The 56,854-nt window shown below is 71.9% G+C and carries 50 protein-coding genes, 2 tRNA genes, 1 other RNA gene and 1 pseudogene (1 of these 54 cut by a window edge); 26 read left to right on the forward strand and 28 right to left on the reverse strand.

What is annotated here, in order from left to right; genetic code table 11:
* Positions 1-1,507: 1,507 nt before the first annotated feature.
* Both ABZ807_RS23495 and ABZ807_RS23500 read right to left on the reverse strand, forming a co-directional pair.
* A complete protein-coding gene (locus ABZ807_RS23495) occupies positions 1,508-1,984 on the reverse strand; it encodes an SRPBCC family protein (protein WP_357161766.1) in 477 nt (158 codons plus the stop codon).
* Positions 1,981-2,280: a metalloregulator ArsR/SmtB family transcription factor gene (locus ABZ807_RS23500; RefSeq protein ID WP_357161769.1), complete on the reverse strand. Its 300-nt coding sequence runs from the start codon at positions 2,278-2,280 to the stop codon at positions 1,981-1,983. The genes ABZ807_RS23495 and ABZ807_RS23500 overlap by 4 nt, the downstream gene beginning before the upstream one ends.
* A 238-nt stretch (positions 2,281-2,518) precedes the next feature.
* Between ABZ807_RS23500 and ABZ807_RS23505 the strand changes: the two genes are divergently transcribed.
* The 3 genes from ABZ807_RS23505 to ABZ807_RS23515 all read left to right on the forward strand — a co-directional run bounded on the left by ABZ807_RS23505 (position 2,519) and on the right by ABZ807_RS23515 (position 6,751).
* Complete coding sequence (locus ABZ807_RS23505; protein ID WP_357161772.1) at positions 2,519-2,866, forward strand: DoxX family protein; 348 nt, start codon at positions 2,519-2,521, stop codon at positions 2,864-2,866.
* A 487-nt stretch (positions 2,867-3,353) separates the two neighbouring features.
* On the forward strand, positions 3,354-4,991 hold the full coding sequence (gene abc-f / locus ABZ807_RS23510) for a ribosomal protection-like ABC-F family protein (RefSeq protein WP_357161775.1): 1,638 nt from the start codon (positions 3,354-3,356) through the stop codon (positions 4,989-4,991).
* A 137-nt stretch (positions 4,992-5,128) separates the two neighbouring features.
* Complete coding sequence (locus ABZ807_RS23515) at positions 5,129-6,751, forward strand: ABC-F family ATP-binding cassette domain-containing protein (protein WP_357161778.1); 1,623 nt, start codon at positions 5,129-5,131, stop codon at positions 6,749-6,751.
* A gap of 356 nt (positions 6,752-7,107) precedes the next feature.
* On the opposite strand, the gene ABZ807_RS23520 is transcribed toward ABZ807_RS23515, so the two are convergent.
* Positions 7,108-7,359, reverse strand: a complete 252-nt coding sequence (locus ABZ807_RS23520; protein ID WP_357161781.1) for a hypothetical protein — start codon at positions 7,357-7,359, stop codon at positions 7,108-7,110.
* A 293-nt stretch (positions 7,360-7,652) separates the two neighbouring features.
* Here ABZ807_RS23520 and ABZ807_RS23525 point away from each other — a divergent pair, with 293 nt between their 5' ends.
* Positions 7,653-8,756 carry an ionic transporter y4hA gene (locus ABZ807_RS23525; RefSeq protein ID WP_357161784.1) on the forward strand — a complete coding sequence of 368 codons (1,104 nt, stop codon included), beginning with the start codon at positions 7,653-7,655 and terminating at the stop codon, positions 8,754-8,756.
* Positions 8,757-9,025: 269 nt separating this feature from the next.
* On the opposite strand, the gene ABZ807_RS23530 is transcribed toward ABZ807_RS23525, so the two are convergent.
* Positions 9,026-9,499 carry a hypothetical protein gene (locus ABZ807_RS23530; protein WP_357161787.1) on the reverse strand — a complete coding sequence of 158 codons (474 nt, stop codon included), beginning with the start codon at positions 9,497-9,499 and terminating at the stop codon, positions 9,026-9,028.
* 117 nt (positions 9,500-9,616) lie between these two features.
* On the opposite strand from ABZ807_RS23530, the gene ABZ807_RS23535 reads away from it, so the two are divergent.
* Positions 9,617-10,882, forward strand: a complete 1,266-nt coding sequence (locus ABZ807_RS23535) for an MFS transporter (protein ID WP_357161790.1) — start codon at positions 9,617-9,619, stop codon at positions 10,880-10,882.
* 90 nt (positions 10,883-10,972) lie between these two features.
* Here the strand turns inward: ABZ807_RS23535 and ABZ807_RS23540 are convergent, their stop codons facing one another.
* Entirely contained in the window at positions 10,973-12,688 is a 1,716-nt protein-coding gene (locus tag ABZ807_RS23540) for a bifunctional metallophosphatase/5'-nucleotidase (protein ID WP_357161793.1), read from the reverse strand.
* Between the two features lie 315 nt (positions 12,689-13,003).
* Here ABZ807_RS23540 and ABZ807_RS23545 point away from each other — a divergent pair, with 315 nt between their 5' ends.
* Positions 13,004-13,801 (forward strand): alpha/beta fold hydrolase, encoded by a 798-nt coding sequence (locus ABZ807_RS23545; protein WP_357161796.1) that lies wholly within the window; start codon positions 13,004-13,006, stop codon positions 13,799-13,801.
* A 236-nt stretch (positions 13,802-14,037) separates the two neighbouring features.
* Here the strand turns inward: ABZ807_RS23545 and ABZ807_RS23550 are convergent, their stop codons facing one another.
* Together ABZ807_RS23550 and ABZ807_RS23555 are read right to left on the reverse strand one after the other, a co-directional pair.
* Complete coding sequence (locus ABZ807_RS23550) at positions 14,038-14,493, reverse strand: lamin tail domain-containing protein (RefSeq protein ID WP_357161799.1); 456 nt, start codon at positions 14,491-14,493, stop codon at positions 14,038-14,040.
* A gap of 269 nt (positions 14,494-14,762) precedes the next feature.
* Positions 14,763-15,542, reverse strand: a complete 780-nt coding sequence (locus tag ABZ807_RS23555) for a phosphodiesterase (RefSeq protein WP_357161802.1) — start codon at positions 15,540-15,542, stop codon at positions 14,763-14,765.
* 208 nt (positions 15,543-15,750) lie between these two features.
* Here ABZ807_RS23555 and ABZ807_RS23560 point away from each other — a divergent pair, with 208 nt between their 5' ends.
* Entirely contained in the window at positions 15,751-17,172 is a 1,422-nt protein-coding gene (locus ABZ807_RS23560) for a diguanylate cyclase (RefSeq protein WP_357161805.1), read from the forward strand.
* A gap of 36 nt (positions 17,173-17,208) precedes the next feature.
* Here ABZ807_RS23560 and ABZ807_RS23565 read toward each other — a convergent pair whose 3' ends face one another.
* Together ABZ807_RS23565 and ABZ807_RS23570 are read right to left on the reverse strand one after the other, a co-directional pair.
* Positions 17,209-18,270, reverse strand: coding sequence for an aspartate-semialdehyde dehydrogenase (locus ABZ807_RS23565; RefSeq protein WP_357161808.1), 1,062 nt, complete (start codon positions 18,268-18,270; stop codon positions 17,209-17,211).
* A gap of 5 nt (positions 18,271-18,275) precedes the next feature.
* Entirely contained in the window at positions 18,276-19,541 is a 1,266-nt protein-coding gene (locus tag ABZ807_RS23570; RefSeq protein ID WP_357161811.1) for an aspartate kinase, read from the reverse strand.
* A gap of 251 nt (positions 19,542-19,792) precedes the next feature.
* Between ABZ807_RS23570 and ABZ807_RS23575 the strand changes: the two genes are divergently transcribed.
* The 3 genes from ABZ807_RS23575 to leuA all read left to right on the forward strand — a co-directional run bounded on the left by ABZ807_RS23575 (position 19,793) and on the right by leuA (position 23,309).
* The gene (locus tag ABZ807_RS23575; RefSeq protein ID WP_357161814.1) at positions 19,793-20,578 is read left to right on the forward strand and encodes a hypothetical protein; all 786 of its coding nucleotides are present in this window, start codon (positions 19,793-19,795) and stop codon (positions 20,576-20,578) included.
* A gap of 85 nt (positions 20,579-20,663) precedes the next feature.
* Positions 20,664-21,194: a nitroreductase family protein gene (locus ABZ807_RS23580; protein ID WP_357161817.1), complete on the forward strand. Its 531-nt coding sequence runs from the start codon at positions 20,664-20,666 to the stop codon at positions 21,192-21,194.
* A gap of 363 nt (positions 21,195-21,557) precedes the next feature.
* Positions 21,558-23,309: a 2-isopropylmalate synthase gene (leuA, locus tag ABZ807_RS23585; protein ID WP_357161820.1), complete on the forward strand. Its 1,752-nt coding sequence runs from the start codon at positions 21,558-21,560 to the stop codon at positions 23,307-23,309.
* Between the two features lie 60 nt (positions 23,310-23,369).
* On the opposite strand, the gene ABZ807_RS23590 is transcribed toward leuA, so the two are convergent.
* Positions 23,370-24,857, reverse strand: a complete 1,488-nt coding sequence (locus ABZ807_RS23590) for an MFS transporter (protein WP_357161823.1) — start codon at positions 24,855-24,857, stop codon at positions 23,370-23,372.
* Positions 24,858-24,967: 110 nt separating this feature from the next.
* Between ABZ807_RS23590 and ABZ807_RS23595 the strand changes: the two genes are divergently transcribed.
* Complete coding sequence (locus ABZ807_RS23595) at positions 24,968-25,627, forward strand: HNH endonuclease family protein (RefSeq protein WP_357161826.1); 660 nt, start codon at positions 24,968-24,970, stop codon at positions 25,625-25,627.
* On the forward strand, positions 25,609-26,067 hold the full coding sequence (locus ABZ807_RS23600) for a hypothetical protein (RefSeq protein ID WP_357161829.1): 459 nt from the start codon (positions 25,609-25,611) through the stop codon (positions 26,065-26,067). The genes ABZ807_RS23595 and ABZ807_RS23600 overlap by 19 nt, the downstream gene beginning before the upstream one ends.
* A 52-nt stretch (positions 26,068-26,119) precedes the next feature.
* On the opposite strand, the gene ABZ807_RS23605 is transcribed toward ABZ807_RS23600, so the two are convergent.
* From ABZ807_RS23605 to ffs, 9 genes are all read right to left on the reverse strand, one after another.
* Positions 26,120-27,217 (reverse strand): oligopeptide/dipeptide ABC transporter ATP-binding protein, encoded by a 1,098-nt coding sequence (locus ABZ807_RS23605; protein WP_357161831.1) that lies wholly within the window; start codon positions 27,215-27,217, stop codon positions 26,120-26,122.
* Entirely contained in the window at positions 27,214-28,200 is a 987-nt protein-coding gene (locus tag ABZ807_RS23610; RefSeq protein WP_357161834.1) for an ABC transporter ATP-binding protein, read from the reverse strand. Before ABZ807_RS23610 ends, ABZ807_RS23605 begins: the two co-directional genes overlap by 4 nt.
* Before the next feature lie 58 nt (positions 28,201-28,258).
* Positions 28,259-29,287, reverse strand: a complete 1,029-nt coding sequence (locus tag ABZ807_RS23615; protein ID WP_357161837.1) for an ABC transporter permease — start codon at positions 29,285-29,287, stop codon at positions 28,259-28,261.
* Positions 29,284-30,291, reverse strand: a complete 1,008-nt coding sequence (locus ABZ807_RS23620; RefSeq protein WP_357161840.1) for an ABC transporter permease — start codon at positions 30,289-30,291, stop codon at positions 29,284-29,286. The genes ABZ807_RS23615 and ABZ807_RS23620 overlap by 4 nt, the downstream gene beginning before the upstream one ends.
* Positions 30,292-30,390: 99 nt before the next feature.
* The gene (locus tag ABZ807_RS23625; RefSeq protein WP_357161843.1) at positions 30,391-32,064 is read right to left on the reverse strand and encodes an ABC transporter substrate-binding protein; all 1,674 of its coding nucleotides are present in this window, start codon (positions 32,062-32,064) and stop codon (positions 30,391-30,393) included.
* Positions 32,065-32,319: 255 nt separating this feature from the next.
* Positions 32,320-32,913, reverse strand: coding sequence for a recombination mediator RecR (gene recR / locus ABZ807_RS23630; RefSeq protein WP_357161846.1), 594 nt, complete (start codon positions 32,911-32,913; stop codon positions 32,320-32,322).
* 8 nt (positions 32,914-32,921) lie between these two features.
* The gene (locus ABZ807_RS23635; RefSeq protein ID WP_357161930.1) at positions 32,922-33,230 is read right to left on the reverse strand and encodes a YbaB/EbfC family nucleoid-associated protein; all 309 of its coding nucleotides are present in this window, start codon (positions 33,228-33,230) and stop codon (positions 32,922-32,924) included.
* A 108-nt stretch (positions 33,231-33,338) separates the two neighbouring features.
* Positions 33,339-36,035 (reverse strand): DNA polymerase III subunit gamma and tau, encoded by a 2,697-nt coding sequence (locus ABZ807_RS23640; protein ID WP_357161849.1) that lies wholly within the window; start codon positions 36,033-36,035, stop codon positions 33,339-33,341.
* A gap of 183 nt (positions 36,036-36,218) precedes the next feature.
* Positions 36,219-36,308: signal recognition particle sRNA small type (ffs, locus tag ABZ807_RS23645), an RNA gene on the reverse strand.
* A gap of 82 nt (positions 36,309-36,390) precedes the next feature.
* On the opposite strand from ffs, the gene ABZ807_RS23650 reads away from it, so the two are divergent.
* Positions 36,391-36,475 (forward strand) — tRNA-Ser (locus tag ABZ807_RS23650).
* A gap of 64 nt (positions 36,476-36,539) precedes the next feature.
* Here the strand turns inward: ABZ807_RS23650 and ABZ807_RS23655 are convergent.
* The gene (locus ABZ807_RS23655; RefSeq protein ID WP_357161852.1) at positions 36,540-36,788 is read right to left on the reverse strand and encodes a flavin reductase; all 249 of its coding nucleotides are present in this window, start codon (positions 36,786-36,788) and stop codon (positions 36,540-36,542) included.
* Between the two features lie 292 nt (positions 36,789-37,080).
* On the opposite strand from ABZ807_RS23655, the gene ABZ807_RS23660 reads away from it, so the two are divergent.
* The 5 genes from ABZ807_RS23660 to ABZ807_RS23680 all read left to right on the forward strand — a co-directional run bounded on the left by ABZ807_RS23660 (position 37,081) and on the right by ABZ807_RS23680 (position 40,813).
* Positions 37,081-37,848 carry a helix-turn-helix transcriptional regulator gene (locus ABZ807_RS23660; RefSeq protein WP_357161855.1) on the forward strand — a complete coding sequence of 256 codons (768 nt, stop codon included), beginning with the start codon at positions 37,081-37,083 and terminating at the stop codon, positions 37,846-37,848.
* Complete coding sequence (locus tag ABZ807_RS23665; RefSeq protein WP_357161858.1) at positions 37,839-38,030, forward strand: DUF397 domain-containing protein; 192 nt, start codon at positions 37,839-37,841, stop codon at positions 38,028-38,030. Before ABZ807_RS23660 ends, ABZ807_RS23665 begins: the two co-directional genes overlap by 10 nt.
* A gap of 231 nt (positions 38,031-38,261) precedes the next feature.
* On the forward strand, positions 38,262-38,876 hold the full coding sequence (locus tag ABZ807_RS23670) for a hypothetical protein (RefSeq protein ID WP_357161860.1): 615 nt from the start codon (positions 38,262-38,264) through the stop codon (positions 38,874-38,876).
* An 83-nt stretch (positions 38,877-38,959) separates the two neighbouring features.
* The gene (locus ABZ807_RS23675) at positions 38,960-39,403 is read left to right on the forward strand and encodes a hypothetical protein (protein ID WP_357161933.1); all 444 of its coding nucleotides are present in this window, start codon (positions 38,960-38,962) and stop codon (positions 39,401-39,403) included.
* Positions 39,404-39,505: 102 nt separating this feature from the next.
* Entirely contained in the window at positions 39,506-40,813 is a 1,308-nt protein-coding gene (locus ABZ807_RS23680; RefSeq protein ID WP_357161863.1) for a hypothetical protein, read from the forward strand.
* Positions 40,814-40,922: 109 nt separating this feature from the next.
* Here the strand turns inward: ABZ807_RS23680 and ABZ807_RS23685 are convergent, their stop codons facing one another.
* Entirely contained in the window at positions 40,923-42,530 is a 1,608-nt protein-coding gene (locus tag ABZ807_RS23685) for a hypothetical protein (protein WP_357161866.1), read from the reverse strand.
* A gap of 352 nt (positions 42,531-42,882) precedes the next feature.
* On the opposite strand from ABZ807_RS23685, the gene ABZ807_RS23690 reads away from it, so the two are divergent.
* On the forward strand, positions 42,883-44,397 hold the full coding sequence (locus tag ABZ807_RS23690; RefSeq protein ID WP_357161868.1) for a serine hydrolase domain-containing protein: 1,515 nt from the start codon (positions 42,883-42,885) through the stop codon (positions 44,395-44,397).
* Between the two features lie 217 nt (positions 44,398-44,614).
* Here ABZ807_RS23690 and ABZ807_RS23695 read toward each other — a convergent pair whose 3' ends face one another.
* Both ABZ807_RS23695 and ABZ807_RS23700 read right to left on the reverse strand, forming a co-directional pair.
* The gene (locus ABZ807_RS23695) at positions 44,615-45,091 is read right to left on the reverse strand and encodes a ricin-type beta-trefoil lectin domain protein (protein WP_357161871.1); all 477 of its coding nucleotides are present in this window, start codon (positions 45,089-45,091) and stop codon (positions 44,615-44,617) included.
* 551 nt (positions 45,092-45,642) lie between these two features.
* Positions 45,643-45,729: transfer RNA gene (locus ABZ807_RS23700), tRNA-Ser, on the reverse strand.
* Between the two features lie 75 nt (positions 45,730-45,804).
* Between ABZ807_RS23700 and deoD the strand changes: the two genes are divergently transcribed.
* The 3 genes from deoD to ABZ807_RS23715 all read left to right on the forward strand — a co-directional run bounded on the left by deoD (position 45,805) and on the right by ABZ807_RS23715 (position 47,739).
* On the forward strand, positions 45,805-46,512 hold the full coding sequence (gene deoD, locus ABZ807_RS23705) for a purine-nucleoside phosphorylase (RefSeq protein ID WP_357161874.1): 708 nt from the start codon (positions 45,805-45,807) through the stop codon (positions 46,510-46,512).
* A 124-nt stretch (positions 46,513-46,636) separates the two neighbouring features.
* A complete protein-coding gene (locus ABZ807_RS23710; RefSeq protein WP_357161877.1) occupies positions 46,637-47,275 on the forward strand; it encodes a TetR/AcrR family transcriptional regulator in 639 nt (212 codons plus the stop codon).
* Positions 47,272-47,739 carry a thioesterase family protein gene (locus tag ABZ807_RS23715; RefSeq protein ID WP_357161880.1) on the forward strand — a complete coding sequence of 156 codons (468 nt, stop codon included), beginning with the start codon at positions 47,272-47,274 and terminating at the stop codon, positions 47,737-47,739. The genes ABZ807_RS23710 and ABZ807_RS23715 overlap by 4 nt, the downstream gene beginning before the upstream one ends.
* Positions 47,740-47,801: 62 nt before the next feature.
* Here the strand turns inward: ABZ807_RS23715 and ABZ807_RS23720 are convergent, their stop codons facing one another.
* The 4 genes from ABZ807_RS23720 to ABZ807_RS23735 form a co-directional block, all read right to left on the reverse strand.
* Entirely contained in the window at positions 47,802-48,257 is a 456-nt protein-coding gene (locus ABZ807_RS23720) for a nucleoside deaminase (protein WP_357161936.1), read from the reverse strand.
* A gap of 208 nt (positions 48,258-48,465) precedes the next feature.
* Complete coding sequence (locus ABZ807_RS23725) at positions 48,466-48,993, reverse strand: tRNA adenosine deaminase-associated protein (RefSeq protein WP_357161883.1); 528 nt, start codon at positions 48,991-48,993, stop codon at positions 48,466-48,468.
* 116 nt (positions 48,994-49,109) lie between these two features.
* The gene (locus tag ABZ807_RS23730; protein ID WP_357161886.1) at positions 49,110-49,277 is read right to left on the reverse strand and encodes a hypothetical protein; all 168 of its coding nucleotides are present in this window, start codon (positions 49,275-49,277) and stop codon (positions 49,110-49,112) included.
* A 73-nt stretch (positions 49,278-49,350) separates the two neighbouring features.
* Positions 49,351-49,737, reverse strand: a complete 387-nt coding sequence (locus ABZ807_RS23735; RefSeq protein WP_357161889.1) for a hypothetical protein — start codon at positions 49,735-49,737, stop codon at positions 49,351-49,353.
* A gap of 77 nt (positions 49,738-49,814) precedes the next feature.
* Between ABZ807_RS23735 and ABZ807_RS23740 the strand changes: the two genes are divergently transcribed.
* From ABZ807_RS23740 to ABZ807_RS23750, 3 genes are all read left to right on the forward strand, one after another.
* Entirely contained in the window at positions 49,815-50,570 is a 756-nt protein-coding gene (locus ABZ807_RS23740; protein WP_357161892.1) for a M23 family metallopeptidase, read from the forward strand.
* Positions 50,571-50,737: 167 nt separating this feature from the next.
* Positions 50,738-53,617, forward strand: coding sequence for a glycosyl hydrolase (locus tag ABZ807_RS23745; protein WP_357161895.1), 2,880 nt, complete (start codon positions 50,738-50,740; stop codon positions 53,615-53,617).
* A 75-nt stretch (positions 53,618-53,692) separates the two neighbouring features.
* Positions 53,693-54,763, forward strand: a complete 1,071-nt coding sequence (locus ABZ807_RS23750) for a PHP domain-containing protein (protein ID WP_357161898.1) — start codon at positions 53,693-53,695, stop codon at positions 54,761-54,763.
* Here the strand turns inward: ABZ807_RS23750 and ABZ807_RS23755 are convergent.
* Positions 54,646-55,791, reverse strand: a pseudogene (locus ABZ807_RS23755) (DMT family transporter); the annotation flags it as partial. The gene ABZ807_RS23750 and the pseudogene ABZ807_RS23755 overlap by 118 nt on opposite strands.
* Positions 55,792-56,046: 255 nt before the next feature.
* On the opposite strand from ABZ807_RS23755, the gene ABZ807_RS23760 reads away from it, so the two are divergent.
* A protein-coding gene (locus tag ABZ807_RS23760; protein WP_357161901.1) for a DUF885 domain-containing protein crosses the window boundary here: on the forward strand, positions 56,047-56,854 show its start. It continues 863 nt past the right edge of the window; 808 of the gene's 1,671 nt are visible here — the first part of the coding sequence; its start codon is at positions 56,047-56,049; its stop codon lies beyond the right edge, outside the window.

Below are 56,854 nucleotides of genomic sequence, written 5' to 3' on the forward strand. Positions count from 1 at the left end.
CCGTTGCCGAGAGATCGGCACGGCGGGTTCGGTGAGCGGTCCGGGGAAACGGGCCGGTGGCAACACCGGAACCGCGCCCCGGGCCGACTCTCTAACCGGAGCCCGAGAGGTGAGCCTGCCCGTTGGAGCGATGGCTTCCAGATCCGCGCCCGGAACGTGCCGCGTTTGAGCGGTTCGCCCGTTCAAGGCGCTCCGCGCGGCGCGGGCCGGGGCGGAAAGTCAGCCGGCCCGAAACCCACGCCCCGCCCCGCGCGTCACCCCTGGGCCAGTAGGTGACCCCGGTGACGAGTCCCGGGAGATGACCAGGGCCAGACGGACCGCCTCACCCGTTCTCGACGGTCCAGAGACCCACGAAGACCGGGAGGTCACCACGGCCGACGGAGTTGCCGAACGGTCCGTACGGGGCCGCCGGAGCCCCAGGGAGGGAAGGGGTAGAGGTGGTGGAGGGGTGAGAGGTGAGGGAGGGGGCGGGGTTAGAGCTGTGCCTCCGGCGGGGGCCAGACGACTCCAGGATGGAGTTGCCGAACGGCTCCGGTGGGTGGGTGGTTGAGGTGGCTGCAGAAGCGGGGGTTCAGGTCACGCTGTGCGCTGACGCACTCCGCGGGCGACTCGGACAGCGATCCAGATGCCGCCGGCCAAGAGACTCAGACCGAACAAGGCGATGACAATCTCATAGGTCCGAGAAGCATCGCTGAGAGGCGGCCCATCCGGCGGCAGGCCATCCCAAGCGTTCCAAGATCCGTAGACAAACAGCACACCGACAACTGCCAACGCGAGCGCCACAAGCAGAGACGCGGCCCGCCCGATCCACATCAACATCGCAGCAGTATTGCAGCAATAGCTGCCTCCGGCGGGGCCAGACGACTCCAGGATGGACTTGCCGAACGGCCGAGGGCCAGTAGCCAGAAGGGCGAACGGCCGTAGGAAACATCGCACCGCCCGAAGTCAGTTTTCGGCGCTGCCGGAATGACCTCGGCTCCACAAAGGGCCGTTTGTCCTTCGCCAAGGACGGCGTGCCCAGCCATCTCACGGAGCGGCAAGGAGTGATCGGCTCGCACCGCCTCAACCTGGCGCGTCCACCACGATCACCGACACTCCCCAACAGCGGATGACACCAGCAGGTGCCCAACACCCGCGTTCGGGACGAAGAGGTCGTCGGTTCGAATCCGGCCACCCCGACCAGGTCAGAGGGCACATCCAATCATTGGATGTGCCCTCTGGTGCATCCTGGGTGACCAACTAACCGAGTGACTGAGCCTCGGGCGTCGCCGCAGAGTGGTGGGCCGGCAGCCGGCCTGGCCGCGCGGCCAGGACCCGCACGGCGCAGGGGAGCGCACGCCGGCAGCGTCGGCGAGCTGGCGCACCGAGCGCGGTTGCGGTTACTGCACCTCCGGCGGAGCGCTCCGGCTCCGGGATGGCCGAGCATCGTCGGCGGCTGCCGGGTCCGTGGGTGGTTGCGGGAGCCGCCGTCCAGTGGTGCGGACGCCCCTTCCCGGCCGACGCGCGGTTAGAGCACGGCGGCGAACTGTCGGAGCATTCCTGGCCAGCCGCCCTCGCTGCCGACGCTGTCGCGGACTCCTTCCCAGCCGGGCCCGTGCGCGTCGAGCTGGTCGTGCACGAGGTCGACCCGGGTGCCAGTGTCGTCGGCGGTGAAGGTGACGGTGACTCGGCTGCCCACGGCGTCCGGGGCTGGTGGCTTCCAGTCCGGCCCGATCAGCCAGCAGAAGGCGAAGGTGCGGGGAGGGTCCCAGGTGAGGACGCGGCCCCAGGTGCAGACCTCTCCGGCGTCGTTCTTCTCCCACATGCCGCCGCCGGCGTACGGGTCGACGCCGATCTGCACGAGCTGCCCGGGTTGGACGTGAGCGGAGCGGGGCCACCACCGGTCGATGCCGCTGGTGAAGACCTCGAAGGCGTGCTCGGGTGTGGCGGCGACGTGCATGCTGGCGTTTACGGCTGTGTTCTGATCCGTGGTGTGGGCTGTCACGTCTTCTCCTCCGGTGGGTTCTCGGCGGCCTGCGCGAAGGCCACCATTGCCTGGTTCCAGAACTGGTCGAAGTAGCCGCGTATCGCTGCCAAACCCCGCGGGTCCAGGGCGTAGAGGCGGCGCGTGCCCATGGCCGTCGATGAGACGAGCCCGGCGTCCTTGAGCACTTTGAGGTGCTGTGAGACGGCAGGTCGGCTGACCGGAAGGTCGCCCGCGATCTGGGCAACCGAACGTGGACCGGCGGCGAGGAGTTCGAAGATGGTCCGCCGGGTCGCGTCGCCGAGGGCTTCGAGCATCCGCCCTTGGTAAGTGGCCACGAACGGTAAGTCTAGACTTTCCGGCCGCTCCGTCAAGGGACGTTCGGCAGAGAGGCGATCCATGACCGCCCTTTGGAGCAGCACCGGCAACAGCGGATCTGTGGCCGGGTACGCACCACTCCGCTCCGCCGGTCACAACAGCGCGCGACCGGGTGTCAGTGCGGTGAGGAACCCGGACAACCGGCCCGGGTGAGCCGCACAGCGAGGAGCGCTCCTGATGTCCACCACCCACGTCGTCGTCACCCTGCTGGCCGCCGCCATGGTCGGCTTCTCGGCCGCCTCCGTCTTCCTCCGCGCCACATGGGTCGTGGAGCCGCTGGCCGACTACGGCGTACCCCGCTCGTGGTGGCCCTGGCTCGGCACGGCCAAGGCCGCCGGGGCCGCAGGCCTGGTGGCCGGCCTGTTCGTGCCGGTCGTCGGTGTCCTGGCCGGGGTCGGCCTGGTGCTGTACTTCGCCGGGGCCGTCGTCACCGTGGTCCGGGCGCGGTCGTACTCGCACCTCCCGTTCCCCCTGCTGTACGCGGCGCCGGTGGTCGGCGCCCTGGCGCTGGTGTTCGCCGCCTGAGCAGCATGGACGACCCCCGGAAGGAGACCTTCCCGATGGCCAGGTCCTCCGCCGTGACGGTGTAGTCGCGGTGAGCAGTCGCACTGATTCGGTGGGCAGACTCGCGGTCCATGGGTATGGATCGGGCCATGCCGGTTCCTCCGTCGGCTCGGCGCCCCGTTGGCGTCACGGGATCACGCGCACCGGCCGCACACGCGGCGTGGTGGTCGATCCCTGGCAGAACTCCCTACCGCAGGTTCGCCCGGTGGGGAGAACGCGCCGGTGCTACCGTAGATCGCGAACGATCTGAGTCTGGGTGATCAGACGAACAAGGGGAACCAGACATGGTGGGTGACGACGACATCTCCGGGTGAGACCGGACATGTGATCGACCACTGGCCGGCGTCAATAGGCGCCGCTGCCGTGGTCCTTTCGTCGTTCCTCGAAACCATGTCCCCTGTCGGGCGGCTGTGGTCCGCCTGCCCTCACATACGAGGTCGTCTCTCCGATGTCCGATGCTTTCATCGTTTGCTCGAACCTGACCTTCTCCTGGCCGGACGACACCCCGGTCTTCCAGGACCTCTCCTTCACCATCGGTGGAGGCCGTACCGGACTGGTCGCGCCGAACGGCGCCGGTAAGAGCACGCTGCTCAAGCTGATTGCCGGTGAGTACCGGCCCACCGCCGGGTCCGTCTCGGTCCAGGGGGTGCTCGGCTACCTCCCGCAGAGCCTGCCGCTGGCCGGTGACCTGAGCGTGGCCGAGGTTCTGGAGATCGCTCCGCTGATCGCCGCACTGCACGCCATCGAGTCCGGAGACACCGGCGAGGAACACTTCACCACGATCGGCGATGACTGGGACATCGAGGAGCGGACCCGCGCCCAGTTGGACCGGCTCGGCCTCGGCGACCTCGCCTTCGACCGGCGCCTGGACACCCTCAGCGGCGGCCAGGTCGTCTCCCTCGGCCTGGCGGCCCAGCTGTTGAAGCGGCCGGACGTGCTACTGCTGGACGAGCCGACCAACAATCTCGACCTCGAGGCTCGGCACAAGCTCTACGAGGTTCTGGAGCAGTGGAACGGCTGCCTGCTACTGGTCAGCCACGACCGGGCACTGCTTGACCAGATGGACCGCATCGCCGAACTGGACCGCAGCGAGCTGCGGTTCTACGGCGGGAACTTCACCGAGTACGAGGTGGCTGTACGCGCCGCGCAGGAGGTGGCGGAGAAGAACGTCCGCAACGCCGAGCAGGAGCTCAAGCGGGAGAAGCGGGAGCTGCAGGAGGCCCGCGAGCGGGCGGCACGGCGGGCGAGCAACGCCTCCCGCAACCTCAAGAACGCCGGCCTGCCGAAGATCTTCGCCGGTACCATGAAGCGGGACGCTCAGGAGTCCGCGGGCAAGGCGAACGAGATGCACTCCTCGCGGGTCAACGAGGCCAAAGCCCGGCTCGACGAGGCAGGGCGCGCGCTGCGCAACGAGCAGAAGATCTCGCTGGTGCTGCCCGGCACCAACGTACCGGCCGGACGCACACTCCTCACCGGTGAACGGATGCAGGTCCGTTACGGCGAGCGGCCCCTGTTCGCCGCCGACGGCGTCGACCTGGCGATTCGGGGGCCGGAGCGGATCGCCCTGCTCGGCCCCAACGGCGCCGGCAAGTCCACTCTGCTGCGCCTGATCAACGGCGACCTGGAGTCTGAGGGTGGCCAGATCAAGCGGGCCGACGGCCGCATCGCGTACCTGTCCCAGCGGCTGGACCTGTTGGATCTGGACCGTACGGTGGCGGAAAACCTGGCTGCGTTCGCGCCGCAGACCCCGGACGCACAGCGGATGAACCTGCTCGCCCGCTTCCTGTTCCGTGGCTCCCGGGCCCATCTGCCGGTCGGGGTGCTCTCCGGCGGCGAACGGCTGCGCGCCACCCTGGCCTGCGTCCTGGGCGCCGAGCCGGCGCCGCAACTTCTCCTGCTCGACGAGCCGACCAACAACCTCGACCTGGTCAGCGTCAGTCAGTTGGAGAGCGCGCTCAACGCCTACGAGGGAGCGTTACTCGTGGTCAGCCACGACGAGCGGTTCCTCGCGGAGATCAAGGTCAACCGCTGGCTGCGGCTCGCCGAGGGGCGCCTGCTGGAGACCGGCCCTCCGGACGTCGACTGACTCGCCTCGGGCCGCCCCGGTTTGCAGGGCCGTCCGTGTGGAGCGCACCGGTGCCGGTGAGCTCTGACCCTTTCCCACGCCCCGTAGGCGGCACTGGCCTTCGGGTCGAAGACGATTCCGATGATGGTGTGTCTCGCATGTCCAAATCTGCCCTGCTCGCCCACGATCTGGTCCGCACGCTCGGTAGCCGCCGGGTGCTCGACGGCATCTCCCTCACCGCCGCACCCGGCCAGCGGATCGGGCTGATCGGCGAGAACGGCACCGGCAAGTCCACCCTGCTGCGGCTGCTCGCCGGGGCAGACGAGCCCGACGCCGGTACCGTCGTCCGCCCACCGGAACTGGGTTTCCTGCACCAGGAGATGCCCTTCGACCCGGCCTCCACGATCGCCGCCGTGCTCGACGACGCGCTGCGCGAGGCCCGTGAGGATCTCGCCGAGCTGGACCGGCTCAGCGGCGCGCTGGCCGACACCCCGCAGGACGCGCCGGAGTACGCCGACCTACTCGCCGCGTACGGCGATCGGCTCGACCGCGCGCAGGCCAGCGACGCCTGGGACGCCGACCGGCGCGCCGAGATGATGCTGGCCGGTCTCGGCCTCGGGGCGCTTGCACGCGAGCGTACGCTCGCGTCCCTGTCCGGCGGGCAACGCGCGCGGGTCGCGTTGGCCACCCTCCTGGTACGGCGGCCCACGGCGCTGCTGCTCGACGAGCCCACCAACCACCTCGACGACGACGCTGCGGCCTTCCTCGATGAGCAGCTGCGTGGCCTGCCCGGGGTCGTGGTGGTGGCGAGCCACGACCGGGCGTTCCTCGACGCGGTCTGCACGGATCTGATCGACCTTGATCCGGCCCTCGACGGCCCGGCCCGCTACGGCGGCAACTACACCGACTACCAGGCCGCCAAGCGGGCGGAGCGAGAACGCTGGCAGCGGCGCTTCACCGAGGAGCAGGAGGAACTCGCCGAACTGCGCCGCTTCGTCGAGGTGACCGCGCACGAGGTGGCACCGGGGCGCGCCCGGCGCGACAACGAGAAGATGGGCTACGGACACACCGCCGGGCGGGTACAGAACGAGATCTCACGGCGGGTGCGCAACGCCGCCCGCCGCCTCGACGAGCTGGAACGTGAGCAGGTCGACCAGCCGCCGGAACCGCTGCGGTTCCGGGTCACCACGCTGGTCAGCGCCGCCACAGACGGGATCCTGGTGTCCTTGCGGGACATTCGCGTACCCGGCCGGCTCGCGCTCGACCGGCTGGACGTCTCGGCCACCGACCGGCTTCTGGTCACCGGGCCGAACGGGGCGGGGAAGTCGACACTGCTCGCGGTGCTGGCCGGCCGACTGGGGGCCACCGGTGAGCTGCGCCGGCGGCGTAACCTGCGGGTCGGCCTGCTCGCCCAAGACACCGTCTTCGACCGGCCGGGCCGGACCGTGCGGGAGACCTACGAGCTGGCGCTCGGTGCCGAGCGCGCCGAGTCCGTACCGCTGCTCTCGCTCGGGCTGCTCGGCCATGCGGACCTGGACCGGCCGGTCGGCCAACTCTCGGTCGGCCAGCGGCGCCGGCTCGCCCTGGCGCTGCTGGTCGCCGACCCGCCCCAGCTGCTGCTGCTGGACGAGCCGACCAACCACCTCTCACCGCAGCTCTGCGATGAGCTGGAGGAGGCCCTGGCCACGGGCCCCGGCGCGATCGCGGTCGCCAGCCACGACCGCTGGCTGCGTTCCCGCTGGCCGGGTCGCGAGCTGCGCCTGTCACCCCAGCGCGGCTGACCGGCGGTCGGGTCGAGGGCCCACCGACAGGTCCCACATCCCCCGCAGCGGCGAGAAGAGGATGAGCAAGCAAGCCTGCCCAGGTATTCCAGGCTGCAGGCCGCAGCTTTCGGTGATCTCGCTCGTGTGTAGTGGGAACAGGTCGCGGGAAAATTGCAGACCAGGCTCTGGCTGTCGGCCGGAGTAGCCGGTTCCCACGGGCCGCACGCTGCTCTCGTACAGGCGGCGAACGTCCGGTCATGCTGCCTCGCGAGTGGGGCGGGCAGACGAGGTTCCCTCCGCGCGCCGGGCGACCACGGAAAGTAGCTGACAGGCATCCACCGTCTCTTTCTCAGCCGGGAACCCGCGACAGTTGATTAGGCACTCTCACCAGTCGGGCAGGCCGATTGGGCGGCGGCGCCAATCCAGGTGGTGGTGCGGGCCGCCCGGCCTCGGATCTCTCCTACCGTGCCGGGGTGGTGGTGTTTTCGGTCCGACGCGGTCTCGCCGGCCAGGAAGTTGACGTTCGACGTAGTCGGCCGCGCCTCGTCGGCCGGGTGCGCGACGCGGACACCGGAGGCGGCCGGCCCGGTGACGGTCAGGTTCGCCACCACCGCGGCGGCCGTCACGCAGCGGGCCAGGTTGTTGACGTACGGGTAGACGTTGATCGTCTCCCGCGGCTGGAGCGGGTCGGTGCCCCGGTTGTGGACGGTGCAGACGGGCTCGACCGTGTCGCCGCGCGCGGTGGCGGCGAGGGCGGATCGCCAGCCCGGCGCCCGCTGCCCCGACCGCTCGGCGGGGGGCCCGCCTGCCGGAGAGGCCGGTGACGGAGGCCCTGGGCAGGGGCTTCCGAGATGTCAACGGCGGTTTTTTGGATCCCATCAATCAGCTGTTGATCGACTCGCCTGGCATTCTTGACGGCATGACCGCGCTGATCCGACCCCGGCTGACCGACTGGACCTTCTTCGTACCGGTGCTCGCGGTCGTGCTGCTGGCCCTCAGCTGGGGCCGTGACCTCTCCGGGATCACGGTCGCGGTGGTGGCCGCCTTCCTGGCCGGCGCGGTGCTCGCGGCCGTCCACCACGCCGAGGTGGTCGCGCACAAGGTCGGCGAACCGTACGGCTCGCTGGTGCTCGCCGTCGCGGTGACCGTCATCGAGGTCGCGCTGATCGTCACCCTGATGATCAGCGGCGGGGAGAAGACCCAGTCGTTGGCCCGGGACACCGTCTTCGCCGCCGTCATGATCACCTGTAACGGCATACTCGGGTTGTCCCTGCTGATCGGCGCGCTCCGCCGCCGGGTGGCGATGTTCAACCCGGAGGGCACCGGCGGGGCGCTGGCCACCGTGGCCACCCTCGCCACCCTGAGCCTGGTGGTGCCGAACTTCACCGCCAGGCCCGGGCCCCAGTTCTCCCCCGCCCAGCTGACCTTCGCCGCGGTGGCGTCGCTCGCCCTCTACGGGCTCTTCGTCATGGTGCAGACCGGCCGGCACCGCGACTATTTCCTCTCCGTCACCAGCGACGGCAGCGTCGTGGACGCCGACGGCGACGGGCACGCCGACCCGCCGTCGAGGCGTACCGCGCTGGCCAGCCTCGGCCTGCTGCTCATCTCGCTGGTCGCCGTGGTCGGCCTGGCGAAGACCGTCTCCCCCGCCATCGAGGCGGGCGTCGCCGCCGCGAACCTCCCGCCGTCCTTCGTGGGCGTGGTCATCGCGCTGCTCGTGCTGCTTCCCGAGACCCTCGCCGCGGCCCGGGCCGCCCGGCGCGACCGGGTGCAGATCAGCCTCAACCTCGCCCTCGGCTCCGCGATGGCCAGCATCGGCCTCACCATCCCGGCGATAGCCGTCGCCACGATCTGGCTGGAGGGGCCGCTGCTGCTCGGCCTCGGCGGCACGCAGATGACCCTGCTGGCGCTGACCGCGGTGACCGGCGTGCTCACCGTCGTCCCCGGCCGGGCGACCGTGCTTCAGGGCGGGGTGCACCTCGCGCTGTTCGCGGCGTTCGTCTTCCTCGCCGCCAGCCCCTGACCGGCGCCCCTCCAGCCGTTCGGTGGTGGACGCGGGGCAACTCGTCGGTGGCGCGCACCGGGCCGACCAGCGGGCGGGGTTCGCGAAGGCGCAGCGGCCCCGTCCCGATCGGGAAGACCGGGGCGCGGCCGCTGCGGACCGGAGATAAGCGTCAGGCCGGGGCGATGAAGTCCCCCGACTGATCGACGATGGCGTGCGGAGCGTACCGCGACGCCGGTCAATTCGAGCAGTGCCGATCGGTCGATGCCTCGGACCGTTCGGCCCGACCGTCAGTCGTGCCGCTCGGTGCGCTCGATCTCGGTGAACGCCGCGCCCAGGTAGCCCTCGACCGGCCGGCCCGTCACCGCGCGCAGGTCGGCGACGAGCAGCGGCGCGTGCCGGGCGATCGCCGCCGGCTCGGGCGGGGCGTCGTCCTCGCCCGGGTCGTACACGCCGAGCGCTGAGGCCAGCAGGACCAGCACGACGTGCGGGTCGACCTCCGGCCGCCAGGGGGCAGCCGCCCGGACGCACCGCTCCAGCACCCGCCGGACGTCGTCGCCGTCCAGCCCGTCCGGGTGGGTCTCCTCCAGCATCAGCCGCACCACCGCGCCGAGCACCAGACCGGAACGCTCGGCCCCGGCCAGCCGCGCGGTCGCCACCTCGTACGCCTCGCCATCGCGGGCCCTGGCCGCCTCGACGGCGTCGGTGGCGGCGCCGGCGATCTCGCGGGCCGGTGCGGGCAGGTGTCGCCAGGTCACGCTCACCGGGCCAGCATGGCAGAACCGACCGACAGCTCCTCGGCGTGCTTTCGATCACGCCGCACGCGGGGTCGGCGGCAAATCCGGTCGCGGCCTGTCGGACCTGGCGGACAGAATCGCGGCATGCTGCGCCGATCCCTCCCCCGCCGTCCGGAAGCCCGACGCATCCTGCTCGGCACCCTGCTGTCGGCGATCGGGCGCGGCCTCACCCTGCCGTTCCTGTTCATCTACCTGACCGACGTGCGCGGCCTCTCCGACCCGCGCGCCGGCCTGGTCATCGGCTGGTACGGCGCGGTCACCCTGGCGCTCGCCCCGCTGGCCGGGACGCTGATCGACCGGTTCGGCGCCCGCCGGGTGGTGCTGCCGTCGCTGCTGATCGAGGCGATCGGCACCGGGTCGCTGGCGGTGGTCGACTCGACCGCCTCCGCGTTCGGGGTGGCCACCGTGATCGCGATCGGCGGCTCGGCGATCTGGTCCGGGCAGAACACCATCCTGGCCTCGCTCACCGCCGACGACGAGCGGCAGCGGGTGTACGGCCTGAACTTCGCCCTGCTCAACCTCGGCATCGGCGTGGGCGGGCTGACGTCGGGCGCCATCGTCGACATCGCCCGCCCGGCGACCTTCCAGCTGATCTACCTGCTCGACGCGCTCAGCTACCTGACGCCGGCGCTCATCCTGCTGAGCCTGCCGCACATCGGGCACCGGCTCGCCGCTGGCGCGCCCGGCGCGAAGACGGCCGGCGGGGGCTACCTCACCGTGCTGCGGGACCGCCCGTTCCGCCGCCTGGTCGTCTTCGGTCTGGTCCTCACCACCTGCGGGTACGCCCAGATCGAGGTGGGTTTCACCGCGTACGCGGTCAGGGTGGCCGAGGTGACCCCGCGGGTGGTCGCCTGGGCGCTGGCCGGCAACACCGTGATGATCGTGCTCTCCCAACTGCTGGTGATCCGCCGGATGGAGGGGCGCAGCCGCACGGGGGGGCTCGCGGTGGTCGGCGCGGTCTTCGCGGCCGCCTGGCTGACCCTCGGCGCGGCCGGCCTGATCGGCACCGGCAACGCGCTGGTGGCGGCGCTCGGCGTGGTGGCCTGCGCGGCGATCTTCGGGTTCGGCGAGACCATGCTGTCGCCGGTGATGCCAGCGCTGACCAACGCGCTCGCCACCGACGAGCTGCGCGGCCGGTACAACGCGATGAGTTCGATGATCTTCGGGATCAGCGGGGTGATCGGCCCGGTCACCGCCGGGCCGCTGATCGGTGCCGCCGACGGCAAGGTCTGGGTCGCCGTCGTGGTGGGTGGCTGCCTGGTCGCCTCGCTGATCGCCCTCTCCCTGCGCCCCCTGCTCACGGCGATCCAGGACGGCCGCGCCCCCGCTCCCGAGCCCGTCGCCGCCTGATCCGTCCGGCTCCGGCGGGGCCGGGACCGACGGACGGGGACGGGCCCCGGAGCGGGTGCTCCGGGGCCCGTTCGTGGGTGGGTCCTGCCGTCAGGCGGCGGGGACCTCGGCGGTGGTGCGGATGCGGTCCAGGGCCGGCGCGGAGACCGGCGAGGCCGCAGTCAGGTACGCCACGAAGGCGTCCAGGTCGATCATGCCGGTGACCTGGTTCGTGCCGCCCTTGAGAACGGTGAACCCGTCGCCGCCGCCGGCCAGGAAGTTGTTCACCGTGACCCGGTAGGTGGCGCCGTCGGCGACCGCCACGCCGCCGAGGGTGAGGCTGCCCCGGACGACCCGGCTGCCCGCGCACGGGTCGGCGGTGGTGCCGGTCACGCCGTTCACGTCGACCGTGTAGCGGACCGACGAGGACGGGTAGAGCGTCCGGCCGACCACGAACTGCTGCTCCAACATGCAGTAGAGCTGCGTGCCGGTGAGGTCGAGCGTCACCAGGTTGTTGGCGAACGGCTGGACCGTGAACGCCTCCTCGTAGGTGACCGGGCCGGCGTCGAGGTCGGTGCGGACACCACCGGGGTTCATGAACGCGCCGAGCGCACCCTGCTCGTCGTCCGTCGCGGCGAGCTGCGCGTCGGCGATCACGTTGCCAAGCTGGGACTCGCCCTTGGCCGTACCGAAGAGCGTCTCCTGGACGCGGTCGAGCGGCTCGGCGGTCTTGCCGACGACCTTGGTGGCGACCGGGCCGAGCGCCGTCTTGTAGTGGGTGATCAGGGTGGTCTGCGCCGGGTCCCTGTCGTCGACGCCCCGGGTGACCACGACGTTGTTGGCCTTGGCGGTCAGCACGTCGCCGGTCTTCCGGTCGATCTTCAGGTCGATATCGGTGACCAGGCGACCGAAGGAGCTGGCGCTGGTGACCAGCTTGCCGTTGATCTCGCAGTTGTACGCCTGGTGGGTGTGCCCGCTGACCACCACGTCGATGGACGGGTCCATCCGGTTGGCGATGTCGACAATCGGGCCGGTGAAGCCCTTGCAGTCGTTGATGCCGCCGGTGGCCTCCTGCTGGCCGCCCTCGTGCAGCAGCACGACGATGCTCTGCACGCCCTGGGCTTGCAGGATGCGGGCGTACTTGTTGGCGGTCTCCGCCTCGTCGGCGAAGGTGAGGCCGGCGACGCCCTCCTGGGACACGATCTGCGGGGTGCCCTCCAGGGTCATCCCGATGAAGCCGACCTTGACGCCGTCGACCTTCTTCACCGCGTATGGCGGCAGCAGCGGCTGGCCGGTCGCGGTCTTGAACGCGTTCGCGGAGAGGTACTTGAAACCGGCGCCCTTGTACGGGGTGCCGTCCGCGCAGCCGTCGACCGGGTGGCAGCCGCCGTTCTGGATGCGCAGCAGCTCGTTGGCACCCTCGTCGAACTCGTGGTTGCCGACGCTGGCGAAGTCCAGCCCGGCCATGGTGAGCGCCTCGACAGCCGGCTCGTCGTGGAACGCGGCGGAGAGCAGCGGCGAGGCGCCGATCAGGTCACCGGCGGCGACCGTGATGGTGCGCTCCCGCTCCTCCTCGGTGGTCCCGCGCAGCTTGGCGAGCTGGGTGGCGAGGTACTCGACGCCACCGGCGGCCTGCCCGGCGATGCTGCCGCTGGAGCCGGTCGGCGGTTCGAGGTTGCCGTGGAAATCGTTGATCGCGAGCAGCTTGACGTCGACCGGCTTGGGACCGGCCTCGGCCTGGCTCGGGTTGACAGCGACCGTGCTCAGCGCGGCCGCGGCGAGTGCGGTCAGGCCGATGGCGGCCCGACGCATCCCGGGGACGGACATGGAACTCCTCGTGAGGTTCGGCATTGACGTCGCACGGGCGATGATTCGCCCGGCCACCCTGATTCGTGCCGTGACAGGGGTCGATCGCGAATGGCGGCGGTCGGGGGTCGCCGCTGCGTCGGAAGCAGCTTCTCATCTCCGCCCACCGCCGGTCGACTGGGGAAGTCGAACAGACCTGCGGATACGGCAGGTGACCCGGCCTGGACGTTCGGACCATTCCGACATGACGGGTAGGTGAAAACGGCCCGGCGATTGACGTCGGATTCCCGTCGGTGGCACCGACTGGGATGGGAGACGACGACGGAAGGATCCACGATGACTGGGACGACTCTGACGGCGGGCACGGTGCGCTCCGCCGACGGCACGACGATCGCGTACGAGCGCAGCGGCGACGGGCCGGCGATCGTGCTGGTGGGCGGCGCGTTCAACGACCGGTCCACCACGCGTCCGCTGGCTGCCGCGCTGGCCGGGGACTTCTCCGTCCTCGGGTACGACCGCCGTGGCCGGGGCGACAGCGGCGACACCGCCCCGTACGCGGTGCAGCGGGAGATCGAGGATCTGGCGGCGCTGATCGGGGCGGCCGGTGGCACGGCGTACCTCTACGGGGTCTCCTCCGGCGCGATCCTCGCCGCCCTGGCGACCGCCGCCGGGCTCCCGGTCGCCAGGCTGGCCCTCTTCGAGCCGCCCTTTCAGGTCGGGCCGCACGCCGGGTCGCGCCCGGCGCTCGCGCCCCGGCTGGCCGAGCTGGTGGCGGGGGGCCGGCGGGGCGACGCGGTCGAGTGCTTCATGATCGACGCGGTGGGCGTCCCCGCCGACCAGGTACGCGGCATGCGCGACCAGCCGATGTGGTCCTGGCTGGAGATGATGGCCCCGTCCCTGGTCCACGACGCCACCGTCACCGGGGACGGCAGGGTCCCCGCCGAGCGGCTCGCCGCGATCACCGCGTCGACCGTCGTGGTGGACAGCACGGGCAGCCCGCAGTGGCTGCGCGACGCGGCGCGGGCGACCGCCGAGTCGGTCCCGGGTGCCCGGCGGGTCAGCCTGGAGGGCGGGTTCCACGAGGTGCCGGCCGAGCGGCTCGCCGCCGAGCTGCGCCGACTCCTGCTCGGCTGACCGTTGCCGTCCCCCTGGCCGAGCGGTTCGAGCGGGCTGCCGACGGGCGGGCGACCGGCCCGATGGGAGCGACCGCCGGAGACGAGGACGACCGCCCCGGGGAGGGGTGGCGGCTCCCGGTGCGCAGGAGCCGCCTCCCGCTCCCCGGGGCGGTCGGATGACGCGCCGGCTCCCGCCCCTCGGGGCGCCGGCCGCCAGTCGTGCGCCGCGCGTGGGCCGGTGCCGGCCCGCGCCGGTCAGCAGTAGGTGTAGCTGCCGCTGCTGCCCCAGGAGCAGGAGTCGATCGCCGTACCGGCGGAGTTGCGCAGGTAGGCGGTGTCCCCGGTGTTGTTCCAGATGTAGGCGCCGGAGCCCCAGTACCGATGGGTCGAGGTGTTGGTGCCCTTGCCGGTGTGGATGTAGACGCTCGCGCCCTTGGCCAGCCGGAAGTCGCCGGAGAACTTGTACACGTGGTTGGACTTGTCGCGCAGCGTCCAGGACTTGAGGTTGATGGTGGTGCTGCGCCGGTTGGTCAACTTGACGTACTCGGCGTTGAGGCTGCTGTTGGAGCGGTTGTCGGTGCCGGGCGAGTTGTAGTAGACCTTGGTGATCTGGACGGCCGGGGTGGCGGCCTGCGCCGGCGCGGCCACCGCAAGCGTGCCGCCGACGGTGGCGGCCAGCGCGACGGCGAAACCGATGAGCTTGTGCTTCACACGTTCCCCCACATGTTCGTGGGCCGACCTCTGGAGTCGACCACGGAGAGTGGGCCGAGGCTATCGATGCCGCGCGGCAATTGTGGACCGTGAGACCTCTGCGTCGGCAAATAGATCCGCGAGTCCCGTGGGCGGAATCCGGACGGTGATCACGGCTGGCGCCATGGTCGGCGGAGCGACCCTTCCGCCGATCCCCGCGCGCCGACCGGCCATGTTCGACCCCTACGCGACGTATCCGACGCGTCCCGGCACCGTACGGGGTGGACGCGTCAAAAGCCGCAGGTCTGGCCGGCGGCGTGGCTGACCTGCACCGTGTGGGTCACGCAGCCGCCGTCGTCGACCGCGTGCAGCAGGAACGCGGTCGGCTCGTCGACCCAGCCGATCTCGTCGTCGGCGCTCATGGTCAGCGACGCCTGCCGCCAGGTGCTCGGCGCGACGGTGAGCACGGTGCCGGCGTACCCGGTGGTCACCGGGCGGTGCAGGTGGCCGGCGGCGACGCGTACCACGTGGGGGTGCCGGCGGACGACCTCGGCGAGCGCGTCACCGTCGGCGAGCCGGATGGCGTCGGCGGCCGGGATGCCGACGGCGACCGGCGGGTGGTGCACGCAGACCACGGCGGGCACGTCGGGACGGCCGGCCAGCACCCCGTCGAGCCAGCCGAGCTGGTCGTCGCCGAGCCGGCCACCGCCCTCCCCGGGGGCCAGCGAGTCCAGCACCACGACGGTCACGTCCGGGTGGTCGACGTGGTAGTACGCGGAGAAGCCGCCACCCAGGTACGGGGTGCCGCCGAAGGCGTCCAGCAGCGACTCCCGGTCGTCATGGTTGCCGGCGACCAGGTGCACCGGCAGCGGATACCGGCCGATCACCTCGCGCAGCGCCGCGTACTCGTCGGGGCGGCCCTGGTCGACCAGGTCGCCGGTGATCACCACGCAGTCCGGGCGGGGGCGCAGCGCCAGCACCCGGCCGAGCGCGCGGTGCAGGCCGGCGGCGGGCGCGGCGGCGAGCACGCCGGTGGTCAGGTGCGGGTCACTCAGCTGGGCGATGAGCATGGCTCCTCCACTGCGACCGGGACCCTCACGCTAACCCCCGCACGCCCCCGGCGCGGGCTCGTCGCGCAGCCCACAGGCCCTGTCCACAGGCTGTGGATGGAACATGTGTACGAACAGCAGATGATCTTCCCAGGGCGGACCGCCGCCGGCTGGGTACGCTTGATCGCAGCCCCGGCACCAGCCGCGCCCTCCCCTCACCTGGAAGAACGTGGATCACGAGCGAGTCGTCCGTGACGTCACGGTCCGCCTGCCGATGGCGTCGACCGCCGTCGAAGCGTGCCAGTGGACGGTGACCGCGCTCGCCCGGTACGCCCCCGCGACGATCTCCGTCCTGCTCCAGGTCCACGACCGGCTGCGCTGCATCGCCGCCACCGGTTCGTGGCAGGTCTTCTCCACCGTGCCGCCCAAGTCCGGCATCGTCGGCCGGGTCTACGCCTCCGGCGAGGGCGCCACGGTGCCCGATGTCGCCGCCGACTCCGACTACCTCCCGCTGCGCCCCGACGTCACCGCCGAGATCTGCGTACCGGTGCTCGACCCGGCGGGCCGCCCGATCGGGGTGCTCGACCTCCAGTGGAGCGGGCCGGCCGAGCTGGGGCTGTGGCGGCAGACCGCCGAACGGCTGGCCGGCCGGCTCGGCGCCCGGATCGTGGCGCTCGGCGGGCCGCCCGCCGAGAGCCGCAGCGAGAAGCTGCTCCGGCACGCCACCGCCTTCACGTCCGCCCCCACCGACCGGGACCTGATGGACGCGGCGCTCACCGCGGCCCGGGACGTCTCCACCCTCTCCGCCGCCGTGCTGGTGCTCGCCGGCCGGCACGGCCCCCGGCTCGGCGCCCCGACCGGCGCCCTCGGCGAGTTGGAGTCCCGCATCCGGGCCGAGCTGACCGAGGCCGGCGCCGGGCCACTGGGCCGGATGCTGGTCCGCGCCCACCGGCACGGCACCGCGTACACCCTCGGCGAGGCGGGACACCCACCGACCGACGAGTACGAGTCGCTGGCCCGCGCCGGGGTGCGCACCCTGGTGTCGGTGCCGGTCGGTCCGCCCGACTCCGGCGGGGTGCTGCTGGTCGCCGACGAACGGCTGCTGCGGCCGGACCCGACCACGGTCAACCTGATCGAGCTGCTGGCCGGGCAGGCCTGGGGGGCGCTGGACCGACTGCGTACGCTGGCCCGACTCCGCGAGCAGGCCAGCTCCGACCCACTCACCGGGCTGCGGCACACCGGGCCGCTCGGCCAGCGGATCAGGGCGGCCACGCCGGGGCGTACGGCCCTGCTCGCCATCGACGTGGACGGGTTCAAGGCGGTCAACGACACGTACGGCCACCAGGCCGGCGACCGGGTGCTGGTCGGATTGGCCCGGGCGCTGGAGGGGGCGCTGCGGCAGGGCGACGAGCTGTACCGGGTCGGCGGCGACGAGTTCGTCGCGGTGATCGAGGTGAGCCGCCCCGAGGAGGCGGTCCGGATCGCCGAACGGCTGACCGAGGCGGCCCGGGGTACCGGCCGCACCATCAGCGTCGGCGTGGCCCTCCCCCAACCCGGCGAGTCCCCCGAGCTGACCCTCCGCCGCGCCGACCAGGCCCTCTACAGCGTCAAGCGCCAAGGCCGCGACGGCGTCCGCCTAGCCACCGCCTGACACCCACCCCCTCGGAGGGGTGGGGGCCGGGGGGAGTTAGGGGTGGGTGAGGGTTTTGGCGAGGAGTTCGGCGATCTGGGTGGTGTTCAGGGCGGCGCCCTTGCGGAGGTTGTCGCCGGTGACGAAGAGGTCGAGGGCGCGTGGGTCGTCCAGGGCGCGGCGGATGCGGCCGACCCAGGAGGGGTCGGTGCCGACGGCGTCGATCGGCATCGGGAACTCGCCGGCGGCGGGGTCGTCGACCAGGATCACGCCGGGGGCGTTGCGCAGCGCCTCCCGGGCGCCCTCGGCGTCCACCTCGTTGGCGAAGACCGCGTGCACCGCCACCGAGTGGCCGGTCACCACGGGCACCCGTACGCAGGTCGCGGAGACCTTGAGGTCGGGCAGGCCGAGGATCTTGCGCGACTCGTTGCGGATCTTCATCTCCTCGGACGACCACCCCAGGTCGGCGAGCGACCCGGCCCACGGCACCACGTTGAGCGCCAGCGGCGCGGGGAACGGGCCGAGCTCGTCGCCGACCGCCTGGCGCACGTCGCCCGGGCGGGAGCCGAGCACCCGGTCCCCGGCGATCTTGCCGAGCTGGAGGTGCAGCGCGTCCACGCCGGCCTGGCCCGCCCCCGACACCGCCTGGTACGAGGCGAGCACCAGCTCGCGCAGCCCGTACTCGCGGTGCAGCGGGGCGATCGCCACGATCATGGCGAGGGTCGTGCAGTTGGCGTTGGCGATGATCCCCTTGGGGCGGTTGCGTACCTGCTCGGGATTGATCTCCGGGACCACCAGCGGCACGTCCCGGTCCATCCGGAACGCGCCGGAGTTGTCGACCACGACCGCCCCGCGACCCACCGCGACCGGCGCCCACTCGGCGGAGACCTCGTCCGGCACGTCGAACATGGCGACGTCGACGCCGTCGAACGCCTCCGGGGTGAGCGCCGCGACGGTCAGCTCCTCGCCCCGGCAGCGCACCTTCCGCCCGACCGAGCGCTCCGAGGCGAGCAGCCGGATCTCACCCCATACGTTGAGCCGGGAGGAGAGCAGCTCGCACACCACGGTCCCGACGGCGCCGGTCGCCCCGACGACGGCGAGCGTGGGCTGCGCCGACACCCGCGCTACCGTCCCGTCCCCGCGTAGACCACGGCCTCGGATTCGCCGCCCAGGTCGAACGCCTCGTGGATGGCGCGGACCGCCTTGTCCAGGTCGGTGTCCCGGCAGACCACGGAGACCCGGATCTCCGAGGTGGAGATCATCTCGATGTTGACCCCGGCCGCGCCGAGCGCGGCGAAGAAGCCGGCCGCGACACCAGGGTGAGACCGCATGCCGGCGCCGATCAGCGACACCTTGCCGACGTGGTCGTCGTAGAGCAGGCCCCGGAACTTGACCGCTTCCTGGATCTTGCTGAGCGCGGCCATGGCGGTGGGACCGTCGGTCTTGGGCAGCGTGAACGAGATGTCCGTGCGCCCGGTGCCCTCGGTGGAGACGTTCTGCACGATCATGTCGATGTTGATCTCGGCGCCGGCCACGGTGTCGAAGATGCTGGCGGCGGCACCCGGCTCGTCGGGCACGCCGACGATCGTGATCTTGGCTTCACTGCGGTCGTGGGCGACCCCGGTGATCAGTGCCTGTTCCACGGGAAGGTCCTCCATCGATCCGGTGACCATGGTGCCGGTGTTGGTCGAGTATGACGAACGGACGTGGATCGGCAACCCCGCCCGCCGCGCGTACTCCACGCTGCGCAGGTGCAGCACCTTCGCGCCGCAGGCGGCCAGCTCCAGCATCTCCTCGTAGGTGATCCGCTTGATGTGCCGTGCATTCGCCACGATCCGCGGGTCGGCGCTGAAGATGCCGTCCACGTCGGTGTAGATCTCGCAGACGTCCGCGTCGAGCGCGGCGGCGAGCGCCACGGCGGTGGTGTCCGAGCCGCCCCGGCCCAGCGTGGTGACGTCCTTGGTGTCCTGCGAGACACCCTGGAAGCCGGCGACGATCACCACCGCGCCCTCGTCGAGCGCGCCCTTGAGCCGCCCCGGGGTGACATCGATTATCCGCGCCCGGCCGTGCACCGACGTGGTGATCACACCGGCCTGCGAACCGGTGAACGAGCGGGCCTCGTACCCCAGGTTGTGGATGGCCATGGCGAGCAGCGCCATGGAGATCCGCTCCCCGGCGGTGAGCAGCATGTCCAGCTCACGGCCCGGCGGCAGCGGGCTGACCTGGTTGGCCAGGTCGAGCAGCTCGTCGGTGGTGTCGCCCATCGCGGAGACCACCACCACCACGTCATCGCCGGCCTTGCGGGCAGCGACGATCCGCTCCGCCACCCGCTTGATGCGCTCGGCGTTGGCGACGGAGGACCCGCCGTACTTCTGCACCACGAGTGCCACGACGGTGCACTCCCTCCCAGCGACGGCCCTGAGCGTGCCGACGCCGCCGGCTCAGGTGGTCCGGCGGCGCGTGTCAGACCTGTCCAGGTTATCGGGCCGCACGCGAGGACGGGTCGGGTGATCCCACCATCCGGCGGAAGCAACCGGTCCACGACCTGCCCAGGGTGGTCGCTCCGACACCCGCCGACACGCCGGCCGGCCGTCGGCCGGACGGGGCTGTGGGCGGCGGCCACGCGGCGCAGAATGACCCGGTGCATGCCCATCTGCGCGCGACGCGCCGGACGCCCGGCGCCCTGACCCTGCTCCTTCCGACGCTCCTCGCCGCCTGCACCGCCGGTCAGCCGGCCACGCCACCCACCGCTGCGGCCTCCGACCCCGCACCGGCGGAGGTGGACGCGGCCCGGGACGAGTTGGCCGCGCTGGCGGCGGCGGCGCGCGACCGCCACCTCACCGCCCGATACACCCTCACCGGCACCGACGGGCCGGCCCGGGACGTCACCGTGACGAGGGCCGAGGACGGCACCTGGCGGGTCGACGTCCCGGCGGGCGCGCTCGGCGGCACGGCCGATGTCTCGCTCGCCACCACCGCCGACGGACTCTTCCAGTGCGGCCTCCCGTCGGCGGGCCGCCCCCAGGCGGCGAGCTGCGTACGCCTCGGCGACCGGGACGACGCCGTACCGCGCCAACTGGACCCGCGGGTGCAGCACCCGTTCACCGACTGGCTGGAGGTGCTCACCGACCGGCGGACCCCGCTCGCGGTCTCCCCCGCCACCGCGCCGCCGGGGGTGGCCGGAAGCTGCTACGCGGTGGAGACCACCTCCGCCTCGCTCAACCCACCGCTGGACGTCGGCATCTACTGCTACCAGCCGGACGGGACGCCCACCTACGTCCGGGCCGCCCTCGGCGCGCTCACCCTGGCCGGGCCGCCCGGGCCGGCGCCGGCCACCGCGCCGCTGGCTGGGCCCGTGGTGGTCGCCGAGCCGCTGGGTCTGGACGCACCCTCGCCGAGCGACAGCCCGAGCGCGGGAACGCCGTGAGCCGGCGTGGGGTTACGGGTGCGCTTGCCCACATTTGCCCCCACCCGACCCGGAGGACGAATCTCCCATACGGGACGCTCTTTGCATGGTCGACCTCACCCCACTGCTCGCCTTCCGCTGGAGTCCCCGGGCCTTCGACCCGACCGCCGAGCTGACCGGGGACGAGGCGTCCTCCCTGCTGGAGGCCGCCCGCTGGGCCCCCTCGGCGGGCAACGCCCAACCCTGGCGGTTCGCCCTCGGCCACCGCAACGACGAAACCTGGAAGCGGACCCTGGTCAGCCTCCCGGCACACGACCAACGCTGGGCGCGGCACGCCGCCGCCCTGGTGGTGGGCGCGCACGCCGGCCCGGACCCGGAGCGCGCCGCGTACGACCTGGGGCAGGCGATCGCCCACCTCACCGTGCAGGCCACCGCGCTCGGCCTGCACGTGCACCAGCTCAACCGCTTCGACCGCGCCGCGCTCTGCGCCGACCTCGACCTGCCGCCCGCCGTACGCCCGATGGTGGTGGCGGCCGTGGGCCGGCTCGGCGACCCGTTCGACCTCCCCGAGGAGCTGCGGCGCCGGGAAACCGCCCTGCGCCACCGGCAGCCCGTGCACGCGCTGCTGCTGCGCTGACGCACCCGGCTCCGCCCGCCCCCGCCCGCCGGTCACGGTCGGCAACCGCCCGGGAGGGACAACTGCCGGTGGTGGTGGCCGCGGTGTCGAGGAGGTGGCGGGCAGTGCGACGCCAGTCTCATAGTCCGGACCTGCCTTCCCACTCCCCGGCTCACCACGTAGGGTGACCTTGTCATGTGGCGGGCGTACCTTCTCCTTGGTCGCCGCGACGAGGCCTGACCGGCCGGCACCTCGTCGCGGAGTCGAACCGCGCCGTCCAGCACATCCGAACTTCCCCTCGGCACCGCCCGGGCACCGTCGCCCGGCACCTCGCCGACACCTTCCGATTGCTGACGCCCGACATGACCCACGGGAGCACTCTCCATGGCTCAACCCGCCGCTGACTCCGAGACCGATCCGATCGCCCGGCAGCGCCCCAGCCGGATGCCGTTCCAGCGCTACCAGCCCTACCAGCAGCAGTTCCGGATCGACCTGCCGGACCGCGCCTGGCCGACCCGGCACGTCGAGATCGCGCCCCGCTGGTGCGCGGTCGACCTGCGCGACGGCAACCAGGCCCTGATCGACCCGATGTCCCCGGAGCGCAAGCGCCGGATGTTCCAGCTGCTGGTGCAGATGGGCTACAAGGAGATCGAGGTCGGCTTCCCCTCGGCCAGCCAGACCGACTTCGACTTCGTCCGGCAGCTGATCGAGCAGGACCTGATCCCGGAGGACGTCACCATCCAGGTGCTCACCCAGTGCCGGGAGCACCTGATCGACCGGACGTTCTCCTCGCTGCGCGGCGCCCGCCGGGCGATCGTGCACTTCTACAACTCCACCTCGACGCTCCAGCGCCGGGTGGTCTTCGGGCTGGACCGGGACGGCATCACCGACATCGCCACCACCGGCGCCCGGCTCTGCCGGAAGTACGCGGAGATCCACACCCCGGACACCGACATCCACTACGAATACTCGCCGGAGTCGTACACGGGCACCGAGCTGGAGTACGCGCTGGAGGTCTGCGCCAAGGTCATCGAGGCGGTCGACCCGAACCCCGACCGCAAACTGATCGTCAACCTGCCGGCCACGGTCGAGATGGCCATGCCGAACGTGTACGCCGACTCGATCGAGTGGATGCACCGGCACCTGCCCCGGCGGGACAGCCTGGTGCTGAGCCTGCACCCGCACAACGACCGGGGCACCGGGGTGGCCGCCGCCGAGCTGGGCCTGCTGGCCGGCGCCGACCGGGTCGAGGGCTGCCTGTTCGGCAACGGCGAGCGCACCGGCAACGTGGACCTGGTGACGCTGGGCCTGAACCTCTTCTCCCAGGGCATCGACCCGATGATCGACTTCTCGAACATCGACGAGGTCAAGCGGGCCGTCGAGTACTGCAACCAGCTGCCGGTGCACGAGCGCCACCCGTACGCGGGCGACCTGGTCTACACCGCCTTCTCCGGCTCCCACCAGGACGCGATCAAGAAGGGCTTCGACGCGCTGGCGAAGGACGCGGCGGCGGCCGGGGTGCCGATCGACGAGCACACCTGGGCGGTGCCGTACCTGCCGATCGACCCGAAGGACCTGGGCCGCACCTACGAGGCGGTCATCCGGGTCAACTCGCAGTCCGGCAAGGGCGGCGTCGCGTACATCATGAAGACCGAACACCAGCTGGACCTGCCGCGCCGGCTCCAGATCGAGTTCTCCGGGGTGGTCCAGCAGGTCACCGACCACGACGGCGGCGAGGTCGACCCGGGCACCATGTGGGAGATCTTCGCGCGGCACTACCTGCTCGACCACCAGACCGACCCGGCCCTCACGCTGGCCGGCTACACGATCGGCACCCCCGAGGGCAAGGTGGAGATCGAGGCCCAGGTGGAGCTCGGCGGGGAGCGTCGCGCGCTCGCCGCGGTCGGCAACGGCCCGATCGACGCGTACGTCAACGCGCTCCAGGCGGTGGGGGTGGCGGTACGCGTGCTCGACTACCACGAGCACGCGCTCTCCTCCGGCGGTGACGCCCAGGCCGCCGCGTACGTCGAGTGCGACGTCGACGGCCGCACGGTCTGGGGTGTCGGGATGGACGCCAACATCGTCACCGCCTCGGTGAAGGCGGTCACCAGCGCGGTCAACCGCGCCCGCGGCTGAGGCACCCGGTAGGGCCCGGCTCCGGTCGGGCCCTACCGCGAGCGCCGTGACAACCGGGCCCTACCGCTCGGGCGGGGTGGAGGCGGGCAGCGATTGGCAGGGCTGCGAAGGCGGGGCCGGCCGGGGTGGCCGGTGCACGAGCAGGCCGGCCGTCGCCGCGCCGGCCAGCAGCAGCCCGGCACACCAGGCCAGCGCTCCCCGGTACGCGTGGGTCAGCTGGGCCTTCTGCTCGTACCCGGTGCCGGCGAGGCCGACCAGCAGCGGCAGTGCGGCCACCGCGAGCAGGCCGCCCACCCGGGACGCGGCGTTGTTGAAGCCGCTCGCCACCCCGGCGAACCGGTCGGCGACGGCGGCCAGCACCGAGGCGGTCAGTGGCGCCACCACCAGGGTCAACCCGAGCCCGAAGAGCGTCACCCCGGGCAGCACGTCCACCCAGTACGAGGCGCCGGGGGCGACCCGGCGCAGCAGCAGCAGGCCGACGGCGGCGATCACCGGGCCGACGGTCAGCGGCAGCCGGGGCCCGATCCTCGCCGAGAGAGCCCCGGCGCGGGCCGAGCCGAGCAGCAGCAGCACGGTCATCGGGACGGTGGCCAGCCCGGTGCGCAGCGCCGACCAGCCGACGACGTTCTGGAGGTAGACGGCGAGGAAGAAGACGAAGCCGCCGAGCGCCGCGTAGACCACCACGGTGAAGAGGTTGAGCACCGAGAAGAGCCGGCTGGTGAACAGCCCGGTGGGGAGCATCGCGGCGTCGCCCCGGCGCCGTTCCCACAGCACGAAGACCACCACGCCCAGCACACCGACCAGCGCGGACAGCAGCACCGGGAGCGAGCGGACGCCGCGGGCCGGGGCGTCGATCAGGGCGTACGTGACGCCGGCCAGGCCGAGCGCGCCGAGCAGCGCCCCCGTCACGTCGAACCGCTTCCCCCCGCTGCGGGAGGCGTTCTCGTCGCGGCTCTCCGGCACCCAGCGCAGCGCGGCCAGGATCACCCCGGCCCCCAGCGGCAGGTTGATGAAGAAGATCCACCGCCAGGAGAGCGCGTCGATCAGCCAGCCGCCGAGGAAGGGGCCGAGCGCGGTGGCCACCCCGGAGAGCCCGGACCAGGCGCCGATGGCCCGCCCCCGGTCGTCGGGGTGGAAGCTGGCCTGGATCACCGAGAGCGAGCCGGGGGTGAGCAGCGCCCCGCCCGCGCCCTGGAGGAACCGGGCGGCGACCAGCCAGCCGGTGCCCTGGGCCAGGCCGCAGAGGACGGAGGCGCCGGCGAACCAGACCACTCCGAGCAGGAAGATCCGGCGCCGGCCGAAGCGGTCCCCGAGCGCCCCGCCGAGCAGCACGAACGCGGCCAGCGTGAGCAGGTAGCCGTTGACCGTCCACTGGAGATCGGCGACGGTCGCGTGGAGTTCGGCGCCGAGCCGGGGCAGTGCCACGTTGACCACGGTGCTGTCCAGGAAGACCATTCCGGACGCGAGGATCGCCGCCAGCAAGGTGCCCCGGCCGGCGCCGCTGCGGATTCGGAGCGCGGGAGCGGGAGCGGGATCGGGAGCGGTCATGGGTACCAATGTGCCCGCGCCGCGTGGGAGATTCCACGAAAACGCCGAAACGGCCCCCCCGGGTACTGTGCGGGATCGCTGGGAGCCCGCAAGCTGGAGAGGTGTCGTCTGTGCGTACCAGATCAGGAGCCCGTGGGACGGCGGCGGCCGCGCTCGCCGCGGTGCTCGCCCTCGCGCTGGGCGGTTGCGACGTCTCGCTCGACGAGCCGGAGGCGCCGCCGAGCAACGCCGGCAACGTGGGTGAGCAGCTGGCCGAGCTGACCGTCGCCCAGGCGGGCTCGATGCGGGGCTACAGCCGGCAGCGCTTCCCGCACTGGCGGAACACCGGCAAGAACTGCGACGTCCGGGACAGCGTGCTCAAGCAGGACGGAAAGGACATCCGCCTGTCCGGCTGCAACGTGGTCGGCGGCCACTGGGAGAGCGTCTACGACGGTCGCACCTTCACCGATCCCTCCGACGTGGACATCGACCACACCGTGCCGCTGGCCAACGCCTGGCGTTCCGGGGCGAACGAGTGGGACGACGCCAAGCGCGGCGACTTCGCCAACGACCTGACCCGACCGCAGCTCATCGCGGTTTCCGCGTCCTCCAACCGGGCAAAGGGTGACCAGGATCCGTCGCAGTGGAAACCGGCGAACCGGTCGTACTGGTGCAAGTACGCCGAAAATTGGGTGACGGTCAAGCATCACTGGCAGCTGACGGTGACCAGCGCCGAGAAGGCCGCCCTCAGCGACATGTTGGAGGGTTGCACATGGGCGAACAAGCCGTGACCGGGGCGGGGGCGACTCCCGCGCCGGAGCAGACGCCGGACGCCGGCGGGGAGGACGCGGCCGCCACCGCCGGCTCCGGCGGGAACGACACGACGGCCGCCACCGCCGGGATGGCCGCCGACGGCCACCCGGCAGCGCCCGCCGCCGTGCCGGGGGCCGGGATGACCGCCGACGCCGGCGGCACCGGTTCGCCCCGGGAGCTGACCGCGGACCTGGTCGCCGGCCCCGGCGGGGTGATGACCGACGAGGTCGGGGTGGTCACCGGCGAGCTGACCCTGAAGACCCGGTACGCCGACGGCCAGGTCACCCTCTCCGTGCAGTACAAGGACGCCGACGAGTGGTACGCGGTGACCGGCGGGAAGGCCGCGCTGGCCGACCCGGGCGGGCTGGACGCCGTACACGCCGTCGCGGTCGCCCTGCTGCACCGCCCGGAGGGCTGAGACAGGCGGAGGCCCCCAACCCCCGAGCGGGGGAGGGGGCCTCGGCACGTGCTCACAGCGTCGGGATCAGCTCACCGGTGTCGCCCGGCGCCCCACCGTCGTCCGGCCGGACCAGCTCCGGCTCGACCTCGTGCGGCCGAATCCGCCCGGCCGCGATCTGCTCGGCGTAGTGGCAGGCGACCTTGTGCCCGCCGACCACCTCGCGCAGCGCCGGCCGCTCGTCAGCGCAGCGGGTCGGCTGCGCCCACGGGCACCGGGTGTGGAAGCGGCACCCGGACGGCGGGTTGGTCGGCGAGGGCAGGTCGCCGGCGAGCAGGATCCGCTCGCGGCGGTCCTCCACCAGCGGGTCCGGCACCGGCACCGCTGACATCAGCGCCTTCGTGTACGGGTGCATCGGCTCCCGGTAGAGGTCGTCGCTGGACGCCTCCTCCACCAGGCCACCGAGGTACATCACGCCCACCGTGTCGGCGATGTGCCGGACCACCGCCAGGTCGTGCGCGATGATCAGGTACGTCAGGCCGCGCTCGTTCTGTAGGTCCTCCAGCAGGTTGAGCACCTGCGCCTGGATGGACACGTCGAGCGCCGACACCGGCTCGTCCGCGACGATCAGCTCCGGATTGAGCACCAGCGCCCGGGCGATCCCGATCCGCTGCCGCTGGCCACCGGAGAACTCGTGCGGGTACTTGCTCAGCGCCGACGCGGGCAGGCCGACGGCCTGCAGGGTCTCCCGCAGCCGCCGGCTCGTCTCCGCCCTGTCGTCGGCCAGGCCGTGCGCCTTGAGCCCCTCGACCAGCAGTGACTCCACCGACTGGCGGGGGTCCAGGCTGGACAGCGGGTCCTGGAAGATCATCTGCATCCGGCGGCGGGCCAGGCGCATCTTCTCGCCCTTGAGCTGGCGGACGTCGGTGCCGTCGAAGACGATCTCGCCGTCGGTCGGCTCGACCAGCCGCAGCAGGCCTCGGCCCAGCGTCGACTTGCCGCAGCCCGACTCGCCGACCAGCCCGTACGTCTCACCCGCCCGGATGGCGAGCGAGACGCCGTCGACGGCGTAGACGTACCCGACGGTGCGGTCGAAGAGCAGGCCGCTCTTGATCGGGAAGTGGACCTTGAGGTCGCGCAGTTCGACCAGTGGTCCGGTCCGCTCGGTCACGGCACCGCCACCTCCTCGGAAACGGGGTTGTTGCAGCGAAGGTCGCCGCCGGTGGCGGTGGGCTCCAGCGGGGGTGGGCCCTCCAGGCAGGCGTCCACGACGTTGTCGCAGCGGGGCGCGAAGGCGCACCCCTCCGCCCACGGGATGTTGTCGGCCACCGAGCCGCGGATGGCGTACAGCCGCTCGCCGCGCGGCGAGTCCAGCCGCGGCACCGAGCTGAGCAGCCCGTGGGTGTACGGGTGCCGCGGCCGGGCGAACAGCTCGTGCCGGGCGGCCCGCTCCACCACCTTGCCGCCGTAGAGCACGTTGACCGTGTCGCAGAGGCCGGCCACCACACCCAGGTCGTGCGTGATCATGATCAGCGCGGTGCCGGTCTCGTCGACCAACTGCTTGAGCAGGGTGAGGATCTGCGCCTGGATGGTCACGTCCAGCGCGGTGGTCGGCTCGTCCGCGATCAGCAGCCGCGGCTTGCAGGCCAGCGCGATGGCGATCAGCGCGCGCTGCCGCATGCCGCCGGAGATCTGGTGCGGGTACTCGGAGAGCCGCCGCTCCGGGTCCGGGATGCCGACCGCGTCGAGCAGTTCCCGGGCCTCCCGCAGCGCCTTCTTCCGGTCCATCCCCTGGTGCCGCTCCAGCACCTCGGCCACCTGGACGCCGATCGGGACCACCGGGTTCAGCGAGGAGAGCGGGTCCTGGAAGATCATGCCGATGTCCCGGCCGCGCCGGTCCCGCATGTCGTCTGCGCGGAGCTTGAGCAGGTCGGCGCCGTCGAAGAGCACCTCGCCGCTGACCCTGTTGCCCCGCTTGGGCAGCAGGCCCATGATGGCGAGGCTGGTGACGCTCTTGCCGCAGCCGGACTCGCCGACCAGGCCGACGGTCTGCCCCGGCTCCACTTTGAAGCTCACCTTGTCGACGGCGGTGAACGGCCGCTCGCCCCGCCGCTGGAACACCACGCTCAGGTCGCGTACGTCGAGCAGGCTCATCGGGTCACTTCCTCTCGGTGCTGGCATTCCCCGGCCGTGCTGGTCCGTCGCACCGCCCTCACCGCCGGTTCTTCGGGTCGATCGCCTCGCGCATCGCCTCACCGAGCAGGGTGAAGCCGAGCGCGACCACGACGATCGCGAGCGCCGGGTAGTAGGCCAGTTCGGGGCGGACCTCGAAGTAGCGGACGCCGTCGTTGCCGAGCATCAGACCCCACTCGGCCCGGTTGATGTCCGGGTCACCGAGGCCCAGGAAGGAGAGCGCGGCGGCGTCCAGGATTGCCACCGCGAAGGTGAGCGTGGCCTGCACGATCACCGCGGTCAGCGAGTTGGGCAGCATGTGCCGGAGCACGATGTTGCGCTCCTTGACGCCGAGCGCCCGCGCGGCGAGCACGTGGTCGCTCTCCCGCTGGGCGAGCATCGACCCGCGCAGCAGCCGGGCGAAGATCGGCACGTTGACGATGGCCACCGCGAAGATGACCGTCCACTGGCTGGACTTGCTGACCATGGCGACCAGGGTGATCGCCAGCAGCAGGCTGGGCAGCGCCAGCATCACGTCGGTGAGTCGCATCAGGACGACGTCGACCCAGCCGCCGAAGGCCCCCGCCAGCACGCCGAGCAGCACGCCGAGGGCGAGGCCGATCAGTGTGGCGAGGACACCGACGAAGAGGGTCTGCCGGCTGCCGTGGATCAGGCGGGACAGGAAGTCGCGGCCCAGCGGGTCGGACCCGAGCGGGTGTTCCGCGCTGGCGCCCGGGATGTTGTCGACGGTCAGGGTCTTGGTCAACTCGGCGAAGCGCTGCACCGGATCGTGCGGGGCGATCAGCGGGGCGAAGACCGCCACCAGAATGAACAGCCCGACGATGGTGCCGCCGACGATGGCCACCGGGTTGCGGCGGAGCCGGCGCAGCGCGTCGCGCAGGAGGCTGACGCCGCCCTTCTCGGCGCTGGCCTGGGCCAACTCCTCCAGCCGCGCCTTCTTCCGCTCGCCGAGCCGGCCGATGCTCCGCTCGCGCACGCCACCGGGACGCTCGTCACCGGCACGGGGAGCCGGCGCCGGAGCGCCGGCCTGGGTGGTCGGATCGGTCATCGGACACGCACCCTCGGGTCGATGAAGGCGTAGGAGAGGTCGACCAGGAGGTTGACCACCACGAAGACCAGCGCGGCCAGCAGGATGATCGCCTGGAGCACCGGGTAGTCCCGGCCGCCGCTGATCGAGTCGACGATCAGCGTGCCGATGCCACCCCAGTTGTAGACCTTCTCGGTGAGCACCGCGCCGGAGAGCAGCGCGCCGGTCTGCAGGCCGATGATGGTGACCACCGGCAGCAGCGCGTTGCGCAGGATGTGCCGGCCGCGGATGGTGCGGTGCCGCAGGCCCTTGGCCTCGGCGGTGCGCACGTAGTCCTCGTTGAGCACGTCGAGCACGCTGGCCCGGGTGATCCGGACGATCACCGCGAGCGGGATGGTGGCCAGCGTGACCGCCGGCAGGATCAGGTGCCAGAGCGCGTCGGCGCTGGCGTCGAACTCGCGGGTGAGCAGGCCGTCGAGGACGTAGAACCCGGTGACGTTCGTGTTGTCCAGGCCGGTGGTGAGCCGCCCGGAGGGCGGGAACCAGTGGATGTTCTGGGTGAAGATGTCCTTGAGCAGGTAGCCCAGGAAGAAGATCGGAATCGAGATGCCGAGCAGGGTGCCGGCGATGGTCAGGTTGTCCAGCGAGCGACCGCGCCAGCGGGCGGCGAGGTAGCCGAGCGGAACGCCCAGGCCCACCGCGATGATCATCGCGGCGAGGCCCAGCTCGATGGTGGCGGGGAAGGCGCGGCCGATCACCTCGGTGACCGGGTCACCACTCCGGATCGAGTTGCCGAAGTCGCCGGTCAGCAGCCGCTGCATGAACTTGGCGTACTGCACCAGGATCGGCTGGTCGTAGCCGAGGGCCTTGACCAGCAGGGCGCGCCGCTCCGGCGTGGCCCGCTCACCGAGCAGCGCCTCGATCGGGCCGCCGGGGAGGTTCCGCAACCAGACGAAGACGAGCGCGGACAGCGCTATCAGCGTCACCACCAGCTGCAGCAGGCGGCGGACTATGACTCGCAACATCTCTCACACACCAGACTCTCGATGTTCGCGGAATCAGCCCGGGCCGGGATGAAGCCCCGACCCGGGCCGATTCGCGCCTACGGCGTCAGCCGACGTACGTCACTTGGTGACGCTGACCGTGTTGAACCGCTCGTCGGTCAGCGGGCTGGCGACCAGACCCTTGACGTCCTTGGTGACCACGATGGCCGGCGGGGCGTGCCAGACCGGCACGGCCGGCAGCCACTTGGCGGCGACGTCGCGGTTGACCTGCTCCCAGGCGGCCTTCTTGCCGGCCTCGTCGACGATGCCGTCGGCCTTGGCGATGGCCGCGAACATGTCGGTCATCGCCTGATCGCCGAACTCGGCCTTGCCCCGGCCGAAGAAGCTGCTGACGAAGTTGCCCGGGTCGTTGTAGTCACCGGTCCAGCCCAGGAGGTGCAGGTCGTGCTTGCCGAACTGCTGCACGTCGTCCTTGTAGCCACCGTTCCACGGGCGCGGCACACCGTTGACCTTGATGCCGACGGCCTGCAGGTCGTTGGCGAGGACGGTGAAGATCTCCTGCGGGTTCGGCATGTACGGCCGGGTGACGTCGGTCGGGTAGTAGAAGTTGAGGGTCATCCCCTCGGCCCCGGCCTCCTTGAGGAGCTGCTTGGCCTTGTCCGGGTTGTAGTCGTACTTCTGCACGTCCGGGGCGTAGCCGAGCACGGTGTCCGGCATGAACTCGTCGGCGACCTTGGTGCCACCCGGGCCCTTGGTCTGCACGAGCTGCTGACGGTTGAGGGCGTAGGCGATCGCCTGGCGCACCCGCAGGTCCTTCAGCTTCGGGTTCTTCTGGTTGATGCCCAGGTAGAGGATGTTGAACGCCGGGCGGTCGATGACGTTGAAGCCCTCACCGGCGAGCGCCTTGCGGTCGGCCGGGGCCGGGAAGTCGATGCCCTGGACGGTGCCGGCCCGCAGCTCCTGCTTGCGGGTGTTCTCGTCCGCGATGACCTTGATGATCAGCTTGTCGACCTTGGCCTTCTCCCCGAAGTAGTCGGGGTTCCGGTTCAGGGTGACCTCGCCCTTGGCCGCGTCCCAGCCGCCGAAGGTGAACGGGCCGGTGCCGACCGGGTGCTCGTTGGCGAACGCGCTGTACTCGAAGGAGTCGCCGTTCTGCTTGACCGTGTCGGCGTCGTACTTCTTCAGCGCCTCCGGGCTGGCGATCGAGAACGCGGTCAGCGCGAAGGCGCCGGGGAAGGCGCCCTTGTACTGGTTGAGGGTGAGGACGGCGGTGTTGTCGTCCTTGGCCTCGCACTTGTTGTAGACCGGCTTGCCGGCGACGTCGGCCTCGTTGTTCGCGAAGCCGCCGAAGACGTCCAGGTAGTACTGCATCTGCGCCTGCGCCGCGGCACCCTTCATGTTGTACCAGCGGTCGTAGTTGAAGCAGACCGCGGCGGCGTTGAAGGGGGTGCCGTCGTGGAACTTCACGCCCTGGCGCAGCTTGAAGGTCCAGACCTTGCCCTCGGGGTCGTGCTCCCAGGTCTCCGCCAGGGCGCCCTGCAGGTCGGCCGTGCCCGGCTTGTTCTGGATCAGGGTGTCGTACATCTGGCGGATCGGCCGGAACGACTCACCGTCATCGTTGAAGATCGGGTCGAAGTTCTTCGGGTTGCTGGCACCCGCGAAGACGAAGGTGCCGCCCGTCTTGGCCTCGCCACTGTCGTTGCTGCGGTCGCTGTCCGCACAGCCGGCCGCGCCGACCGCCAGGGCTGCAACGGCCGCGAGGGTCACGCCCGTTCTGAGCCTTCTCGCCTGCATCTCTCACCTCTGTCATCCGCGTGACCACGCCGGTTCATGGCTCGGTCCGTGAGCGGGAGGCTATGACAGGACACACAGAAAGCGGAACGGCCGTTAGGCAATCGCTACCAAGCCGACACCAAGCCGTCGGGTCTGACACGACCGGATCTCGCGACAAACAGGACTGTCACAGCACAGACCGCCCCCGCCGGTCCGCGAAACGACCCGGCCGCCGCTGCGCCGGGCAGCGACGGCCGGGGTACGACCGGGTCGGGCTCAGACGGCGCGGCGCCCCTCGAACGCCCGGCCGAGGGTGATCTCGTCGGCGTACTCCAGGTCGCCACCGACCGGCAGGCCGCTGGCCAGCCGGGTGACCGAGATGCCCATCGGCTTGACCATCAGCGCCAGGTACGTCGCGGTCGCCTCGCCCTCGGTGTTCGGGTCGGTGGCCAGGATCAGCTCCCGCACCGCCCCGCCGCCGAGCCGGGTCATCAGCTCGCGGATGCGCAGGTTGTCCGGCCCGATGCCCTCCAGCGGATTGATCGCCCCGCCGAGCACGTGGTAGCGGCCCCGGAACTCACCGGTCCGCTCGATGGCCACCACGTCCTTGGGCTCCTCGACCACGCAGAGCACCTCGTCGGTGCGGCGCGGGTCGCGGCAGATCCGGCACTGGTCGGACTCGGCCACGTTGTAGCAGGTGGTGCAGAACCGGACCAGGTCCTTGACCTTGCGCAGCGCACCAGCCAACCGGTTGACGTCGGCCGGGTCCGCCGACAGGACGTGGAACGCGATCCGCTGCGCGCTCTTCGGGCCCACGCCCGGCAGCCGCCCCAGCTCGTCGATCAGGTCCTGGATGGCACCTTCGTACATCGGCCGGCTCAGAACCCGGGCAGGCCGAGGCCGCCCATGCCGCCGGTGACCGGACCCATCTTCTTCTCGGTCAACTCCCGGGCCGCCTCGGCGGCGTTGTGCAGGGCCGCGACGACCAGGTCTTCCAGGGTCTCGACGTCCTCCGGGTCGACCGCCTTCGGGTCGATCCTGATCGACTTGATCTCACCGGCGCCGGAGACGGTCGCGGTGACCAGGCCGCCGCCGGCGGTGCCGGTCAGCTCGGCCTCGGCCAGCTCGGCCTGCGCCTTGGCGATCTGCTGCTGCATCTTCTGCGCCTGCTTCAGCATCTGCTGCATGTTCGGCTGTCCACCTGGGCGCACGGATGGCTCCTTCTCGCACTCGTCTGCTCGGCCGCGCCCAGCCTAACCGGGCGGCGGCACAGGTCCTCGGCGGCCGGCGCGCGGTCAGCGCGCGTCGACCTCGTCGATCTTCTCGGCGCCGAACGCCTCCCGGAGCAGCTGTACCGCCTGCTCCTCGCTGGACTGCCGGGCGGTCCGCTCGTCGATCACCTCGTCCAGCGGCTCGTCGCCCGGGTCGAACCCCTCGTAGACCGGGCTCGTCGCCGGCTGGGGGCGCCCACCGCCGCGCAGCGGCCCGTCGTAGTCCGGGTCGTACGGCGGCTCGCCGGCCCAATCGGCGTCCGCGGTCTTCCGCGCCGCCTGGGCGGGGCGCGCCGCCTTGCCGGCTCCGGCCGCCGCCGCGGCCGCCCGTGCCGCCGCGATCGCGTTGCTCACCGGCGCGCCCCCGGTCGCCGCCGGTGCGGCCGGCGGCGCCGACTGCGGTCCGGCCGGTCTCGGTACGGCGGGAGCGGCGGTCGCGGCGGTCGCGGTAGCCGTCGCCCCACCCGGACGGGCCGGTTCCGGCCAGTAGTCGCCGCCGGCGGTGGCAGTCGCGGAGCCACCCGGACGGGCCGGCTCGGGCCAGTCCCCGTCTCCGCCGGTGGCACCACCGGGGCGGGCCGGCTCGGGCCAGTCCTCGTCGTCGTCTGCCGGGGCATTCGGGCCGGTCCCGCCGCGGGCCGCCGGGCCACCGGCACCGCCGGTCCGCCCTGCGCCGCCGGATCGCCCACCGTCGCTGCCCGCCGGGCCGACCGCGCCACCGACCGGACCGGCGGCACCGTTGGTCGAACCGGCTGCACCGGTGGTCGTCCCACTCCCGCCGGCCGCCGGGCCGCCAGCCGATCCACGGCCGCTGGACGGGCCGGCCGGACCGCCCGGGCCTACGCCGTTGGCCGCGCCGGACAGGCCGCCCGAACCCACGCCGGACGGGTCGGCGGAGGTCGGGGAGGCGGGTACGGGAGCCGGCGCGGGGGCGGGGCGGGGCGGGGTCGCCGCCCGGCTCGGGCCACCGAGCGTGGCCGCTCCGCGCTCGCCGGCCACCTCGCAGCGAATCTGCCAGCGGCTGCCGAACTCCTCGTAGAGCGCGTCGGACAGCACCGAGATGTGGTTGCCCATCATCTGGGCGAGGACCGGCGACTTCACGGTCAGCACCAGGGTGTCGCCGTCCACGTCGCGGACCACGGCGTCGCGCATCAGGGCCGCCGCCGGCTTCTTGATCCGGTTGACCTTGGCGACGATGTCCGGCCAGGCGCGGCGCACCGCGACCGCGTCCAGCACGCCCGGGGAACTGCCCGGTCGGGGCGGTGCGGGGGTCGCCGGGTCGGGCATCACCGCCTCCGGCGGCACCCGCCGGGGCGCGGCCGGCGGCGTGACCGGGTCTGCCGGGCCGGCCGGGACTGCCGGGCCGGCCGGGACTGCCGGGCCGGCCGGGACTGCCGGGACTGCCGGGACTGCCGGGCCGGCCGCCGGAACGGGGACGTCCTGCGGCTCCACGGCGGGGGCCGGCGTGCTCGGGGCGGCGGGGGCGGGCTCGGGGCGTACCTGGGGAGCGGGGGTGACCGGCGCGGGGCCGGCGGCGGCCGACGGCAGCTCGACGGCACCCAGGGTGAGCCGGCGTTCCATCCGCTCCAGGCGCTGGAGCAGGCCGCCGGTGGAGTCGTCGGCGCCGGGCAGCAGCATCCGGGCGCAGATCAGCTCCAGCAGCAGCCGGGGCGCGGTGGTACCGCGCATCTCGACCAGGCCGTTGTGCACGATGTCGGCGCAGCGGGACAGGGTGGCCGGGCCGAGCCGCTGGGCCTGGGCGACCATCCGCTCGATCTGGTCGTCCGGGCCGTCGATCAGGCCCTTGGCGGCTGCGTCGGGCACCTGCTGGAGCACGATCAGGTCCCGCAGGCGTTCCAGCAGGTCGGAGGCGAACCGGCGCAGGTCGTGCCCGGCCTCGGCGACCCGGTCGACAGTGGCGTACGCGGCCGCGCCGTCACCGGCGGCCAGCGCGTCGCACATCTCGTCGATCAACGCGGCGTCGGTGACCCCGAGCAGCGCGGCGGCCCGGGCGTAGCTGACCCCCTCCGGGCCGGCGCCGGCGATGAGCTGGTCGAGCACGGAGAGGCTGTCCCGCATGCTGCCGCCACCGGCGCGCACCACCAGCGGAAAGACCGCCGGCTCGACGGTGACCCCCTCCGCCTCGCAGAGCTGCTCCAGATAGGGGCGGACCACCTTCGGCGGAAACAGCCGGAACGGGTAGTGGTGGGTCCGCGACTTGATCGTGCCGAGGACCTTCTCCGGCTCCGTGGTGGCGAAGATGAACTTGACGTACTCCGGCGGCTCCTCGACCAGCTTGAGCAGGGCGTTGAAGCCCTGGGTCGAGACCATGTGCGCCTCGTCGATGACATAGATCTTGAAGCGGCTGCGGGCCGGCGCGAAGAACGCCTTCTCACGCAGCTCGCGGGCGTCGTCGACGCCGCCGTGGCTGGCCGCGTCGATCTCGATGACGTCGATCGACCCGGCGCCCTCGGCTGCCAGCGATCGGCACGACTCACACTGCCCGCACGGCTCGGGCGTGGGACCCTGCTCGCAGTTGAGTGAGCGGGCCAGGATCCGGGCGCTGGAGGTCTTGCCGCAGCCCCGGGGGCCGGAGAAGAGGTAGGCGTGGTTGAGCCGCCCGCTGCGCAGCGCCTGCGACAGCGGCTCGGTGACGTGCTCCTGGCCGATGACCTCGGCGAAGGTACGCGGCCGGTACTTGCGGTAAAGGGCCAGTGCCACCCGTACCGCCTCCTCTCGACCGAGCCATTCTGCGCCCGTCGGGCTCGGGTGACCACCCACCACCCCGGCCCACGGCCCGGCATCCGGCCTTGATCCACACGACATGCGGCATGTTGCGGTGTCCGAGCACCCGGGATGCCCCCACATCCCGCATGTTGCGTGGATCAAGGGCCCCGGAGACAAAAAGGCCTCCCGTGCACCCGGCAGAGCCCGCTTATCCTTGCTGCCTTCCGGCCCTGGGGAGGTTCACGGGGTACCGCCGCACGGGAGGTGACACCAACCCTACCCGACTCCGCGTGGATCTTCAGGGGGTGGTGGGGTGGCCGGCGCGCCGGGGACCTGTATTCTGGCTCGCGGAGGATTCGCCTAGAGGCCTAGGGCGCACGCTTGGAAAGCGTGTTGGGTTTACACCCTCACGAGTTCGAATCTCGTATCCTCCGCTCGACAGAACGACACGAAGGGCCGGCCCCGCACGGGCCGGCCCTTCGTCGTACGCGGGGAGGGTCACCCGCGCGGGCGGGCCCAGGAGACGAACCGGTCGGTCAGGCCGGCCGGGGTCAGGGCCTGGTCGAGGCCGGCGAGTTGGTCGGTGGCCTCGGCCTGGAGGGTCGCCAGGTAGACGGTCAGCGCGATCCGGTCGTGGCGGTACTCGGCGAGCAGTCGCAGCTTCGCCGGCGAGCAGGGCCAGGCGATGCCGCACGCCTGGCAGCGCCAGGTCGGTCGGGTGGGGACGTGTTCCCGGCGGCGGGTCACCGCGCCGGCACCTCGGTGATCAACAGGGCCAGCGGACCCGTCCCGAAGCGGTACGCGTCGGCGGGGACGCGGATCGTCGTGCCGACGGTCAGGCTCATCCGTGACTCCTTCGCGGTGGAGGGGGCCGCCCCGCCTCCCCGCCGGGGCGGCCCCGTGACTGACGCCGACCGCCGGGCTCCCTCGCCTCCACCGGCCGCGCCGTCTTGTGGGACCACCCTTGCGCGCGTCAGCAGACAGATACACCGCGTAACGATATGGTCGGCAGATATTCGAGACATCCGATGGAGGGGCCGTGAACGACGCGCTGCGGGTGGCGCTGAGCGACACCGGGCACACCACCGAATCCCTCGCCGAACAAGTCGGCGTCGACCCGAAGACCGTCGCGCGGTGGCTGACCGAGGGGCGCATCCCGCATCCCCGGCACCGCCTCGCGGCAGCGGAGGCCCTCCAGCGGGATATCTCGGACATATGGCCGGACACAGCGAGACGTCGGGACCCGATCTGGTTCCGCCCGTGGCAGGAGATCGAACGCGAGGCGGTGTCGCTGCGCTGGTTTGAGTCGACGGTCCTGCCTGGTCTTCTCCAAACCGAGGCATATGCCCGCGCCGTGCTCAGCGACGCCGGACTGAGTCCCCGAGGTGACGTCGAGCGGCATCTCGCCGCCCGGCTCGCCCGCCAGGGCATCCTGAAGCGGGACGATCCGCCGCAGTTCACGGCCGTGGTCGACGAGGCGGTCCTCCGCCGGCCGGTCGGTGGCCGGTCGACCATGCACGAGCAACTGCGGGCCCTGGTCACGGCGTGCGCGGAACCGCACGTTCGAATCCACGTGGTGCCGTCCACCGTCGGCGCATACGCGGGATTGAACGGCCCGTTCGTGATCGCTAACAGCCATGACCACCGGGTCGCCGGCTACCTCGACAACCAACTCCAGGGACAAGTGGTTAGCGACCCGGAGGACATCGCGGCCATGATGGCAGCGTGGGAGAACGTGCGCGGTGAGGCGTTATCCCACTGGCAGTCTGTCGACCTCATCACGGGAGTGGCGGAGACATGGAGCTGAACGGCACGCGGTGGCGCAAGAGCAGTCGAAGCAGCGGCAACGGCGGCGCCTGCGTCGAGGTCGCCGACAACCTGCCCGGCATCGTCGGCGTACGGGACTCGAAGGATCCGACCGGGCCGGCGCTAGTCTTCGCGCCGGCGGCCTGGCGCGCGTTCGTCGCCCAGCTCGCCGACCGGGCCTGACCGCCAGGAAAGCCACCGGGCTGACCGACCGGCGAGGCGACCGGACCTGACGGAACAGCGAAGCGACCGCGCCGGACCTACGTCCGCTCCCCGACGCGGCGGTCGTGCCCCGGGTCGCGGCGGGGGCGCTCTCCGGCCGCGCGGCCGGTACGGTGCGGGGATCCGACGACGGGCTCTCCGATCCGTCGTACACATGTTCCATCCACAGGCTGTGGATGCCGGAGGGCTCGGATGAGTTACCAGCTCAGCGCGGTGGTCGCGGACGTCGAGCTGCTGCGCGAGCAGACCACGGACCTGGACCACGCGGTCCTCGCCGCGCTCCGGCAGGACTTCGCGCTGCTGCCGGTCACCCCGCAGCTGGTGCAGGAGCTGACCGGCTCGCTGCCCGACTTCGCCGCCGGGGACCCGAACGCGGAGCAACCGTTCCAGCTGGTCCTCTCGCCGGCGCTGGCGGAACTGCTGGTGCGCTGGTCGCGGCAGGGGCCGGTGGCGTACCTGGAGGCGGAATTCTTCGGCGGCCTCGGCTACCAGTCGGCGGTGGTGTGGCTGGGCGGCGAGATGAGCTGGGGACCGCGCGTCGACCGGCTGCTCGACGGGCCACGGGCGGAGTGGCCGATCAACGCGGCGCTCGCCCGGCTCGGGGCGGAGCCCGGCGCGTGGATCGATCCCTTCGCCGAGCTGGGGCTGCACCTGGAGCGGCACACCGACGGCTGGCTGACGCACGGGCGACGGGGCCTGTCCGCCGATTACTGGGACGACCTGGCCGAAGAGTGGGAATACCGGCAATCCGCCGACGAGCAGCAACCTGAACGCCCCGGTTCCGTTGGGGACTGGGGGATTCCATGAAACTGCGACAATTCGCATTCATTGCGATGCTGCTGGCGGCTGCCTCGATCTCGGGCAGCGGCGTCCGTCCACTGGGGGCGGACATGCCGGCCCGGCCGGTGGGCGACACCGAGGTGGTCGGCCTGAGCGGTCTGGACGAAATCGAGTTCGGCGACACCGAGCAGGAGCTGACCCGCCGCGGGGTGCTGCGCGCCGAGGTCGACGCCTGCGGGCCGACGCTGGCCGGACACGGGGCGGCCAGCCCCATCTTCGTGGACGACCGGCTGGTCCTGCTCTGGCTGGACGACCCGATGAGCACCCCGGAGGGGATCACCGTCGGCACGCCGGTCAGCGAGGTCCTGGCCAGCTACCCATGGGCGACCCAACTGGATGCTCCGCAGCGGACGTACCGGTTCGACGGGCTGTTCGCCCGCGACGGCGACCGGGCGTACCTCTTCCTGCACGACGGCACTGCCGTCCGCGAGATCATCGCCGGGTACGCCGACTGGGCCCGCCGCCTCTTCGACGAGGGCTACGGCCCCTGCTGAGCCAGCGCCATCACCGGCTGATGGACTGATTGTCCACGACCGGCTTCCGTGGAATCATTTCTCGCCGCGCAGATGACGCGGCATCTTCACGGGAGAATTGATGTGAGGACAATCCTGTCCGCCTGCCCGGAGAACCGGACCAGCAGGGGAACTCCACGGCTCGCGCTGGCCGCCGCAGCTGTGCTGGCCGTGCCGGCGTTCCTGGTCGGACCGTCCGCCGCAGGTGCCAGCGGGATGACGCCGACCGCGGCCACCACCAGTTCGTCCACCGCGCCCACCGGAGCCGTGTCCCCGGTGTCGCCGACCGCCACCGTGACCGCCCGGGCGTCGTCGCCGACCGCGCGGGCCCTCGCCGCGTCCCCGTCGTCGGCCGGGTCCGGGGCCGAAGGCCTGACGACGGAGCAGACCCGGACCCGGACGGCCACCATCACCCCACAGCCGCGGCCTCCCCGCTCCTTCTGCGGCGGCAAGCTGACCTTCGGCACGGTCGAGAGCTGCGGGTTGATCATCGGCCAGGCGCAGGACACCTGGACGTTCACCACGACCGCCGACTCGGACGTCCTGTACGTCCAAGTGGTGGAGGTGGCGGGTGTCAGCCTCGCCGTCCGGGTGAACCACCAGGACGGCTGGAAGGCCTGTGAGCTCGACCCCTACCGCGAGTACGTCGACCAGTGCCGGCTCGGCCCTGCCGGTGCCTACACGCTCACGGTGACGACCGAGAGCGGCAGCGGGAAGGGGGCCTACACCCTCTCCGTCGAGTCGAGGCGGGCGCCGTCGGCGTGCGGGAAACTGCCGGAGGACGTCTTCTCCTGGGCCTCGGCGGGGGCCAGCGGCACCCTCCCGGCCGGTCTGGCCGCCCGCTGCTTCACATTCGACCAGCCCACCGGCAGCAAGCTGTTCATTGCCGGGCCGCACCTCCGCGACCGCAGCGGTCTTCGGGCAGACATCCTGGACGCGCGGCACTGGCACCTCTGCCAGTCCGGCCACGACGCCTCCGACTGCACGCTGAGCACGGCCGGGCCGTACCGGATCTTCATTCAGCAGATCGACGGCAAGGGAACGCCGTACAGCCTCCGGCTGCCGCGCATCTCCCAGCCGGTCGGCTGCCCGGCGCTGTCACCGGCCCCGGCCGGCGACCCCGGCGAGGCCGTCGGCCAGGGCCAGCTGGCACCGAACCAGAGGGCCTGCCACTCGTTCTCCACCACCACAGCCGGCCACGTCGACATCCGCGTCGACCAACAGTCCATCACCTGGAACCTGTACGACGACGCCGGCCGGTTCATCTGCAACCAGTCCTCGGTGGAGTACTGCGTCCTGCCCGCGGCCGGGCCGTACACGCTGCTGCTGTGGGGCGGGAACCACTACAAGACGGTGGACTACCAGGTGGTGGTGACCGTCCCGACCACGTGAGGTCCGGTGGGCCGGTCCCGCGTGGCCGGCCCACCGACCAAGCCTGCACACGCGGAAACGCCCGGCCGGTCCTGACGGACCGGCCGGGCGTTTCCGGTTGGCGGAGGCGTCAGTAGATCGCCCCGCCGCTCTGCGGCCCGGCGATCCGGATGCCGTACCGCTGGGGCCAGACGATCTCGGTACGCATGCTCAGACCGCTCCACCAGGTGTTCAGCGGTACGAGCCCGCCGGTGGAGCCGTGGAACGGAATCAGGACCCCGGACGCGTATCCGGCGGTGTCGCCGCCCACCTCTTCCCCGGTCGACGCCACGACGGCGTCGAGCCCGCCGGTGCCGTTGAGGTTCAGCAGGGCCACGGAAGCACCGAACTTGTCTCCGCTCTCGGACCCGCCCGGTACGACGGGGTGGTTCTGGTCGAACCCCTGCGCGCCGCTCCCGGTCAGCCCGGCGGCGGAGCCCTTGAGCAGGGTGACGATGCCGGCCTCGACTCGCGGGCCGACGGCCTCGCCAGGGGCACCGATCAGCACGTCAGCCCTGCCGTCGCCGGTCACGTCGCCGGTCGCGAGCGCCGCACCGAAGCGGTCATTGTCCTCGGGCTCTCCGGGCACGCCGGCCGTGCGCTGAGTGATGACCCGTACGGCGCTGCTGGACAGGCCGCCGGTGCGGCCGGTGAAGACCGCGACGAGCCCGCCATAGATGTGCGGGGTCTGCGCGCTGGGTGCCCCGGCGACCACCTCGCCCAGCCCGTCGCCGTTCACGTCGCCGATCGCGAGCGCCTCACCCAGGTACCAGGCGATGGTGCCGCTCTGGCCGATCGCGGGGCGCACCGCCGCACCGGTGACCGCGGTGGCGCCGGTGGACGACACACCACTCGGCGAGCCCCACATCAGGGTGACCATGCCGCTGCCGCCCCAGGACACGCCGTCGTTCTCCCGGGGAGTGCCGATGACCAGGTCGTTGTACCGGTTGTTGTTGACCTTCCCGATCGCGAGCGAGAAGCCGAACTGGTCGTTGCGCTCGGCCGCGCCGGGCACCGCGGCCTGGTCCTGCTGGAGGTACTGGGCGCCGGTGGCCGTGAGGCCGGTCGATCCACCGAAGAGGACGGTGACCGCGCCGGCGTCCGCCTTGCTGCCGATGGACTCCCCGTACGCGCCGATCGCGAGGTCCTCGCGGCCGTCCCCGTTGATGTCACCGGCGGCGAGCGCCGCACCGAACCGGTCGAAGTTCTCCGGAGTGTCGGGGACGCCCGGCGAACTCTGGTTGAAGTGGATCACCGAGTCGACCACCAGGCCGGTGCGACTGCCCGGGATGACCCAGACCCCGCCGGCGTAGGTCTTGTTACCGGGATCCACCTCGTCCATGTCGCCTATTGCCAGGTCGTCGTAGCGGTCGCCGTTGAAGTCCCCGGCCACGAGTGCCAAGCCGAAGCCGCTGCCGCCGCCCGACGGCGTCATGGCACCCAGGAAGTAGTCGACCTGCGGCGCGGACGAGTAGCGCACGGCGACCACACCCGTCGGGCTCAGGGGCAGGTTGTAGTTGAAGGGGTCGCCGGTGGCCGCGATGTCGTCGACGCCGTCGCCGTCGAAGTCAGAGCGGGTGCCGCCGGTCCCCTTCACCGGGGTGCCCGCCTTCGCCACCCGGTGGTGCTGGAGGACGACCCCGTCCCGGGTGATGGTGCGGGCGCCCTCCGCGGCCTCCGCCGGAACACCGATTGCCAAACCGGCCAGGACAGTCAGCACAGATGCGCTTGCCGTACGTCGATGCACCACACCCCCCGCTTGCCGTGAACGTCTCGTCACATTAAGGGGGCGGCGCGATGGCCGTAACCGGTCGAACGGGCAGGGCGAGGACGACCGGGCAGCACCGCGCACCAGATGGACGGCGGCGGCCGGGGAACCGAGACCGGAAAGCGGCGACGGCCGTGACTAGGACTGAGCATCAGGGCTCCTCAGAAAGCCGATCCGTTCGAGGCCCGACGAAAGTCAGGGGTCCTTGGTGTCCTTCGTGTCCTGCCCCCGTTTGCCGCGGTACATAGCGTGGCCGGCGTAGACGAGACGATCGGAGCAGGACGTGCGGCAGGACAAGGGCTGGTGGCGCGGATTGGTAGCAACGCTCACAGCCGGTTTGGTGATTCTGGCGGTGCCGGGCACCGCATCCGCGAAGGAGGGACCTGATCGGACTGCGATCGAGCGAGCGGTGTCCGACTTCGCCGGCAAGGCGGGCTATCCGGGGATCGCCGTGACGATCACCAAAGGCGACCAGGTGCTGTACGCGGGCGGATACGGCCACGACTCCTCTGGTGCCGCAGTGACCGGGACGACCCCGATGCCGGTGGCCTCCGTCAGCAAGTCGTTCACCGCGCTCGCCGTGATGCAGCTGGTCGAAGCGGGAAAGGTGACCCTGGACAGGCCGGTGCGCGACTACCTGCCCGATTTCCGGATCGCCGATCCTCGGGGAGCGCAGATCACGGTACGCGAACTGCTGAACCAGACCTCCGGGATCACCGACGGCACGTTCCCGGAGAAGAGCCTGCCTCAGCCGGACTCGCTGGCTGGCGCCGTAACACGAGCCCGGAGCGCGACGTTGGCCGTCGAGCCCGGCACGAAGCACTTCTACACGAATACGAACTACCACCTTGCCGCCCGGCTGGTGGAAGTCGTCGCGGGCGAGCCGTTCACGGACTATCTGCGGCGTCATGTCTTCGAGCCGATCGGCATGCTGGCGACCACCACGATCGACCAAACCCCGCGCGATCTGCCGCATGACGCCCGCAAGGGATACGTTTACGCCTACGGCGCGTCGATTCCCGCCATCGAGCCGAAGCGGTTCGTCAACGGCTCCGACGGCGTGATCACCACGGCTGCGGACATGGCGAAATGGCTGAGCATGCAAAGCAACGCGGGCCTGGCCGGGAATGGGGCACGCTTGGTCTCGGCCGCGAGCATCGCCGCGATGCACACCTCGTCGGACCCGCGGTGGACATACGGAATGGGGTGGGACACCGACCAGAAAGGCCGGGTCAAGCACAACGGCATATGGTTCACCCACACCGCCCACGAACTTCTACTCCCCGACGGCTACGGCATCGCGGTGATGGGCAACAGCGGAATCGGCCTAGCCAACGAAGGCATCACTCCGCTCGCGGACAGGCTGGCCACCCTCGTGACCGGGGGCGAGCCGTCGTCCGACGCACCGGTACGGCTGATTGTCGACCTGACGCTGGCCGGCCTCACCCTGCTGAGCCTGTTCCTTGGCATCCGCAACCTGCGACGCACCCGGATCTGGGCAGACCGGTGCGCCACCCGGCCGTCCTGGCGGCTCGCCCTGCGGCTGCTGCCCCGGCTCATCCCCCTCGCCCTGCTGATAGCCCTTCCGGATCTGCTCGGCCGGCTCGTCGGCGGCGGCCGGGACGTCACCTTCATCCAACTGTGCTACTACTCGATGGCGCTGATCACCTGGACGGCGGTCGCGGCCGTGATGAACACCAGCGTGCTGGCCACCCGCGTCGTCGCGCTGTCACGGCTACACCGCTTGGCCGGAACCCCGCCTGCACTGGACGCATCTGCCCAGCTCGCTGCGAATTGAGCGCAGCGCCAACTGAGACCACAAGACAAAACGCCTGGCTGGTCCTCTCGGACTCGCCAGGCGTTTTGCCTGTTCAGCCGCGGTGGCGGAGGGATCCGGTGTACCGGTCGACGGGGTCCGGGCGGACCAGGTGCCTCCGGACGAACGGGCCGGGCCCGGCGGTTTCCCGCCGGGCCCGGGCGACAGTGGTACGTGCCGTCGAGGGTCAGCTTGGCTGTCAGGTCCCGTAGTAGCCCCAGTACTGGCCCGAGTTGGGGCCCAACTGCCCAACATGGCCGCCGTTCACCGAGGTGCCGTCCAGGCGGCTCAGCCGCAGGCCGCTCTTATTGTTCTTTTGCACGTAGCCCTGCTGGGTCCAGCCTTGCTCCGGCGCACCGTAGATGCAGGTCCACTGGATGGCGTGTGCGCCCGCTGCCATGCTGCCGCCCTCGATCGAGAGGCATTTGCCGCTCTTGGCGTTGACGAGCTGAGCGGACCCGTACCAGTACCAGTTCTGCTCGGCGCCACCGTTGCAGGTCGCCATGATGGCGTGGGCACCGTTGGTGACACTGGCGCCGGCGACCGTCAGACACAGGCTGGTGTCGCTCATGGAACGAAACGACAAGAAGGTGGTGGCGACGGCGTCGGTGTCCGCCTGAGCCGGTGCGGCCGTGGACAGTAGGGTGAGGGCGGCAGCGGCGAGGCCGGTCGCCACCCTACGGCTCTTCTTGAACACAGTTACCTTTCGACGAACGGGCCGCGCCGGGACAGCCGGCACGGGGTTACGTCTCAAGATTCCGGGCCGGTACGGACACGGTCACGCCAGCACTCGGACTGGCGAGTCGGCCGCGACTCTCGTTCGCTGGCGCTGGAACATCCCGCAGCGAGGTAAGCCCTCCGCTCGCCGTCCAGACGCACCGGCCACAATGGATCCCCCCGAGACAATGATCACCATAGTGTTCGGGAGGAAGCCGGTCAACATCGATTCCAGGTCGACAAACGCCCAATCGACCACCGGTTGGCACACAAGCACCCCGTGGTACGAACCGGGCATCCCGGCCGGCCGCCCGTTCTCGCACCGCCACTACCCGACCTCACCGCGAACACCTCAACCCGGGTCGGAGGGCCGCTCTGGGAAGCCTCGGGCGACCGGCCCGGCCGGGAAGGAGAGCGCCGGCTACCGACGTTCTGAGCGCCAACTGAGACCACAAGCGGAACGCCCGGCCGATCCTCGCGGATCGACCGGGCGTTTTCGCACTTCACGAGCGGTGGCGGAGGGATTTGAACCCTCGGAGGGCGTAAACCCTCACACGCTTTCGAGGCGTGCTCCTTAGGCCGCTCGGACACGCCACCGCCGACGAGGGTACAGGACCCCGGGTCTGGGTGCCGAACCGGTATCCCCGCAGCCAACCTGGCAGGATCTTTGCCATGAGTACGCACATCGGCGCGAAGCCGGGAGAGATCGCCGAGCGGGTCCTGATGCCGGGCGACCCGCTGCGGGCCAAGTGGATCGCGGAGACCTACCTCGAGGACGCCACGTGCTACTCGACGGTCCGGGGCATGCTGGGCTTCACCGGCCGCTGGAACGGCGTGCCGGTCTCCGTCCAGGGTTCCGGCATGGGCATGCCGTCCGCCTCCATCTACGCCCACGAGCTGGTCAACGACTACGGCGTGAAGACCCTGATCCGGGTCGGTTCCTGCGGCGCCCTCACCGAGGACCTCCAGCTGCGCGACGTCATCGCCGCGATCGGGTCGTCCACCGACTCGAACATGAACCGGATGCGGTTCGACGGGCTGATCGACTACGCCCCGGTGGCCGATTTCGGGCTGCTGCGTACCTCGGTCGAGGTGGCCGAGCGGCGCGGCATCACCATGCACGTCGGGCCGATCCTGGCGGCGGACGCCTTCTACACCGACCGGCCGGACCTCTACGACGCCCTGGCCGACTACGGGGTGCTGGCGGTCGAGATGGAGTCGGCGGCGCTCTACACGATCGCCGCCCGGTTCAAGGCGCGGGCGCTGACCCTCCTGACCGTCAGCGACCACATCAAGACCGGTGAGAAGACCACCTCCGCCGAGCGCGAGCAGACCTTCAGCCAGATGGTCGAGATCGCCCTGGACACCGCCATCGCCTGACCTTCCACCTTCCCGACCCCGCCCCGTCATCCCCGGATGGCGGGGCGGCGGCGTGTCCGGGGAGTGACCACCGTCACCGGCCGAAACAATACGACCGATCGTGCTTTTTGATTAACCTCTCCCCATGACAGTCGACGGACGCGTCGCGCGGGGCGACCGGACCCGCACCGCCGTGCTGGACGCCGCGGTGGTCCTGGCCACCGAGGTCGGGCTGCACGGGCTCTCCCTCGCACAGCTGGCCGACACGCTCGGGGTGAGCAAGTCCGGCCTGTTCGCGCACTGGCGGTCCAAGGAGGCGCTCCAGCTCGCCACCGTCGACCGGGCGGTGGAGCAGTGGCAGGAGCGGATCATCGACCCGGCCCTGCGCGCCCCCCGGGGCGTACGGCGGCTCTGGGCCCTGCACCAGGCCCGGATCGACTTCTACGCCGCCCGGGTGCTCCCCGGCGGCTGCTTCTTCGCCAGCACCGACTTCGAGTACAACGCCCGGCCCGGCCCGGTCCGGGACCGGCTCGCCGAGGTGTTCGGCCGCTGGACCGCCTTCCTGGAACACCTCGTCCGGGAGGCGGTCGCCGCCGGCGAACTCCCCGCCGACGTGGACGTCCCGCAACTGGCGTACGAGATCGACGCGCTCGGCATCACCGCCGCCATGCGGTCCCGGCTGCTGGACCCCGACACCGCCTACCGGCACGCCCGCCAGGGCCTGCTGAACCGCCTACGGGCGTTGTGCCCCGATCCCACCCTGCTACCGGAAGGCCCCTCATGAGCCACGCCATCGCCGACCAGCCCGCCGTCGAGTTCGGTCACGTCGAGCACGTCGGTGTGCACTTCGACGACCTCGACGCCTTCGGCATCCTGCACAACGCCCGGTACGCGGTGCTGCTGGAACGGGCCCTGACGCCGTACTGGGCGGACCGCGGCGTCTCCTTCCAGGGCGGGCAGCACAGTGCCCCCGACGTGTTCCACGCGGTCCGCGAGTTCAGCATCAGCTACCGCGCCCCGATCACCGGCACCGGGCCGGTGGCCGTGCACTTCTGGCTCGAACACTTCGGCACCAGCAGCGCCGAGTACGCCTACCGGTTCCGCTCGGTGGACGGCGGCACCGTGCACGCCGAGGGCCGGCGGGCGATCGTCCGGCTCGACCCGGCGACCCTGCGGCCCGCCCCGTGGACCGAGACCGCCCGCGCGGTGGCCGCGACCCTGCTCCGCCCCGCACCGACCCCGGCCTGACCGGCCGGAGACCGACGCACCGGACGGCGGGTGACCCGCGGGCCGGACGGGCGGGCCGGTGGTCAGCGAAAGAAGGCGCGCAGCAGCGCGGCGCTTTCCGACTCCAGGACACCGCCGTAGACCTCCGGGCGGTGGTTGAGCCGGCGGTCGCGCAGCACGTCCCAGAGCGAGCCGGCCGCCCCGGTCTTGGGCTCCCAGGCGCCGAAGACCACGGTCGACACCCGGGCCAGGACCAGCGCGCCCGCGCACATCGTGCACGGCTCCAGGGTCACCACCAGCGTGCAGCCGTCGAGCCGCCAGCGACCCAACCGCTCGGCGGCCCGGCGCAGCGCCAGCACCTCGGCGTGCGCGGTCGGGTCACCCGTCAGCTCGCGCTCGTTGCGCCCGATCGACACCTCGGCCCCGTCCGGCCCGTAGAGCACGGCGCCGACGGGGATGTCGTCGGCGCCACCCGCGCCGTCCGGGCCCAAGGCGGGCGTGTCCGGGCCGGTGACCGCCACCTCCAGCGCCCGGCGCATCCACAGTTCGTGCCGCTGCCGGCGGCCCGCCCCGCCCGGGTCGGCCAGCCCTTCGTGCGCGCCGGGCCCGACCCGGCCCACGGCCCCGGGGGTCGGCTGCCCCGGGCGTACGGTCTCCAGCGCCGGGTCGGTCGCGTCGACCGGCTCGGCGGCCCCGGCCAGCGGCGAACCGCCACCCGGCAGGGCGACCCCGTCGGAGGACGGCGGGTCAGACCTCACGCAGCTCCTCGACCACGTCGACGCACCCGAGCACCTGGCACACCTCGGTCGTGACGTCGGCCGGGAGCATCCCCTCGTGGGCACAGAGCCGGAGCAGCCGCTGGGCGGAGATGCCCAGGTCGGCGAGGATGTCGGCGTCGCCGACCGGGTCGGCCTCCGGGTCGACCGCCGGCTGGTCGCTCTCCTCGTCGCCGGTGGCGGCCGGCCGGGGCTCCTCGCTCTCCTCCAGCCCGGTGACCGAGGTCTTCAGGTCGCCGACCAGCAGCGCGCCCAGCCGGGACTCCTCCGCGTACGCCGAGTCGGAGCCGAAGACCCGCAGGTCCTCGCCCTCGTCCAGGCGCAGGATCACCAGATAGGCGTCGTCCGCCTCGACGAAGAGCAGCGACAGGTCGGCGTCGGGCTCGACGTCGCGCAGCCGGTCGGCGACATCGTCGATGTCGGAGGCGCCCCGTAGGTTCACCTCGGCGGCGCTCCAGCCGCCCTCGTCGCGCACCACTCCGGCAGCGAAGTACGACACGGTCCCCCCAAAGGCCTCGGCACAGCACGCCGACTCGTTACGCGTGCACGTTAACCGGTCGGGTCGGCAGGCGACCGGTCAACGCCCCGAAGGGCCGGTCAATCCTGGAAAATCGGTCAGCCGGCGACGCGACGCCGGGTGGCGATCAGCTGTCGCAGCCGCGCGGTGCGCTCCCGCTGCGGCTTGTCCCGCTGTCGTACCGCGCGGGCCCCCGCCAGCTCGGCGAGAATCTGCAGGCGGCGACGGCTGCGCTCAGGGTCGAGCCGCGGGGTGGTCCAGGCCATACCGGAAAGCGTCCCCAGTTACAGCGAGTACGTCAAGATGGCGTTCGAAGCGGAGCCAGTCGATCACCCAGCGTCACCACATCGGCCAGTCCGCGCTGGTCGCCCAGCGCATGGCCACGAGCGCGAACGCGATGCTCCAACCACCCGCTGTGACGATCGCCACTCCGGCGGCCACCCCCCGGTCGCCGTACCGGACGAGTGCGAGGGCGGCCAACCAGGCCAGCACGCCGGCGACCACGGTCCACCACGCGTAGCCGGGGACGTCCCGGCCGAGCAGGCCGAAGAGCACCAGCCAGGCGGCGGCGAGCGCGCCACCGGCGGCGACCCCGCTGCCGGTCACCGGGTGGGGCTCGCGCCAGGTCGGCCGGCGGGGTGGCCCGGAGGGGAAGAGGCCCGAGGGGGTACGCGTCATGAACTGCCCGGCGGCCGGCCCGGCCGGGTACGTGGGCTGACCGTCCATCGCCGTCACTGCTCCCGTCCACGGGCCCCGGTTGCTCCGGGGACCCTCCCACCGTATCCGTCTGCCAGGATGTCCGGATGTCGTCGCGATCGACCGGCCGCCGCCCGCGCCCGGCGTACCCGGTCCTGCTGTTGCTCGCGCCGGCGTTGCTCGCCGGCTGCGCGCCCGGCGACCGGCCGGCCGCCGCGCCGAGCACCGTCTGGGGCTCCCCGTCCGCGGCGGCCACCGCGGACCTGCCGGCCGCGGCCGCGCCCTCTGCGAGCCCGGCCGGGCCGTCGCCGTCGGCGTCCCGCGCGCCCCTGCGGCGGGTCTTTCCGGTACGCGCCGACGACGTCGCCTACCACCCGACCCACTCGGCCTACCCGGGCACGGACATCTTCGCCGACTGCGGGGAGCCGGTCGTGGCGGTGACCGACGGGACGATCCTGGAGGTGAGCCGGGTGGACCGGTTCGACCGGCGGGGGCCGTTGGGGCCGTACAACGGCGGGCTCTCGGTGTCGCTGCTCGGTGACGACGGGGTGCGGTACTACGGCTCGCACCTGAGCGCGATCAGCGCCGGCGTCGACGCCGGCGTGCGGGTACGGGCGGGGCAGCAGCTCGGCAAGGTGGGGCGGACCGGCAACGCGAACAACGTCTGCCACCTCCACTTCGGCCTGTCGCCGAAGTGCACCGGGCACGACGACTGGTGGATCCGGCGGGGCGTCGTCTGGCCGGCGAGTTACCTCGATTCGTGGCGCAAGCGCGGCAACCGTTCGCCGGCCGCCGAGGTGACCACCTGGGAGCGCAAACACGGCTGCCCGAAGGCCCCGCGCACCACCACGGGCGCCGGCTGACCGGAGCACCCGGCGGCCCGGAACCGGGTGCGTCATCTGATCGACACATTGACGAATGTCTTATCAATCGTTAACGTCCGGATGAGAGAGCGCTCTCCCGTGTAACAAACCTCCCGATTCCGACGAACCGCGACGCCGGTCCCCTGACCCGGCGCGCTGGAGGAACGATGAACCCTCCCGTCCCACACCGCCGCACCCCCTGGGTGCTCGCCGCCACCACCGCCCTGGCCGTCCTCGTCGCCGCCCTCACCGCCACCGCCACCGCCACCGCCGAAGCCGCCACCGTCGGCGCCGGCAGCTACACCACCGACCGGGTCGGCCCCCTGCCCACCGGCTGCGGCGACCTGTCCAGCAACCCCCGGCAGTTCGTCACCGCCAACGCGCCGGCCGGCCCCGTCCCCACCAACGACTGGTGGTCGTCGCTGCTGTACAAGCGGACCAACTGCGCGTACAGCGAACCGCTGCACGCGCACCCCGTCTCCTACCAGCCGTTCGGCGACGGACTCGGCTTCTCCGCCACCTCCACCCCCACCATCACCGGCACCGCGACCGGGGTGGGCGAGTACAAGTACGCGTACGCCGAGGACATCCGGGTCGGCGTCACCGCGCTCGGCGCGCCGGTCGTCAAGGTCGACGACTGGACGGACTGGACGGTCAGCCCGTACTGGAGCGACGGCGCCCGCACCCTGCGGGCCACCATCGGGCACGGCCTGCCGTTCGCGTACCTCCGCACCAGCGGCGGCGAGGCGCTGATCAACGCCACCGGCGGCAGCCCGACCGTCTGGTCCGCAAGCGGCGGCACCATCGGGTTCACCGTCCGGGGCCACGACTACGTCGCCTACGCCCCCGCCGGCGCCACCTGGACGGTCTCCGGCGGGCGGATCACCTCCACCCTCGCCGGCCGGGACTACTTCTCCGTCGCCCTGCTGCCCACCACGCCGAGCACCGACGCCGCCACCCGCGCCGCCCTCGCCACCAGCTACGGCCGGTACGCCCACGCGCACGTCACCGGCACCCGGGTCGCGTACTCCTACGACCAGGCCAGCAGCCGGGTCACCACCACGTACGCCTTCACCACCACGCCCCGGGAGGGCACCGCCACCCAGACGGTGGTGAGCCTCTACCCGCACCAGTGGAAGGCCCTGGCCGGCGCCACCCCGATCGGCCAGAGCTACCCGTCCCCGCGCGGCCGGATGAAGGTGCTCACCGGCGTCAGCGAGTTCCGCACCGCGATGACCTACCAGGGGGTGCTGCCGGAACTGCCCGCCGTCGGCACCGGCGCCGGCGCCGACCTGGCCCAGCTCAAGGACCAGCTCGCGGCCGTCCGGGGCAACCCGATGGACCTGCGCGGCACCGACACCTACTGGAACGGCAAGGGCCTCGGGCGGGCCGCCCGGATCGCCGAGATCGCCGACCTGGTCGGTGACACGGAGACCCGTACCGCCGCGCTGAACGCCATCCGCGCCACGCTGAACGACTGGTTCACCGCCACCCCCGGCAAGACCGCCCGCGTCTTCTACTACGACCGGAACTGGGGGACCCTGATCGGCTACCCCGCCTCGTACGGGTCCGACCAGGAGCTCAACGACCACCACTTCCACTACGGCTACTTCATCGCCGCCGCCGCGACGCTGGCCAAGTTCGACCCGACGTGGGCCACCACCGCCCAGTACGGCGGCATGGTCGACCTGCTCATCCGGGACGCCAACAACTACAGCCGCGAGGACACCCGCTTCCCGTACCTGCGGGACTTCGACATCTACGCCGGGCACGACTGGGCCTCCGGGCACGGCTCGTTCAACGCCGGCAACAACCAGGAGTCGTCGTCCGAGGGGATGAACTTCGCCAATGCCCTCATCCAGTGGGGGCAGGCCACCGGCAACACCGCCGTGCGGGACGCCGGCGTCTTCATCTACACCACCCAGGCGGCGGCGATCCAGGAGTACTGGTTCGACGTCGACGACGAGAACTTCCCGGCCGGGTTCGGGCACTCGGCGGTCGGCATGGTCTGGGGCGACGGCGGAGCGTACTCCACCTGGTTCAGCGCCGACCCGGAGATGATCCAGGGCATCAACATGCTGCCGGTCACCGGCGGCCACCTCTACCTGGGCTACCGCCCGGCCTACACCAGGACCAACTACGCCGAACTCGTCCGCAACAACGGCGGGGAACCCACCGTCTGGCAGGACATCCTCTGGCAGTTCCTGGCCCTCGGCGACCCGGACGCGGCGCTGGCGAAGCTGCGCGCCAACCCCGGCTACATCCCGGAGGAGGGGGAGAACCGCGCCCACACCTTCCACTGGATCCGCAACCTCGCGGCACTGGGTCAGGTGGACACCGGTGTCACCGCCAACCACCCGCTGGCCGCCGTCTTCACCCGCAACGGCGCCCGCACCTACGTGGCCAGCAACATCACCGCCGCGCCGCTCACGGTCACCTGGTCCGACGGCACCCGGCTCACCGTCGCGGCCGGCAGGACGGCGACCATCGGGGCGTACACCTGGAGCGGGGGCAACGCGAGCGGCGGCGCGAGCCCGAGCCCGACGCCCACCCCCACCCCCACCACGCCGCCGCCGGCCGGCTCGCCGACGCGGTACCTGCTCCCCGGCGGTGGCCTGGGGGCGGCCGGCGGTGCCACGACCACCACGGTGGCGAGCGCCGGCGGCACCAACCACGACGGCACGCCGACCAACCCGGTGGTCTTCACCGCGACCGGCCTGACCATGACGTACTCCGGTGGGCAGACCGCGTTCGACCTGTTCCTCGACGCCGGCCAGGCGGTCGGCAACGGGGTGCAGGCGCGGGTCTCCTACGACCTGACCGGCGACGGGAGCTTCGACCGGGTGGAGACGTACCGCTACTTCGCCACCGATCCGGTGCCCGGCTACGAGCACTACACGCAGAACGCCGGGCTGCTCTCCGCCGCCGGCACCCCGGGCAACCTGTCGAACGGCACGGTGAAGGTGGAGGTCTGGTCCGCCATCGGCACGAACCCGACCACCCTCGGCATCGGCGACCGCTCGCTGGTCACCCTGCCGTACGCCTGATCCCGGCGTACCACCACCAGCCTGCGCCGCCGGTCGTACCCCCGACCGGCGGCGCAGGCGCGTAGTTTGCAGGTCATGAGTGCCCGGGACCCCATCGCCGACCTGCGCCGGATCGCGTTCCTGCTGGAACGGGCCAACGAGGCCACCTACCGGGTCCGGGCGTTCCGGTCGGCGGCGAAGGCCCTCGCCGGGCTGCCGGCGAAGGAGGTCGCCGAGCGGGCCCGCACCGGGAAGCTCACCGAGCTGGCCGGGGTCGGCGACGTCACCGCCCGCTGCATCGCCGAGTCGCTGGCCGGCGAGGAGCCGGTCTACCTGCGCCGGCTGGTCGCCACCGAGGGCACCGACCTGGATGCCGCGGCCACCATCCTGCGGACCGCGCTGCGCGGGGACTGCCACACCCACTCCGACTGGTCCGACGGCGGGTCACCGATCGAGGAGATGGCGCTCGCGGCGGTCGAGCTGGGTCACGAGTACGTGGTGCTGACCGACCACTCGCCCCGGCTCAAGGTGGCCCGGGGCCTCACCGCGGACCGGCTGCGCAAGCAGCTCGACCACGTCGCGGCGGTGAACGAGGCGCTGCCCGAGGGGTTCCGCATCCTCACCGGCATCGAGGTGGACATCCTCGCCGACGGCTCGCTCGACCAGACCGACGAGCTGCTGGCCCGGCTGGACGTGGTGGTCGGCTCCGTGCACAGCGGGCTGAACGACGAGCGGGCGAAGCTGACCCGGCGGATGCTGGCCGCGATCGCCAACCCGCACCTGGACATCCTCGGCCACTGCACCGGGCGGATGGTGTCGTCCCGCCCGGCCGGGGTGCAGGGTCCGGGTGACCGGGCGCACCGGCCGCGTACCCGGGGCGAGAGCGACTTCGACGCGGACGCGGTCTTCGCCGCGTGCGCCGAGCGCGGGGTAGCCGTCGAGATCAACTCCCGACCGGAACGGCAGGACCCGCCGAAGCGGCTGATCCGCCGGGCCCTGGAGGCGGGCTGCCGGTTCGCCATCAACACCGACGCGCACGCGCCGGGGCAGCTGGACTGGCAGCGGTTCGGCTGCGAACGGGCCGCGCTCTGCGGCGTCCCCGCCGACCTGGTGGTCAACACCTGGCCGGCGGACCGCCTGCTGAAGTGGGCCCGGACCCGACGCTGACCCACCCCCCTTCCGGGGCAGTCACTGGTTGTCCGCCGACGAGCGCCGGGCGGTCAGCGGGCGGCGGGTTGCGTGGCGGGCACGGCGGGTACGCCGGCCGTCGCACGCGGGCGGCGCCGGCCGACCAGGCCCTGCGCCACCGCGACACCGAGCAGCACGACCAGCGCGCCGACCGGCTGGTGCCAGTTCATCCGCTCGCCGAGCACCACCGCGCCGATCAGCACCGCGAAGATCGGGATCAGGTAGGTCACCGTGGAGGCGGTGCTCGCGCCCGCCACCCGGATGTTGCGCAGGTTGATCACGAAGGCCAGCCCGGTACCGAGCGCGCCGAGGACGAGCACGCTGCCCAGCACCGGCGCCGACAGGTCGGTCGGCACCGGCGGTGCCCCGGCCACCAGCGGCCCGACCACCGCGAGCTGCGCCGTCGCCATCAACAGCTGCGCCGCGGAGAGCGACAGCCCGGAGTACGCGCTGCCGGCGATGAACTTCTTCTGGTACGGGATGGCCACGCCGTAGCAGGCCGCTGCACCGAAGCACATCAGCTGGCCGGTGAAGTGCGATCCACCGACGCCCTCCCAGACGCCGAGCACCACCAGCACACCGAGGAAACCCAGCCCGAGCCCGACCGCCCGGCGCACGGTCAACCGCTCGGTGCGGAAGACCAGCACCGCCAGCGGCAGCACGATCAGCGGCGTGGTGGCGTTCCAGATGCCGGCGAGCATCGACTCGACGCGCTGTTCGCCGAAGCCGAAGAGGGTGAACGGGATCGCCACCCCGAACGCCGCGACCACGACCAGGTGCGCCCAGACCCGGGGCTCGCGGGGCAGCCGGTCGCGGAGCACGGCGAGCACCACCAGCAGGGTGAGCGCGCCGGTGGCCACCCGATAGAGGGTGAGGTGCAGGGGGTGCAGCTCCTCGACGCCGACCTTGATGAACAGGAAGCTCGCCCCCCAGATCGCGGCGAGCGCCAGGAAGCCCGGCAGCCAGCTGCGCAGCGGCGCCCGGTCAGGAGTGACGTGGGTGTTCACCCCTGACACTCTGCCGCAGCGGTACGACGATGTCCCGCGAAAATCGGACGCCGTGTCGCGCACCACAGCGGGTGGCGGCCGAGCTGTTCGACCTCGGCGGTGACGGGCGCTACGTCCGGACCGCGCGGGCGGTCGGCGGGCAGCGGCTGCGCGCCCGGGCCCCGTTCCCGATCGACGTCGACCCGGCGCGGCTGCTGCCACGAACATGCCAACCACGCTCGACATCCGGGCCGGCCGGTCACGTAGGGTCGCAGCGTGGGACGAATCGATGACCTCGCGAACCGCTACGTGGCCGACTGGGCCCCGCTTAGCCCGACCGGCGCCACCTTTGTCGGCATCGCCGGCTACGACGACCAGCTCGACGACCTCTCGCCGGCCGGCTACGCGGCCCGCGCTGAGCTGACCCGGCGCACCCTGGCCGACCTCGACGTGACCGAGCCGGAGTCGGAGACCGAGCGGACGGCCAAGGAGGCCATGCAGGAACGCCTCGGCCTGGACCTCGCCCGGTACGACGCGGGCGAGGTGACGAGCGAGATCAGCGTGATCGCCAGCGGGCTGCACGAGATCCGGATGGTCTTCGACCTGATGCCGACCGACGGTGAGGCCGCCCAGGCCAACATCGCCGTCCGGCTCAACCGGTTCGCCGCAGCGCTGGAGGACTACAAGACCACGCTGCGCGAGGCGGCCGCCGCCGGCCAGGTCAGCTCGAAGGTGCAGCTGGTCGAGGTGGCCAAGCAGTGCGACGTCTGGACCGACCCGGCCGGCGACAACTTCTTCCACGGCCTGGTGGAGCGGCTCGGCGCGGACGGCACCCTCGGCGCCGAGCTGCGCCGGGGCGCGGCCTCCGCCACCGCCGCCACCGCCGAGTTCGGTCAGTTCCTCCGCACCGAGCTGGCCCCGCACGGGCGGGACAAGCAGGCCGCCGGCCGGGAACGGTACGAGCTGGCCTCCCAGTACTTCCTCGGTGCGAAGGTCGACCTCGACGAGACGTACGCCTGGGGTTTCGCGGAACTGGCCCGGCTGGAAGCCGAGATGCGTGCGCTGGCCGGAAAGATCGTCGGTC

It is taken from the genome of Micromonospora sp. NPDC047548 (assembly GCF_040642975.1).
Taxonomy (GTDB): Bacteria; Actinomycetota; Actinomycetes; order Mycobacteriales; family Micromonosporaceae; genus Micromonospora.

Coding starts and splice junctions, on each gene's coding strand:
- ABZ807_RS23500 (WP_357161769.1), bottom strand. CDS start 2,280: ATGCTCGAAGCCCTCGGCGACGCGACCCGGCGGACCATCTTCGAACTC.
- ABZ807_RS23505 (WP_357161772.1), top strand. CDS start 2,519: ATGTCCACCACCCACGTCGTCGTCACCCTGCTGGCCGCCGCCATGGTC.
- abc-f (WP_357161775.1), top strand. CDS start 3,354: ATGTCCGATGCTTTCATCGTTTGCTCGAACCTGACCTTCTCCTGGCCG.
- ABZ807_RS23515 (WP_357161778.1), top strand. CDS start 5,129: ATGTCCAAATCTGCCCTGCTCGCCCACGATCTGGTCCGCACGCTCGGT.
- ABZ807_RS23525 (WP_357161784.1), top strand. CDS start 7,653: ATGACCGCGCTGATCCGACCCCGGCTGACCGACTGGACCTTCTTCGTA.
- ABZ807_RS23535 (WP_357161790.1), top strand. CDS start 9,617: ATGCTGCGCCGATCCCTCCCCCGCCGTCCGGAAGCCCGACGCATCCTG.
- ABZ807_RS23540 (WP_357161793.1), bottom strand. CDS start 12,688: ATGTCCGTCCCCGGGATGCGTCGGGCCGCCATCGGCCTGACCGCACTC.
- ABZ807_RS23545 (WP_357161796.1), top strand. CDS start 13,004: ATGACTGGGACGACTCTGACGGCGGGCACGGTGCGCTCCGCCGACGGC.
- ABZ807_RS23555 (WP_357161802.1), bottom strand. CDS start 15,542: ATGCTCATCGCCCAGCTGAGTGACCCGCACCTGACCACCGGCGTGCTC.
- ABZ807_RS23580 (WP_357161817.1), top strand. CDS start 20,664: ATGGTCGACCTCACCCCACTGCTCGCCTTCCGCTGGAGTCCCCGGGCC.
- leuA (WP_357161820.1), top strand. CDS start 21,558: ATGGCTCAACCCGCCGCTGACTCCGAGACCGATCCGATCGCCCGGCAG.
- ABZ807_RS23590 (WP_357161823.1), bottom strand. CDS start 24,857: ATGACCGCTCCCGATCCCGCTCCCGCTCCCGCGCTCCGAATCCGCAGC.
- ABZ807_RS23600 (WP_357161829.1), top strand. CDS start 25,609: ATGGGCGAACAAGCCGTGACCGGGGCGGGGGCGACTCCCGCGCCGGAG.
- ABZ807_RS23610 (WP_357161834.1), bottom strand. CDS start 28,200: ATGAGCCTGCTCGACGTACGCGACCTGAGCGTGGTGTTCCAGCGGCGG.
- ABZ807_RS23615 (WP_357161837.1), bottom strand. CDS start 29,287: ATGACCGATCCGACCACCCAGGCCGGCGCTCCGGCGCCGGCTCCCCGT.
- ABZ807_RS23620 (WP_357161840.1), bottom strand. CDS start 30,291: ATGTTGCGAGTCATAGTCCGCCGCCTGCTGCAGCTGGTGGTGACGCTG.
- ABZ807_RS23625 (WP_357161843.1), bottom strand. CDS start 32,064: ATGCAGGCGAGAAGGCTCAGAACGGGCGTGACCCTCGCGGCCGTTGCA.
- recR (WP_357161846.1), bottom strand. CDS start 32,913: ATGTACGAAGGTGCCATCCAGGACCTGATCGACGAGCTGGGGCGGCTG.
- ABZ807_RS23635 (WP_357161930.1), bottom strand. CDS start 33,230: ATGCAGCAGATGCTGAAGCAGGCGCAGAAGATGCAGCAGCAGATCGCC.
- ABZ807_RS23665 (WP_357161858.1), top strand. CDS start 37,839: ATGGAGCTGAACGGCACGCGGTGGCGCAAGAGCAGTCGAAGCAGCGGC.
- ABZ807_RS23670 (WP_357161860.1), top strand. CDS start 38,262: ATGAGTTACCAGCTCAGCGCGGTGGTCGCGGACGTCGAGCTGCTGCGC.
- ABZ807_RS23675 (WP_357161933.1), top strand. CDS start 38,960: ATGCCGGCCCGGCCGGTGGGCGACACCGAGGTGGTCGGCCTGAGCGGT.
- deoD (WP_357161874.1), top strand. CDS start 45,805: ATGAGTACGCACATCGGCGCGAAGCCGGGAGAGATCGCCGAGCGGGTC.
- ABZ807_RS23710 (WP_357161877.1), top strand. CDS start 46,637: ATGACAGTCGACGGACGCGTCGCGCGGGGCGACCGGACCCGCACCGCC.
- ABZ807_RS23715 (WP_357161880.1), top strand. CDS start 47,272: ATGAGCCACGCCATCGCCGACCAGCCCGCCGTCGAGTTCGGTCACGTC.
- ABZ807_RS23720 (WP_357161936.1), bottom strand. CDS start 48,257: ATGCGCCGGGCGCTGGAGGTGGCGGTCACCGGCCCGGACACGCCCGCC.
- ABZ807_RS23730 (WP_357161886.1), bottom strand. CDS start 49,277: ATGGCCTGGACCACCCCGCGGCTCGACCCTGAGCGCAGCCGTCGCCGC.
- ABZ807_RS23735 (WP_357161889.1), bottom strand. CDS start 49,737: ATGGACGGTCAGCCCACGTACCCGGCCGGGCCGGCCGCCGGGCAGTTC.
- ABZ807_RS23740 (WP_357161892.1), top strand. CDS start 49,815: ATGTCGTCGCGATCGACCGGCCGCCGCCCGCGCCCGGCGTACCCGGTC.
- ABZ807_RS23745 (WP_357161895.1), top strand. CDS start 50,738: ATGAACCCTCCCGTCCCACACCGCCGCACCCCCTGGGTGCTCGCCGCC.
- ABZ807_RS23750 (WP_357161898.1), top strand. CDS start 53,693: ATGAGTGCCCGGGACCCCATCGCCGACCTGCGCCGGATCGCGTTCCTG.